The sequence below is a fragment of the Xenorhabdus sp. SGI 60 genome (assembly GCF_056632175.1).
Window position 1 is genome coordinate 2,065,502 of record NZ_CP196860.1, and the last position, 57,671, is coordinate 2,123,172.

Sequence of the window (57,671 nt, forward strand, 5' to 3'; positions counted from 1 at the left end):
GTACCGCGTCGCTTGATGAACGAAAAACGCAAGACTATTGGCCTGCGTGTTCCTTCTAATCCTATTGCGTTGGCACTGCTGGAAAAGATGCGTGAACCACTGATGTCATGTAGCTTGATTTTGCCTGGAAATGATTTTGCTGAATCTGATCCTGAAGAGATTAAGGATACTTTGGGTAAACAAGTTGATTTAATCATTCACGGTGGTTATCTTGGGCAGCAACCGACGACGGTAGTGGATTTAACTGGGGATTCACCAGTCATTCTTCGTGAAGGTGAAGGTGATATAACACCTTTTTTATAAAGTGTACGTTTTTTAAGTATATGATTCAATTTTTATTTAGTATCACGACGCCTGTGAAGGCGACAATAGAGGTTGCTCAATGAGCGATAAAACAGAAAAGTTACAAAAAGTTCTCGCGCGTTCTGGTCATGGTTCCCGTCGCGAAATCGAGGGGTATATCCAACAAGGGCGCATTAGCATTGATGGTAAGCTCGCAACGTTGGGTGATCGAATTGAAGTTAAGTCCTCAATAAAAATTCGTCTGGACGGACGGATCTTAAATATCAAAGAGCCACAGAAAACAGTTTGCCGTGTTTTGGCTTACTATAAACCGGAAGGGGAATTGTGTACCCGCCATGATCCTGAAGGTCGTCCGACTGTGTTTGATCGTCTGCCAAAAATGCAAGGCGCACGCTGGATTGCGGTAGGGCGTTTGGATATCAATACCAGCGGGTTGTTGTTGTTTACTACCGATGGGGAATTGGCTAACCGTTTAATGCACCCAAGCCGCGAAGTTGAGCGTGAGTATGCAGTTCGTGTGTTTGGTGAAGTCGATAACGCAAAACTCCGTCAATTGACACAAGGTGTACAACTGGAAGATGGCCCGGCTTCATTTAAGACCATTGCGTTTAAAGGTGGAGAAGGTATCAACCAGTGGTACAACGTCACTCTGACAGAAGGTCGTAATCGCGAAGTCAGACGCTTATGGGAAGCCGTTGGCGTGCAAGTTAGCCGCCTGATCCGTGTGCGTTATGGCGATATCAATCTGCCGAAAGGTTTGCCGCGTGGTGGCTGGACTGAGTTGGGGTTGGAACAGACTAACTATCTACGTCAGTTGGTTGATTTGGATGAAGAGATTGTGACCAAAGTCGCTGTTGGACGTGATCAACGTCGCGTTAAGGCTAATCAGATCCGTCGTGCGGTAAGACGACATACTCAGGTTGCATCCCGTCCGGCAGGGAAACGTCCTGCAAGCAGTTCTCGTCAGAATGCAGGGAAGAAGACGACATCTAAAGGTCGTTAATACGCTTAATCCGCTGTTTCAGCTTATATCAACATTTATCTAAACGATAGAAACAGCGGATTCATTTACCAATCAATGCCTTTTTGTGCCTTGATTCCGGCATTAAACGCATGTTTTGCCGGACGCATTTCCGTAATCGTATCAGCATATTCCAGTAATTCTCGATGGCATCCTCTGCCAGTGATAATCACACTTTGATGAGCAGGACGCTGTTTAAGGGCAGCCAGAACATCGGTGAGTTCTAAGTAACCATAACTGACCATATAAGTTAATTCATCCAGCACTACAAGGTGTAATGAAGGATCAGATAACATTGCCACCGCATGTTGCCAGGCCGTTTGGCAGGCTGCTGTGTCTGATTCGCGATTTTGAGTCTCCCATGTGAAACCTGTTGCCATTACATGAAATTCAACACCTTGCTGTATCAGCAAGTTCCTTTCACCGCTTTCCCATGTCCCTTTGATGAATTGGATAACACCAGCACGTTGTCCATGTCCAATTGCACGAGTAACTGTGCCAAGTGCCGCGGTCGTTTTTCCTTTACCGTTTCCAGTGAACACAATGACAACCCCTCGTTCTTGTTGTGCTGCTTCAATGCGGGCATCGATTTTTTCTTTCAGGCGTTGTTGCCTTTTCTGGTACTGGCTGTTATCTCTGGTCATTATTCGGCAGGCCCCGCTTTGCGTCCGGGTTGAGCATCAAAACTGATGCCGGAATCATTTCGGCTGTCATCTCCCATTACATAAAGATAGACGGGCATAATATCCGCTGGTGTTTTTAACTTAGCGGAATTTTCATCAGGAAAAGCATTTGCTCGCATGTTGGTACGTGTTCCGCCGGGATTGATGCAGTTGATACGCAGGGAAGTATTCCGATATTCTTGTGCCAAAACTTGCATTAGGCCTTCTGTAGCAAATTTGGAAACAGCATATGCTCCCCAACCACTTCTGCCCTCACGGCCGACACTGGAGCTGGTGAACACCAAAGAAGCGCTGGTGGATTTTAATAATAGAGGGAGCAATGCCTGAGTCAGCATAAAAGTAGCGTTGACATTCACTTGCATCACTTCATGCCAAAGCTGAACAGGCTGTTCTACGATAGGGGAAACAGCACCAAGAAGCCCCGCGTTGTGCAAGACTCCATCCAAACGTGAATAGCGTTGTGCCAGATCATTGGCGAAAATTTGGCATTCTTCTGCGGTCACTGTCAGCAGATCCATCGTATAAATGTCAGCTGGTAAACCACCATCGTTTGCAATTTTCTGCCTGACCGCTTCCAGTTTCGCGGTAGTACGTCCCAGTAAAATAACCTGCGCACCGTGGCGGGCATAGGTCAGTGCGGCTTCACGTCCAATGCCATCGCCAGCACCGGTTACTAAAATAATTTTTTGTTGCAGCAGATGATTATTGGGTTGGTAATCAAACATCGAACAATCTTCCTATATTGCTTGTGGATCTATGACTTGCCATTTCAGGATGGCACATACAGGTCATCATCAGAACAAAACTTAAGGTTCCCGTCAAATTTGCCTGCATTTAGTGAAAAATGGGTAAAAGAGTGTCACTCCAATTGAGATAGGGTTAAGCAAACTGTTAGGGCAAGGCGTTCGGTTTTTAGTTAGAATGAAACATATTATTGTTCATTATAAATTAATAAAGGTGGATCTGTGGAATATTTGTCTCTATACGGATTGTTCTTAGCCAAAGTGTTCACGGTGATCTTAGCAATCACCATTCTGACGGTTGTTTGTATCGGATTAGGTGTACGTAAGACAATGCATAAAGGGGAATTAAAGCTGACCAATCTTGGTAAGGCATATAAGGAAAGGCAGCGTCAGATGCAGCAGGCTCGAATGAGTGAGGCAGAACAAAAAATTTGGCAAAAGGCATTAAAAAAACAGCAAAAAAGTGACGCTAAACAGAAAAAAGCGGAAGCCAAAACGGGTCAGAAAGGTATACAGAAGCCGAATCTTTATGTTTTGGACTTTAACGGCAGCATGGATGCCCGTGAGGTGGAGTCACTCCGCGAAGAGATCAGTGCGGTACTGGCTGTGGCTGATAAAAAAGATGAAGTTTTGCTGCGACTGGAAAGTCCTGGTGGTGTGGTTCATGGATATGGACTGGCAGCATCTCAATTGGTTCGTTTGCGGCAAAAAGGGATACGCCTGACAATTGCCGTAGATAAAGTAGCAGCAAGCGGTGGATACATGATGGCTTGTGTGGCTGATCGCATTATTGCTGCACCGTTTGCCATTATCGGTTCCATTGGTGTTGTGGCTCAATTACCCAATATTCATAGATTATTGAAGAAAAATGATATTGATGTTGAATTGCATACTGCTGGTGAATATAAACGTACCCTGACTGTTTTGGGAGAAAATACTGAACAGGGACGCAAGAAATTTCAGGAAGATTTGAACGAAACGCATAAATTATTTAAATCATTTATCCATCAATACCGTCCCTCTTTGGATGTGGAAAACGTAGCCACTGGTGAGTATTGGTACGGTACACAAGCAAAAGAGAATGGGTTGATTGATGATGTGGGTGTCAGTGATGATTTTCTGATTGAAAAAATTGAACATTGTGAAGTAATCAGCGTCAATTATTATCGCCGCAAACGTGCCATAGACCGTTTTATGGGGAGCGCGATGGAGAACGTTGACAAATTGTTTATGCGTTGGTGGCAAAGGGGAGAAAAACCTTTGTTGTAACGGAAAAATCAGCTATCGAAAACTACCGCAGATATTATGCGGGTAAATAGAAGAGAGTTATCTATCCTTTATTGTCCGCATATTTATTAACCAGTCAGGGGTGATGCTCCACCTCTTTGTTCCGCGCTCTCTGCGTACATGCCTTGTATAAAATCTTCGCGTTTTCTTAATGATTTTATTTGCTTTTTTCAGTAACTGTTCTCGCTTAATAGGCATGGTTTCAGTTTTCATTTATTGTGCTCCTTCAACAAATAAGTTGTTGCGCATCGTTTTTTATCAGGTAGAGTGTGGGCTTTTCGTCATGCAGATGGAAGATTTTGTTTACAACTGTTAAAACATACAATTGCATGAATTGCATGGTTTGTGTAGGTATATAAAATACCCTAAATATTTCAAAGGGTTTTGCGCTTAAGCAAAAGTACAAGATAAAAATTAGTTGATATCTTGCAAATCTATCGCAATATAAAAAGAGGTTTTATTTTATATATCGCAACATAACGCCGTGATTTTCGCCATCTGAAAAGAAGATAATTAGGTAAAGGTAACTATGGCTAAAGCTCTTGTTATAGTGGAGTCCCCGGCAAAAGCCAAAACAATCAATAAATATCTGGGGAATGACTACGTTGTAAAATCCAGTGTAGGTCATATCCGTGATTTGCCGACGAGTGGAACAGTGAGTCAAAAGAGTTCAAGCTCATCTACCGATAAGAATAAAAAGAAAGCAAAAAAGGATGAGAAAACGGCGCTGATAATTCGTATGGGCGTTGATCCTTATCATGGTTGGGAAGCGAACTATCAAATTTTGCCAGGCAAAGAAAAAGTTGTTTCAGAGCTGAAAACGCTGGCTGAAAAAGCTGATCATATCTATCTTGCAACAGACCTTGACCGCGAAGGGGAGGCTATTGCATGGCACCTGCGGGAAGTGATTGGTGGAGATGAATCCCGTTTCAGCCGGGTTGTATTCAATGAAATTACCAAAAATGCAATCACACAGGCTTTTGATAATCCCGGTGAATTAAATATTGACCGTGTGAATGCTCAGCAAGCGCGCCGTTTTATGGATCGCGTTGTCGGTTACATGGTTTCACCGCTACTGTGGAAAAAAGTTGCCAGAGGGTTATCCGCTGGGCGGGTGCAATCTGTCGCAGTTCGTCTTGTGGTTGAGCGAGAACGTGAAATCAAGGCATTTGTGCCGGAAGAATATTGGCAACTGCACGCGGATCTAATGGCTAAGGACAATATCTTTCTCCATATGGAAGTTACCCATGAGAAGGGAAAACCATTTAAACCCGTAAATGCGCAACAAACGCAGTCAGCAGTATCTCTGCTTGAAAAAGCGAGATACAAAGTGATTGAGCGTGAAGATCGTCCAACATCGAGTAAGCCAGGTGCACCATTCATTACCTCAACATTACAACAGGCTGCAAGTACACGGCTTGGGTTTGGGGTTAAAAAAACCATGATGATGGCGCAACGCTTATATGAAGCTGGCTATATCACTTATATGCGTACCGATTCGACTAACTTGAGTCAGGACGCGTTGGAAATGGTTCGCGGTTATATCAGCAACCATTTTGGTGATAAATACTTGCCGAAAAGTGTCAATGTTTACAGCAGCAAGGAAAACTCTCAGGAAGCCCATGAGGCGATTCGACCTTCTGATGTTAGTGTCATGGCAGAAGAATTGAAAGATATGGAAACTGATGCACAAAAATTGTATCAGCTGATATGGCGTCAATTCATTGCCTGTCAGATGACACCTGCGAAATATGATTCCACGACACTGACCGTTCAGGCTGGCGATTTTGAGTTACGCGCCAAAGGCCGTACTCTGCGTTTTGATGGTTGGACAAAAGTAATGCCGATTTTGCGCAAAGGGGATGAAGAAAATACGTTGCCGGTGATGGAAGTGGGCACAGAGCTTGATTTGCAACAATTGATACCAAGCCAGCACTTTACAAAACCACCCGCACGTTTCAGTGAAGCGTCCTTGGTCAAGGAATTGGAAAAACGCGGAATTGGTCGCCCATCGACTTATGCATCAATTATTTCAACCATTCAAGAGCGTGGTTATGTTTGCGTTGAAAATCGGCGGTTCTATGCAGAGAAAATGGGTGAAATTGTCAATGATCGTTTGGAAGAAAATTTTAACGAATTGATGAACTATGATTTTACGGCAAGAATGGAAGACCAGCTCGATCATGTAGCTAACAATAAAGCAAACTGGAAAGGCGTTCTGGACGAATTTTTCTCCAATTTCAGTGAACAGCTTGATGTTGCCAGTAAAGAACCAAATGAAGGCGGAATGCGCCCGAACCCTATGGTAATTACCTCGATTGGGTGCCCGACCTGTAGCCGTCCAATGGGAATTCGTACTGCGACAACAGGGGTATTTCTTGGCTGCTCTGGTTATGTGTTGTCACCTAAAGAGAGATGCAAGCAGACGATTAACCTTATCCCGGAAAATGAAATCCTAAATATCTTGGAAGGGGATGATGCTGAAACCAATGCATTGCGTGCTCGTCGTCGCTGTAAAAATTGTGGTACAGCGATGGACAGTTATTTGATTGATAACCAGCGTAAATTGCACGTATGCGGTAATAACCCAGAGTGTGATGGTTATGAAGTTGAAGAAGGTGAATTCCGCATTAAGGGTTATGATGGTCCGATAGTTGAGTGTGATAAGTGCGGTTCAGAAATGCACCTGAAAATGGGGCGTTTTGGCAAGTACATGGGTTGTACAAACGAAGGGTGTAAAAATACCCGTAAAATTTTGCGTAATGGGGAAGTGGCGCCACCGAAAGAAGATCCGGTTCCGTTACCGGAGCTGGCATGTGAAAAATCGGATGCCTACTTTGTTCTGCGTGATGGTGCGGCAGGGGTGTTTTTAGCAGCCAACACCTTCCCTAAATCTCGCGAAACGCGAGCACCATTGGTTGAAGAGCTTGTTCGGTTCAAAGATCGCTTGCCGGAAAAATTGCGTTATTTAGCGCAAGCGCCTGTTGCTGATCCTGAAGGGAATAAAACTGTTGTTCGTTTTAGCCGTAAAACTAAACAGCAGTACGTTTCGTCAGAGAAAAAGGGCAAGGCGACCGGATGGACCGCATTTTTTGTTGAAGGGGTTTGGATTGTGAAAGAAAAGTAATCGATCTTTAAGATAAATTTGTGCATTATATCTTCATTTATTGGGTATAATTCATAGAAATATATTTAGAGAGATATTTCTTTTTTTTGTGGGAAATGTAACTTTTCTTTCTAAAAAGCCAGTTCTATGGACTGGCTTTTTTTGTATTTCAACAAAATTAAAACACAATATATCTGCAACAAGCGCTTGATAATAGTTACTCAACTTAATTATTTGTTATATATATATAGTAAGTGTTATAGTGGTTATATTCTTACAAATATATATTCTATATGGTTATAAGTGAGTAACCATTAGCAATATAGAAATTGGTTAAACTACAAAACGTTCATACATTTGATTATTAGGGACAGTGCTGATATGAAACTACAGCAGTTGCGTTATATTGTAGAGGTGGTTAACCACAATCTAAATGTATCTTCTACAGCAGAAGGGTTGTATACCTCTCAACCGGGGATCAGCAAACAAGTCAGGATGCTCGAAGATGAGCTGGGGATTCAGATATTTGCTCGTAGTGGTAAACATTTGACGCACGTGACTCCGGCTGGTGAAGAAATTGTCCGTATTTCACGTGAGGTTCTGTCAAAAATTGATGCAATTCGTTCTGTTGCCAGTGAACACACCTATCCTGATCGTGGTTCTTTATATATAGCGACTACCCATACACAAGCAAGATATGCTTTACCTCCTGTTATTAAGGGCTTTATTGAACGTTATCCCAATGTATCACTGCATATGCATCAAGGTTCTCCAACGCAAATTGCGGAAGAGGTATGCAAAGGAAATAGTGATTTTGCGATAGCAACAGAAGCACTGCATCTCTATAGCGATCTGATTATGTTGCCTTGTTATCATTGGAACCGTTCTATTGTGGTGACGAAAGATCACCCTCTTGCTAGTAGACAGAATGTGACGATTGAAGAGCTGGCTGAATATCCGATTGTAACCTATACGTTTGGTTTTACTGGGCGCTCTGAGTTGGATGTTGCTTTTGATCGGGTTGGTTTGAAACCTAAAATCGTATTTACAGCAACAGATGCTGATGTGATTAAGACTTATGTGCGATTAGGGCTAGGGGTTGGTGTGATTGCCAGTATGGCTGTAGAACCCGTTAAGGACAGTGATTTAGTACGTATTGATATGCGTGAGCAATTCGGTTACAGCACGACCAAGATAGGCTTCCGACGCAGTAGTTTTCTGCGCAGTTATATGTATGATTTTATTTGGCGTTTTGCGCCGCATTTGACGCGTGATGTCGTGGATAAAGCCATTGCGTTACGCTCCAATGAAGAAATTGAAGAAATGTTCAAAGATATCGAACTGCCGATAGTGTAAAAAGATATTTAATATCAGCAAAATAGATATAAAGAAGATAGACAGTGTCAAGAAGATTAAACCACCTCCAAACAGCAGGCAGGTGGTTGATCTTTTATTTTATGTTCCCTTTGGGATCATTGTCTTAAATTCACCACTGAAAAAATTGTCAGAATTTTCGATCGAAGATTTTTGATTTTTGAGAATGAAATTATCGAAAGCTATTTTAACTTCGTGATTCTCTAACGATTGATAATTAAATAAGGAAATACAAGAGGAGTAAGTAAATTCAACATTAATATTCTCGCTAGAAGCGCAGTTTGACGTCATTTCTGAGTTGGTTCTGTCAAAATCTATTTTATAGAGTTTTATTTTAGGGACATACATAACCCGATCTTCAACTCCAATTGCTTCAATAACACTGGCTAATGTGAGGGTAGAATAATGATCTCCATTCCGTTTTAAACCCAGCCTTATAGCATCACCTTGTTTTTGCAAAAAATCGGAAAAGCTTTTCAGGCTTGGAGAGTTTGCATTTAAAATAATATCCATGATGAGTTGGAGTAAATTTGTTGCAATAGAAACACCTTTCATTTCATGCTGATAGGTTTGACTTTCGACATTCATGATACTCATCAATGGCAGTTTTTCCATGATATTTCCCCAAAATTGAATGTCAGTCTTATATTCTTTGCTATGAGTATTGGTATATTTGGCAATATAATCGGCGGCTATTGAAGAAAGGGCGATCTGTATTTTTTTGATTTCATTCATTTTATGTATGACACTGCCTTTGTCGACAATATTTGAAGTCATAATAAATTGGACAAGGCCGTCCGTATCACTAAGCTGATAATCCGCCAAGGAAAATTTATCTCTAATGCCAGCCGAAAAAAACTGATCTGCTTGTTGTATATGGCTTAGGTAATGTTGGTATTCTTTGTTTTTTTCTGTATCCATAATCTTACCTCCAATCTCTAATAAACGTATTGAGTACCCTGAATACACCTTTATTTTGCAAATTTCAATTTGAAACCGATTAGCCAGCAATGCGTAGAAACTTTAGAGTCAATTCAATCAAACTCTTATGGCGTGAATAAAACATATCTACTTTAGAGGTGTCATCATTAAAATTTATCAATAAATGAGTATTTACAGCTAGTTAGTAAAATGTGTGGTGACGGAATAACAAATAGTTGCTTATATGTTATGTTTAATGTTAGCTGACCATTAATAATAAGAAAGGAGAGGAGTTATGTCGTTTAAATTGAAAACGGACTGTGCTTCAACGCTCTCGATTGGAAGCAAATCCACTGGCAGTAAAACCTATCACTATTACAGTTTACCTCTGTTATCTGAACAAGTTGGCGATATATCCCGCCTGCCAAAGTCTCTGAAAGTTCTGCTCGAAAATCTCTTGCGTAATGTTGATGGTGAATCCGTTGTGGAAGATGATTTGCAGGCGCTGGTGGAATGGCAAAAAACCGGTCATGCAGAACGAGAAATTGCTTATCGCCCCGCCCGCGTACTTATGCAGGATTTTACAGGCGTGCCGGCTGTCGTGGATTTGGCGGCGATGCGGGAAGCTGTGTTGAGACTCGGTGGAAATGTAGAGCAGGTTAATCCGTTATCCCCTGTTGATTTGGTTATCGATCATTCAGTGATGGTTGATAAATTTGGCACTGAACAGGCATTTTCAGAAAACGTCCAGATAGAGATGGCACGTAACTATGAACGTTATCTGTTCTTGCGTTGGGGACAGAAAGCTTTTAATCGTTTCCGCGTTGTTCCTCCAGGAACGGGAATTTGCCATCAAGTTAACCTGGAATATCTGGGTAAAGCCGTCTGGTATGAAAATCAGGATGGTAAGGATTTTGCTTATCCTGATACGTTGGTCGGAACGGATTCTCACACAACCATGATTAATGGGTTGGGCGTTCTGGGATGGGGCGTAGGGGGAATTGAAGCGGAGGCGGCGATGCTGGGGCAGCCAGTTTCCATGCTGATCCCAGATGTTGTTGGTTTTAAACTGACCGGAAAATTGCAAGAAGGGATTACAGCAACTGACCTTGTACTGACGGTGACACAAATGCTGCGTAAGCACGGTGTTGTGGGTAAATTTGTTGAATTTTATGGTGATGGATTATCTGATTTGCCGCTGGCAGATCGGGCAACTATTGCCAATATGTCCCCTGAATATGGTGCAACTTGTGGTTTCTTCCCTGTTGATGACATTACATTAGACTATATGCGTTTAACGGGGCGTCATGAAGAAGAAATTGCTTTGGTTGAAGCTTATTGCAGAACTCAGGGCTTATGGCGTAATACGGGGGATGAGCCTGTCTTTACCAGCACCCTAGAGTTGGACATGTCGAGAGTTGAAGCAAGTTTAGCTGGGCCGAAACGTCCTCAAGACCGGGTTGCATTGGGAAATGTACCACAGGCTTTTCAGTCTGCCATGGAATTGGATATCCATAAAACGCAAGAGCACTCATCAGCGGTATCAGTGACTTTAGATAACCAAACTTTTTCATTGCAAGATGGTGCCGTGGTGATTGCTGCCATTACCTCTTGCACAAACACCTCTAATCCCAGCGTATTGATGGCAGCGGGATTACTTGCAAAAAAAGCGATTGAGAAAGGTTTGCAGCGTCAACCGTGGGTTAAAACTTCACTGGCACCCGGTTCGAAAGTCGTGACAAGTTACCTGGAACTGGCAGGTTTTATGCCATATCTGGAAAAACTGGGTTTTAACTTGGTAGGGTATGGCTGCACTACCTGCATTGGCAATTCCGGGCCGTTGCCTGATCCTATTGAAGCAGCGATCAAGCAATCTGATCTCACCGTTGGGGCGGTGCTTTCCGGTAACCGAAATTTTGAAGGGCGTATTCATCCTTTAGTGAAAACTAACTGGTTGGCATCACCGCCGTTGGTGGTGGCTTATGCGCTTTCTGGCAGCATGAAAAAGGATCTGACGCGAGAACCTATCGGACAGGATCAACAAGGCAATGATATTTACTTGAAGGATATCTGGCCTGATAGTACAGAAGTTATGGAAGCGACTGAAAAAGTCAGAACCGAAATGTTCCATAAAGAATATAATTCTGTGTTTGAAGGAGACGAAAATTGGCAATCCCTGAGTGTCGAAAGTTCAGCGAATTATGCCTGGCAACCGGATTCTACTTATATACGCCATCCTCCTTTCTTCAGTGATATGACGGCTGAACCTAAACCGATTACAGACATACACCAGGCTCACATTTTGGCGATATTGGGAGATTCAGTCACGACGGATCACATTTCCCCAGCGGGCAACATCAAGGCTGACAGTCCCGCTGGACGTTACTTGCAAGAACATGGTGTTGCACCAAAAGATTTTAATTCGTATGGCTCAAGACGTGGCAATCATGAAGTCATGATGCGAGGAACGTTTGCTAACATTCGTATTCGTAATGAGATGGTATCAGGGGTTGAAGGAGGTTATACCCGGCATATCCCTTCACAATCCCAACTTGCTATTTATGATGCCGCTATGCGTTATCAGGAGGAAAAAATACCATTAGCCGTTATTGCGGGGAAAGAATATGGTTCAGGATCAAGCCGTGACTGGGCTGCAAAAGGAACAAGATTACTAGGGGTCAGGGTTGTGATTGCAGAATCTTTTGAACGCATTCACCGTTCTAACTTGATTGGTATGGGTGTCTTGCCATTGGAATTTCCTCAAGGCGTTAGCCGCAAGAGCTTAAACCTGACGGGAGAGGAGCGGATTGATATTACAGGATTATCTAACATTCAACCTGGGCAGACAATTGCAGTGAAAGTTACCTATGCCAATGGTCAGGAAATTGTGATTGATACCCGTTGCCGCATTGATACGGGAACAGAACTGGCTTATTTCTATCATGATGGTATTTTGCATTATGTGATTCGTCATATGCTGAAATGATAAGAAACTGAAAAATATCAATTTAAAAATCACATTTAGAAATAAAAACTGCGCCCACACCGACGCAGTTTTTTATATTTTACAGAAAGTAATTAGAGAACTCTTAGCTTGTTTTGGACAGCAAATGGCCCATTCGGTTGGATTTGGTATCCAAATAGTGAGCATTTTGGGAATTACGTCCTACAATCAATGGAACACGTTCGGTGATATTAATACCTGCTTCTATCATGGTTTCAACTTTTTTAGGGTTGTTAGTAAGAAGACGGATTGTATTAATATTCAAAATCTTATACATGTCTGAACACAGGGTGAAATCTCTTTCATCGGCAGAAAAACCTAATTGATGGTTGGCCTCAACAGTATCAATACCTTGATCCTGTAAAGCATAGGCACGAATTTTATTCAGCAGGCCAATATTACGGCCTTCCTGGCGGTGATAGAGCAAAACACCGCGGCCTTCCTGACTAATTTGCGAAAGCGCAGCTTCTAATTGAAAACCACAGTCGCATCTTAGGCTGAATAAAGCATCTCCAGTGAGGCATTCTGAGTGGATGCGCGACAATACAGGCTCATCACCAGAAATATCGCCGAAAACAAGAGCGACATGATCGCGGCCTGTTTTGATTTCTTCAAATCCAATCATTAAAAACTCGCCCCATGGTGTAGGTAATTTTGCTTCAGCTACTCGTTTTAGCTGTATTTTTGTATTCATATATTGATTTAACTCGTTATAAATATTGCGATATCAGAACAATACCGGTTGAGAAATCAGCTAAAACTACGCAAAAATTTTCTCTGATTACAACGCATGCACGCCGCCGCATTGTAACAGAAATTATTAATACGCATGAATATAAAGCGTCGGGTCCTTTAATGATAAATATATTAACATGCTAAACTATAAGCAGATTTTTGCAGATGTATTTATTACAAAAAGAAGGAAATCAGCGTTTATTGCAATAAATTGCTTCCTTTACGTAGACGTGTGTAGACGAGAAATGCTAATTTAACACGCCACTATGTCTGTTATTTGGCATAACCAATCAGCAACGATAGATAACAGGAAGAAATGTGAAATATTTTCTGATCTTATTACTGGCACTGGTTGTTTTTGTTATCTCAGTGACGCTGGGAGCAAATAATAATCAGATAGTGACGTTTAATTATTTGATTGCTAAGGGTGATTACTCTGTATCCACATTGCTGGCTGCCTTGTTTGCTGTTGGCTTTATCCTCGGTTGGGGAATTTGCGGTTTTTTTTACTTACGCGCCTGTATTTCTTTGCGACATGCGAAACGCAAAATCAAGCGACTGGAAACTCAAGTGGAACAGCCATCTGAATCATCCAAAAAAGTCGTATCTACCGTAGCGTTAAACAAGGAATAATTCTCTATGTTAGAGCTGTTGTTTCTGTTGCTTCCCATTGCCGCCGCCTATGGCTGGTATATGGGGCGCAGAAGTGCTCAACAAGATAAACAACAATCGGCTGACCGCCTTTCGCGTGAATATGTTGATGGTGTTAACTTTTTACTTTCCAATCAGCAAGATAAGGCGGTAGATTTATTTCTTGATATGCTGAAAGAGGATAGCTCTGCATTTGAGGCTCACCTAACATTGGGAAATCTCTTCCGTTCCCGTGGTGAAGTTGAAAGAGCCATTCGTATTCATCAATCCCTGATGGAAAGTGCTTCCCTGACATTTGAACAGCGTTTGCTTGCGATCCAGCAGCTTGGGCAAGATTATATGGCTGCTGGAGTCTATGATCGAGCAGAGAACATGTTCGTTCAGTTAGTTGACGAAACTGATTTCCGTGAAAATGCCTTTAATTCCTTGCTAACCCTCTACCAGTCAACCAGTGATTGGAATAAAGCCATTGATATCGCTGAAAAACTCGTAAAACTAGGTAAACACTATTTTCGGGAAGAAATTGCCCATTTCTACTGTGAGTTGGCTCTGCAATGTATGGGCAGTGATGATTTTACTGCTGCGATCGGTTATTTGAATAAAGCGGCTCAAGCAGACAAAAATTGTGCCCGTGTTTCTATTATGTTTGGTCGTATTTATATGGTTCAGGAAGAATATCTTAAAGCGACCAATGTGTTGAAACGTATTCTTGAGCAGGATAAACAATTGGTCAGTGAATCTTTACCAATGCTGCAAGAATGTTACCAACATTTGTCTCAACCGGACGAGTGGCAAGCTTTTGTACGGCGTTGTGTAGAAGAAAATTGTGGTGCGATCGCTGAACTTCATATGGCCGATCTCCTTGAGAAGAAAGAAGGGCGTGAAGTTGCCCAAAACTTCATTAACCGTCAGTTGGAACGCCATCCAACAATGAGATTATTTTATCGTCTGATGGATTACCATATGACGGAAGCGGAAGAAGGGCGGGCTAAAGAAAGCCTGATTCTTTTGCGCAATATGGTCGGTGAGCAAATCCGCACAAAACCTGATTATCGATGCCATAAATGTGGTTTTACTTCCCGTTCGTTATATTGGCATTGCCCATCATGTCGTTCTTGGGACTCTATTAAACCGATCCGAGGGTTGGATGGTCAGTGACACTGTCACTATCATACTGCTACTCATTAGTAATTAAAGTTTATAAATAATTCAATTTAATTAGTAAATCAAAGGGCCTAATAAATGATCTCCCACACAGTTCAAACTTTAGATAAACAGATTGACTCGCCTGTTATTGTTGCACTGGATTATGACAATCAGAATACAGCGCTGGCATTTGTCGACAAGATTGATCCACAATCCTGTCGTCTGAAAGTGGGCAAAGAGATGTTTACACTGTATGGCCCACAATTTGTTCAGGCGCTGCATCAGCGTGGTTTTGATGTGTTTTTGGATCTTAAATTTCACGACATCCCCAATACAACGGCAAGGGCGGTTGTTGCTGCTGCAGAATTAGGTGTGTGGATGGTTAATGTTCATGCCAGTGGTGGTGCGAGAATGATGACAGCAGCTAAAGAAGCGCTGCTCACTTACGGTAAGGATGCACCTTTGTTGATTGGTGTGACTGTGCTGACCAGTATGGAGCAATCTGATTTATTAGGTACAGGCATTGACATGACTCCAGCGCAACATGCGGAGCGTTTGGCATTATTGACAAAACAGTGTGGTTTAGATGGTGTAGTGTGTTCAGCCCATGAAGCACAGCAATTGAAAGCAGTGTGTGGACATGCATTCCAGCTTGTTACCCCTGGTATTCGCCCTGAAGGGACAGAAGCGGGAGATCAGCGCCGGATCATGACACCTCCTCAGGCGATTCAGGCTGGGGTGGATTATATGGTGATCGGGCGTCCAATTACCCGCGCAGAAAATCCGACATTAGCGCTACAGCAGATTAACCAATCTCTTGGAATTGTTCATGGATAATCACTCTCGCTTGGTTTATTCGACGGATGGTGGCCGCATCCAGGAGGAAAAAGTAAAGCCTTCTCGTTCGAAAGGTGATGGTATTGTTCGTATCCAGCGCCAAACCAGTGGCCGTAAAGGGAAAGGTGTTTGTGTGATTACAGGCATAGATGCTGATGACCAAACTTTGGCTAAGTTAGCAGCCGAATTGAAGAAAAAATGTGGCTGTGGAGGTTCTGTCAAAGAGGGCGAAATTGAGATTCAAGGCGATAAACGCGACTTGTTGAAGCAATTGCTGGAAACAAAAGGTATGAAGGTAAAACTGGCTGGAGGCTAAGTCCAGTTTGTTATTACCAGCTATGCAGTAAATAAACTGCATAGCTGGTTAATAGAACTAATTAACGGTACAACTTATTCCTTGTTTGCTTCGTTTTTCCCGTTTTGAGTCACAATACGGGCAGCCGCTGCTAATACGTCAGGGCGGGCGTTGGCTTTTTTGTTATCTGGTTGGGTAAAATAAGTAACCAAAACTAATGGTGCACGTTTTGGAACAGGCCAAATTACCGCGATATCATTTGTTGTACCATAATCGCAGCGACCGGTTTTATCTCCTACAATCCAATTCTTGGGTAATCCTGCACGAATGCTGGTGCCGCCAGTTGTATTGCCTTTTATCCACTCAGTTAATTGTTCACGTTGAGTTGTAGCTAAGGCATTGCCCAACACTAAATTATATAAACTTTTTGCCATAGCTTGTGGTGTGGAAGTGTCACGTTCATCATCTGGAATAGCAGTATTTAATTCGGGTTCACGGCGATCGAGGCGAAAATAATTATCACCGATAGTACGGGCAAAGCGTGTCACTTCATTTGGACCATTCAGTTGGTCAAGAAGTAAATTCATAGCCGTATTATCGCTATATTGTAGCGTTGCTGCGCTCAACTCTTCTAAGGTCATACCCTCTTTGAGATGTTTTTCCGTCATAGGGCTATATTCGACAAGATCTGATTGTTGATAGTGAACGCGTTGATTTAACCGACGGGCATTTGTTTCGTTTTTTTGCAAAATAGCGGATACCGCCATCAACTTACTGGTGCTGCATAGAGGAAAACGCTCGTTTTCACGGTAAGAGATGATGGAATGATCAGATGTATCTATCAATACTACACCAAGTCGGCCATTGGCATTTTTCTCCAATATAGAAAGTTGGTGGATGATTTCATTTGTCTTGTGTGGGTTTATTGCAGATGATGTTTTATTTGGGTAAGAAATTTGAGTGTTATAAGCGGTTGCACTGGCTGGAAAAGTGAATTGTACACCAAGTAAGGAAGCGAGGGCAGTTGTGAAACCTATCCGGCTCACTGAGGAAAATAGCATGTGGAAGTCCTCATAGGGATTATCTTATTGTTATTGCAAAACTGCCGCCATAAATGGCGGCAGAGATGTTTACAGAAATTATTTATAAGATTGGTCTATACAGGACGTGCCACAATATTTCGGGTTTCCATTCTGACTTCTTCAATACGGACATTGATGATGTCATTCAGGCGATGAACTGTTTCACCCTTAATCAACACGGAACCTGTTTCTTGACTACATTGAAGTTCATCACGGACAGCATGCAAAAATGGTCCAGGGACGAAAGCGATAGCTCCGTTATCTACCAGTCGAACTCGCAGGCCACCACGGGTGATATCGATAATTTCTGCCGGGAATGTTTTATCTGTGCCAGCATGAGGCTGCAAGAAACGGGCATAGAGCCAATCACCAACATCACGCTCTGCCATGCGGTTAGCTCGGCGACGCTCTGTCAATCGCAGGCAAAAATCTTCAGTGGGTTTTTCTATCTCCACTTGCTGGATAATTGCTTTCAACAAACGGTGGTTGATAATATCGCTGTATTTACGGATAGGGGATGTCCAAGTCGCGTAAGCATCAAATCCTAAACCAAAGTGTGGGCCTGGTTCTGTTTTGATTTCAGCAAATGTTTGGAAACGGCGGATGCGACTGTCCAGGAATTGGGTTGGTTGTTTATCCAATTCACGGCGCAATTCACAAAACCCTTCCAGATTCAGTAATGCTTCGGCATTAGCTTCAATGCCGTTTTCCTTGAGAACTTCAACGACTTGCTCAATCTGGGTAGGTTCAAAGCCAGTGTGGACGTTATAAATACCAAAGCCTAACTTATCACGCAGAATTTTAGCTGCACATAAGTTTGCTGCGATCATGGCTTCTTCGACAATACGGTTAGCTGTACGGCGCTGTTCAATAACGATATCAACAACATGGCCGTTTTCATCAAGGATAAATCGATAGTCCGGGCGTTCCTTGAAAACCAGGGCGTTTTGCAGACGCCAGTTATTGCGACGTTCACACATCTCTTTCAGAAGGGTGATTTGGCTAATTACGGCGTCTGATCCTGGTTTCCAACCTTCCTGGCCTTCTAACCAGTCTGAGACTTCGTCATAAACCAGCTTAAATTTAGATTCAACCCATGCAGAGAAGAATTGAATATCATCGCCCAATTGACCATCTTCGAGAATAGAAACCTGACAAACCAAGGCAGGACGGCGTACGTTAGGGCGCAGGGAACATAAGTCATCAGATAGCTCACGAGGGAGCATTGGAATATTGAAACCTGGCAGGTAATTGGTGAAACTACGCTGGTAGGCAATTTTGTCCAGTTCGCTACCCGCTTTGATATAAGCAGTGGGATCGGCAATTGCAATAGAAAGTTTCAGGCTGCCATCATCATTTTTGGTGATGTGCAGGGCATCATCCATATCTTCGGTTGTTGCACTGTCAATAGTGACAAAATCAAGAGCGGTCAGATCGATGCGTTCGATAGAACTATCATCCAACTGGCAATCCATCATTGCTGGCGCTTCGCTTTCCAGTTCGTGGCGAGTTAATGTTACCCACCACGGTGCGTAATGGTCATCACCTTGCGTAATATAACCCGTTATTTCGGCATGAAAACCACGATCGCCTTTCAGGGGATGTCGGCGCATTTCAGCTACGGCCCAATCGCCATTTTCAAAGGTATGGTCAACGTGGTTTGCTGGGCGGCAAGGGATAGTGTCTTTTAATAATGGGTGATCAGGAATAATCCATAGTCGGTTATCATTTTCTTTCTTCTGGACCTTTCCTACAAAACGGGTCAGGAAGGGTTCAATCAGAGACTCAGGTTCGGCAATTTCTTTCTCTTTGTCTATGTGGATAGCCGCGGAAATCCGATCACCGTGCATGACTTTTTTCATGTGAGGAGGTGGAATGAAATAACTTTTTTGTCCGTCGACTTCTAAAAATCCAAAACCTTTCTCAGTTCCTTTGACTAAACCTTCTACACGCAGGGTCTGGGCGTGAAGTTGCTGTTTTAGCTGCGCAAGCAGCGGATTATTTTGAAACATAATATCAAGAGAATGTGGAGTTATTATTGATAATTTTGGACAACAGTTTTACGCGAATCGAGAGTGTGGAGCAAGTAACATCTTATCAAAACAGGAAAAACTGTGGTATAAGGCCAAAAATTAGCCGTTTTCCCGAAGCGCGGAAAACTATTTCTACTCATCCACTGATACGACAGTGTTGTTAGTTGTATTACAGTCTAATCCGTATTAGGTAACGTTTGAAAAAACGATATTTAGTTACAACATACTATTAAAACTATCCAAACAATCTAATCCATCTTAACCTATCTATAAATTTCAATAAGACAGAAACAATAATGATATGGTTTTTCAGTCTGCCTCCTGTAATGATTAAATAGGAGACAGACTAATGGAGATTTAAGATTTTTTACTATTCAGTTTTATCCGCATATTCACAAAGATCCTCAATAATACAAGATCCACAGCGCGGTTTACGAGCAATGCAGGTATAGCGACCATGCAGAATCAACCAATGGTGACAATCAACCTTGAATTCGGCTGGCACAACTTTCAATAAGTTCTTCTCAACTTCATCAACATTCTTTCCTGGGGCAAATTGGGTTCGATTGCTGACACGAAAAATATGTGTATCAACGGCAATGGTTGGCCAGCCAAAAGCGGTATTTAAAACAACGTTAGCCGTTTTTCGACCGACGCCTGGTAACGCTTCCAGCGCTACGCGATCTTCCGGTACTTCTCCTTGGTGTTTTTCCAGCAATATCCGGCAGGTTTTGATCACGTTTTCAGCTTTAGTGTTATATAACCCAATGGTTTTTATATACTCCTTTAAACCATCAACGCCCAAATCAAGGATCGCCTGCGGAGTATTAGCTACGGGATATAGTTTTGCCGTTGCTTTATTTACGCTGACATCCGTAGCCTGCGCAGATAGCAATACAGAAATCAGCAACTCAAATGGAGAATTGAACACCAGCTCAGTAGTTGGATGTGGATTGTTATCCCGTAAACGGGTGAGTATCTCAATCCGTTTTTGTTGATTCATATCTGGTTACTTTCAGCCTCTTGTGATATGGCTTCCACAGCCTTTTTCTAGGTTATATTGGCGTTCTTTATTTTCTGTCCGATTTTTGATGCGTTCATCGATGATATATTTTCCTGCCAGCATCAAACCTAATCCAATAAAAGCCCCCGGTGGCAAGATGGCGAGTAGGAAAGGGGAGTCCAGATGAATTATTTCAATACGCAGTGATTTGGCCCAACTACCCAGCAATAAATCCGCACCATCAAAAATCGTCCCGTTCCCCAAAATTTCTCGCATGGAACCCAATACGAATAAGGCGAAAGTGGCTCCCAGCCCCATTGAAAGGCCATCAATCGTCGAATGGTAGATCGAATTCTTTGACGCGTAGGCTTCGGCACGGCCAATCACGATACAGTTAGTCACAATCAGGGGAATAAAAATACCCAATGATTCATAGAGTCCGAAAGCAAAGGCATTGATTAACATCTGGACAGCGCTGACGACAGACGCGATTATCATCACATAAATTGGGATACGGATTTCATGAGGAACCCAGCGACGTAAGGCTGACACTGCCATATTGGTACTCACTAAAACCAGTGTTGTCGCTAATCCTAATCCCAGAGCATTGGTTGCCGTGGAGGAAACGGCCAATAAAGGGCAAAGCCCTAAAAGCTGTACCAATGCGGAGTTATTTTTCCATAGTCCCTGAATAAATAGATTTTTAGCTTCATTCATGATTATTTCTCTTCACAAGTTGGCAGGGAAGAAAGTTGCGTTGGCACTGTTTCCAGATAAAGCGCTGTTCGTTTAACGGCATTGACAACAGCACGTGGTGTAATGGTGGCACCGGTAAATTGGTCAAACTCTCCGCCATCTTTTTTGACTGCCCAGTTGTGATCGTCCTTTGACATGATTTTTTTGCCAGAGAAAGCATAGATCCAATTGGAAATTCTGGTCTCAATTTTGTCGCCCAAACCAGGTGTTTCATGGTGTTCAGTGACACGAACACCTAGTACGCCACCAGAAAAATCAGCGCCAACCAGTAATTGAATTGCCCCTGAATAGCCATCAGGGGCCGTACTTTCTAACGCAGCGGCGACCGGAACGTCTTTTTTACGGGCGAGGTAAAGACGGTGAGGCAGTTCATTGCCTAAAGCATTGTTTGTCACTAGATAGCATTCATTTTGCAGATCATTGTCGTATAAAGCAGGAGAAACAACTTGATCCAGCAATACTTTATGCTGCAAAGCAACCTGTTCGGCGATCCGATCCTTTGTTAATGAATAAACAATTGCGGTTAACCCTGTCGTACAAGCCGCGAAAATTGCAAGGGTAATACCGTGACGACGCATAGTTTCTAACATAGTACTCTCCCTTTTCCTATTTATGGCCGTAAGCACGAGGCTGGGTATAATGGTCAATAAGTGGTACACATATGTTTGCCAGTAATACCGCAAATGCAACAGCATCAGGATAACCACCATAAACACGAATTATCCAAATAAGCCCCCCAATAATGGCCCCGTAAATCAAACGACCTTTTGGTGTTGTTGATGCGCTAACGGGATCAGTCGCAATGAAAAATGCACCTAACATGGTTGCACCGGAAAAGAGTTGCAATAAAGGTGGTGAATAACGAGTAGGCTCAAAGAGCCAACTAATCAATGCACAAATGCCCAGTGACAAAATAAATGCAGTTGGGATTTGCCAGTTAATGATTTTTCGGTTGAGCATAATCAGGCCGCCAACCATATAAGCAACGTTAACCCATTGCCAGCCAATGCCTGCTAAAACTCCTTGTAATATAGGTTGTTGCAATACATCATCAATATGGTGAGTCAACCTGCCAGTTTTGAAACTGTCCAACGGTGTTGCTTGACTTAATCCATCAATGCCTTGTTGCAGTTGTAACAAAGTAGAGCCATTTGGCGTATGTCCTGTGAAAATGACCACCAAGCTATCCCATGGCGTTAAAGTGAATGTCTGCAAAGATTCTGGGGGCAGCCAACTGGTCATTTGGACAGGGAATGAGATCAACAGAACGACATAGCCAATCATGGCAGGGTTAAACGGATTTTGCCCAAGTCCGCCATACAGATGTTTAGCAATAATAATAGCAAAAAATGTGCCTAGTATGATTAGCCACCATGGTGCTAATGGTGGCAAGCTAATACCTAAAAGCAATCCTGTGACTAAAGCAGAGTTATCTTTGAGATAGGGCAGTATTAGTTGTTTTTTCAATGCGATAGCAGCAGATTCAGCTAATAATGCGGTAATGACAGCCAATAAGATCTGGAATAAGGTTCCTGAGCCAAAGAAATAGCTCTGGACAGCAATACCGGGTATGGCAGCTAAAACCACCCAAAGCATGATCTGGCTGGTGCTTTTTTGATTGTGTGTAAAAGGCGAACTCGCGACTTTTAGTTGGTTGTTGTCAGTTTTTACTGGCCTAAATTTCATCGATAAATTTCACTATTCAGTTGTAACTTTTTCTTGAGCTTGAGCGGCTTTTTTAGCTTTGGCCCGCGCAATAGCTGCCGCGACAGCCGCTTTACGGGGATCGGTTCTTCCGGTTCTCGGAACCCGTTGGGGGAGAGCGATTCAGGTTGGCCCGCGCAATAGCTGCCGCGACAGCCGCTTTACGGGGATCGGTTTCTTCCGGTTCTTCGGAACCCGTTTGGGGGAGAGTCGATTCAGGTTGGCTTTGTGCGGCTGCTTTTCCTTTTTTAGCTTTGGCCCTGGCTATTGCAGCGGCGAGGGCAGCTTTACGCGGATCATTATCTTCAACCGATATTGATGTATCTTCTTCATTTAAGCTTGTGGTAATTTTTTCTGCCTGATGAGTACGCAACTGTTCTTTTCTGGCCTTACGTGCCGCAATTGCTGCCGTATTGTCAGGTAATTGGCCTGCTTGCACAATGATAGATTCGCCTGTATTTCCCTGTTTTTCCTTCGCACGGGCGAGAGCGGCTTGTACAGCACTTTTATCATTGCTATTTACTTGAACAGCCGCTTTCTTATGACGTTCTTCACGCGCCAATTTTTCCCGTTCCATACGTGCCTGTTTGGCTTCAAAACGCATCTTAGCTTCAGTAGAGCGGCGTGCTTCTGCTTCTATTGCCCATATTTCAGCTTTTTCCTGTCGGTAGTATTGAACCAAGGAAATATTACTTGGGCACACATAAGCACAGGCGCCGCATTCAATACAGTCGAATAAATGGTGATTTTTGGCCTTTTCATGTTCTTGCCCACGGCTGAACCAATACAATTGTTGTGGTAACAATCCAGCAGGGCATGCTTCAACGCATAAACCGCAGCGGATGCATGCTTCTTCAATGACTTTGGGTTCCATCTCTTGTACCGAAGGTGCAAGAATACAGTTACTGATTTTGACGATGGGGACATTCAAATCAGGTAAAGTGAATCCCATTAATGGTCCACCCATAATGACCATTTGTTCTGATCCAGGGTTAAATCCGGCTTGTTGTAACAGGAAGTGAACGGGGGTACCGAGGCGAGTCCAGAAATTACCGGGAGAAGTGACAGCTTCGCCTGTTAGCGTAACTACACGTTCGATTAACGGCTCGCCATCAATAATAGCTCGCTTTATCGCTACGACTGTTCCCACATTTTGCATAAGAACGCCGATGTCAGAAGAACGACCGCCAGAAGGTACTTCTTTTCCGGTCAGGATCTTGGTCAGTTGTTTGGCGCCACCAGAAGGATATTTTGTTGGAATGACGCACACAATAATGGACCTATCACCATTAAGTGCTGCGTTTAAGGCATTAATTGCTTCGGGTTTGTTATCCTCAATACCGATCAACACCTGCTTTGGATTAAGCAAATGTATCAAAATACGGATACCCGCAATAACCTCTTGCGCATGTTCCTGCATTAAACGGTCATCAGCGGTGATATAGGGTTCACACTCAGCCGCATTGATGATCAACGTCTTGAGATTGTGTCGTCCGCCTTTAAGTTTTGTTTCGGTAGGAAAACCAGCACCACCTAAGCCAGCAATACCAGCTTGTTGAATGCGTTGCAATATTTCATTGACATCCAGAGTGGTGTAATCAGCGACTGGGTTACGTTCTCCCCATTGGTCTTTACCATCAGGACGCAACCGGACACACAATTCTTTTAGCCCAGAAGGGTGAGCCGTAACGTAAGGCTCAATTGCAATAATTACCCCGGATGTGGAAGCATGAACAGGTACTGTTCTGCCCATTCCAAACGTTAAAGCTTGGCCTTTCAGCACATTATCACCCACTTTAACCCGCAGTTCGCCTTCTGGCCCCAAATGTTGCTGTAAGGGGATGATTAATTCATTCGGCAATGGAGCATGGCGTAATGGGGTACGGCTAGATTGCAGTTTCATTTCTGGTGGATGGATACCACCAGCAAAATCCCAGATTTTATTTTTGTTAAGCAAGTTGAGCAGATTAAACATGGGTTTTAACCTCATCAGGCTTAACAGAAGTGAACAAAGTAGATTCTGGTGTCACGGGAATATTTTTTACTGGGATGGTGTTTAAATCCCATTTCCAATTTGAGGTAGTAGTAGCAACGGGGATCATCGTAATGCAATCTGTTGGGCAAGGTGCGACACATAGGTCACAACCTGTGCAGAGATCTTCAACAACCGTGTGCATGGCACGGTTTGCACCAATAATGGCATCTACAGGGCAAGCCTGAATGCATTTTGTACAGCCTATGCAATTTTCTTCATCAATGAAAGCCACTTTTCTGGCTGGATTTTGAACGCTATCGTCGCCATCCAACGGTTGTGGATCAACACCCAGCAATTCAGAGATTTTGATCATAACTTGCTCTCCACCGGGGGCGCATTTATTGATCATCTCGCTATTATTGGCAACCGCTTCAGCATAGGGGCGACAACCAGGGTAACCGCACTGTCCACATTGACTCTGGGGTAATAGATTGTCGATATTTTCAACAATCGGATCTTCTTCTACTTTAAAACGACGAGCAGCAAAACCAAGGATTAGGCCAAAGGCTAATCCGAGTATGCTTAACACGCCGATAGCAACCCATAATGACATCATTAGAATTTCACCAAACCACTAAATCCCATAAATGCGAGGGACATTAACCCTGCTGTAATAAGCCCTATTGATGAACCACGAAATGGGAGAGGAATGTTGGCAACGGCCAGGCGTTCCCGAATGCCGGCAAATAGCACCATGACGAGCGAAAAACCCGCGGCAGCGCTGAAGCCATATACAGCAGATTGTAAAAAATCGTGGGATTGATTGACATTCAGTAATGCAACACCAAGTACAGCACAGTTAGTTGTAATCAGTGGCAAGAAAATTCCTAACAAGCGATAAAGTGTCGGGCTGGTTTTGCGGACGACCAGTTCAGTAAACTGAACGACAACCGCAATAACGAGAATAAAGCTCAGAGTTCGCAAATAAGCCAAGTCAAGCGGGACAAGAATGAATGTGTTTACCAGCCATGAACAAATAGAGGCCAGGGTAAGAACAAAAGTTGTGGCCAGCCCCATACCGATGGCGGTTTCGAGTTTTTTGGACACACCCATAAATGGGCACAGACCCAAAAATTTTACTAAAACAAAGTTATTGACCAAGACTGTGCCAATAAATAACAAAAGGTATTCAGTCATTGCTATACCTGAAAATAAGATATTGGAAAATGGAACACTGCTTACATAGTTTGAGTAGAAATTCCCCACCTGAATGTGGGGAAGTGGGGCAATGATAACAATCAATTGTGGGGTATGTTATCGATCTTGTGTGAAAGTCATTTTCACCCGATGGGAGCGTTTAATATAAGGAATGAAAACGGCAGCCGCCAGTAATGGCCATAATAGGGAACGTATTGCCATTTCATCAGAAATAGGAGAAAAGGCAAAAGTTTTTATGGCTATCAGCACAGAAACCATCAGCCACATAATAAAAATACGTGGGAATCGTTTCGAACGAATAAAAAGTAGTTTCAATACCCATACAGTAAAACACCACATCATTGCCGTGGTTAATACTGAGGCATACCACAACACGGTAAAACTCCCCCCTATTTGATGAATAGCTTCATTTTTATGGATAAACGTCATTATATATAACAGTAACATCAAACTGGCAGCAATTAATGTCATGATCAGATATGCAGCAGGCGCTAATAACCAGCCATTAATACGGTAATAATCATTGGACTGATACATAAGAAGTTTTCACTCCATCATGAGTGTTTTTGATATTCGGAAAATGATTATAGGAAAAAGAGAGTAATAGTGGAATCAGGATTATTTGCTAACGTGTGAGAGGTGGTGATACTTTCTGATGCCTGATTTACGATATACGATCATTTTTTAGAGGCAGTTATGAGTGATTTTTTAAAAGTTGCTTTGGTAGGTTATGGCTATGCAAGTAAAACGTTCCATGCGCCATTGATTGCAGGAACATCCAATATTGAATTGGTTGCTATTTCCAGCAGTGATGCAGATAAAGTTAAAAAAGACTGGCCAACAATATCAGTCGTTTCTTCACCGGAGGAACTCTTCCGTGATCCCAACATTGACCTTATTGTGATCCCAACTCCAAATGATACTCATTACCCATTGGCACAACAGGCATTGGCGGCAGGTAAACATGTCATCGTTGATAAGCCTTTTACCATTACGGTAGAACAAGCCCAAGCATTGAAAAAGCAAGCGGAAGAAGCCAATTTATTGCTATCTGTATTTCATAATCGTCGCTGGGATTCTGGTTTTCTGACGGTGAAATCAATTATTAAAGAAAATAAATTGGGAGCACTAAAATATTATGAAACCCATTTTGATCGTTACCGTCCCGTTGTTCGTCAGCGCTGGCGTGAAGCGGCCGGAGTCGGGAGTGGTATTTGGTATGATTTAGCTCCCCATTTACTGGATCAGGCCGTCCAACTTTTTGGCAAACCACAAGCCATCACAACAGATTTGGGCATGATGCGTCCGAATGCAGAGACGGCGGATTATTTTCATGCCCAACTTACCTATCCTGATTTGAAAGTTGTATTACATGCAACTATGCTCGCAGCGGCAGAATCACCTATTTATACATTGCATGGTATGGCTGGCAGTTATACTAAGTATGGGTTGGATACTCAGGAAGAGCGCTTAAAGGCGGGGGAAAGACCACCACGGGCAGACTGGGGATACGACGCACGGGATGGTTATGTGACGTTGTCACAAGATGATAACTTGGTTACTAAAGTTATTCCTACTGTACCTGGCAATTATGGTGATTATTATGCAGCTATTCGTGATGCGATTTTGTTTGGAAAACCGAACCCTGTGACTGCCAGCGAAGCTATTTTGATTATGAAGCTGATTGAAGCCGGTGAAAAATCGGCAAAAGAGCGGCGCACAATCTTAATTGACTAATTAAACGGTGGCAGGTGGGGTAAGGGGGCTTATATTGATGAACGTGTTGCAAAAATTAAGAATTGATCCTTTTTTAGTTATATTGATTGCTGTGGTCATCATTGCATCGTTTTTTCCTTGTGAAGGTGAAGCTAAAAAGTGGTTTCAGTACTTAACAATGGCCGCTATTGCATTGTTATTTTTTATGCATGGAGCGAAGTTATCCCGTAATGCCATTTTGGCAGGAATGGGGCATTGGCGGTTGCACTTGGTGATTTTCACTAGCACTTTTATTTTGTTTCCCATACTGGGAATGGGATTAAGTTTCATCGTGCCAGAGTGGATGTCACCAACGGTTTATATGGGTTTTCTTTATCTTTGTGCTTTACCTGCCACGGTGCAATCGGCTATCGCTTTTACCTCCGTTGCCGGGGGAAATGTTGCTGCGGCAATATGCAGTGCTTCCGCCTCAAGTCTATTAGGCGTATTCCTGTCTCCATTATTGGTTGGTTTTTTGATCCAAACTCATGAAGGCGCTGCCCAAACTGATACCTGGCAAGCGATAAAAGATATTATCTTACAGTTGATGGTGCCTTTTATTGCTGGACACTTATCGCGTCCTCTGATTGCCGGTTGGGTGGAAAAACATAAAAAATTGGTCAATATGACCGATCGTTCTTCTATCTTGCTGGTGGTTTATGTTGCATTTAGTGAGGCGGTGGTGGAAGGTATTTGGCATAAAATCGATGCTTATTCACTTCTTATGATTGGGATCGTCTGCTGTGTTTTATTAGTTATCGTACTAATAATTAACATATATAGCTCGCGTCTGCTGGGGTTTAGTAAAGATGACGAAATCACTATTGTGTTTTGTGGTTCGAAGAAGAGCCTGGCGAATGGTGTGCCAATGGCAAATGTATTATTTCCCGCGCCAATGGTCGGTGTGATGCTGTTACCGCTGATGATTTTCCATCAGATCCAATTAATGGTTTGTGCTGTCCTTGCACAGCGTTATGCGCAGCGCCTAAAAACAAAAAAGGCAGAGTAGTTTTCTGCCTTTGGAACAATTTAGCATAAATAATGTTTCTTAGCGGTTGGCGACTTTTTCTTTCAGTGCCTGTTTTTCTGCTTCACTAAGGAATGCAGTTGCCAAGCCATTAATCTGCGCCTGTCGGATCAGCGCTGGAGACAAGCCCGCTGCCGGCGCAGCAACGTTATACTCATGACGAATTTCAATGCCTTCTACTGCCGGATCATCGGTATTAATTGATGCCGAAATCCCATGCTCAAGAAATTGTTTCAGCGGATGAGTTTGCAAAGAACTGACTGTGCTGGTTTGCAGGTTTGATGTCAGGCAGGATTCAATACCGATGCCATATTCAACCAAATAATCCATTAGGGCTGGATCAGTGATTGCTTTGACACCGTGACCAATGCGAGTTGCCCCCAATTTACGAATAGCGTGCCAGATGCTTTCCGCACCTGCGGCTTCACCTGCATGTACGCTAATATTCCAACCAGCGTCACGCGCTTGGATAAAATGTTGCTCAAAGAGATGGCCAGGGGATCCTAATTCATCACCGGCCAGATCTAATGCGGTGATATGGTGTTTATGAGCAAGAAGTCCAGCGAGTTCTTCGGTGCAAGCTTTTTCCCCAAATGTTCTACTCAGAATACCAATTAAACGGATCTGAATATCATGTTGCTGGCCTGCTGAGTGAATACCATCAATTACTGCTTCCACAACACCTTCAACGGGAAGTTGGTGCTTCATAGCCATGTAATAAGGGGAAAAACGCAGTTCAGCGTAATCAAGACCCGCATTGACCGCATCTTCAACGTTTTCAACAGCGACCCTGCGGCAAGCTTCTAAATCGGCAAGTACAGTCACACCCCAGTCCAATTTTTGCAGGAAACTGACAAGGTTAGGTTCATTTTCAATGATTTGGACATGGGGACGTAATGCATCCAGCTCATAAGCTGGGAGTGGGATATTATGTTGACGAGCAAGATCCAAAATGGTTTCGGGACGGATATTACCGTCAAGGTGACGGTGTAGATCGGTCAGTGGAAGCTGTATGTCAATCATTTTCTTATCCTTCTTATCAAATTTTATATATACAAAAAAGCCAGCCAACGTGTTGACTGGCAGGAAAGTGAAAGCACTATTGATAGCTTAATGTTAGCGATGTCTTAGCTGAGGAGGTTTTTTAAACCTAACCATTTACTTTCTTGTGGAAAACCCCAAAGTCGGGTTCTGGTTATTTATTATTATGACAGTTAATTAACTGTACACTTATTCAACGGCAGGAAGTTCAGCTTTGGCATCATCATGCTGATTTTGTTCACCATCTGCATCATCATGGGACCCTGCAAGGCCATTATCAAGCAGGAATTGATGTAAGCTGGACTCTTTGTCGTTTAATTTGACTTTATTATTGGTGTAGTGAAAGTTGAGGCCAATGATATCGTCTTTATCAGTAAGAATTTTGTCTTTAACCCCTTTTTGAGTGATCATTTTAACTTGTTGTTCTGCTTGAGCTTCTGCGGCAGCTTTATCCTGACCATCTAGCATCGCTGACTGCGTAATAGATTCTATCAACATGGCTTTCGGTACATTAATGTGCAAGGACAACTCTTGGACCAGGGTACGAACCATCTCTTCCGGCTCCATGAGTTGCAATGCACTTTTATCTTCAGGAATGTTTTGTAAGGAAAGTTTGAAATCTACTGAACTCTCGCCTTTACTGTTTTTCCAGCTAAAAGGAGAAATGCTAAATTGTGGATTGTTATTCAGGAGGAGATGTAAGTTACTGAGTACCGTCAGGGAAGTCGTATCATAAGATATTTTATCTGTAGTCAAGGCGGCTTCTGCCGCATCATTATAGGCTTGGGTAAATTTACGTACAGACTGACCATCGAGTTTTTCCATACCCAGGGCTAACTTACCAGAGCCAAACTCGATATTCTCAATTTTTACACCATCAATGCTATAAACGATTTTGATGTTCAGATTGTCTTTGTCCTCACCTAAATTGGATGTCACTTTTATTCCCTTAAGAGCGATATTTGGCTCATTAGGAATTCCATTCATACTGAATTCGCCAATATTGTAGCTTTGATCTCCGGTATAGATATCAAATTTACCTTTTTCATTATTTCCTTTAAAATCAATACCTTTAAGTGAAACTATCTCTTTTTTGGCAGGATCACTAAAAGACAATTCATCACTTTTGACTGTGAAGGAAAATTCACTTAGATCATGATTAACGTCGGCACTGATTTTTGCGCCTGAAAATGACAGAACCCGTTGGTCACCATTTTCAGCCGTTTCCGTATGATTAATCGGGATCAGTTCAATGTTAGCAGAGAGCACGCGGCTATAACTGACCTTAGCATCTAAGTTAAACAGTGATTTTTCATTTGTGATATTAAATAGTTTTTCCAACGCATCATTTTTTTCCAGTTCTGCGTGGACAGAGGCCAGTTGGGGTATCAGGTTGAATTTCTTCAGGTTAGAAATCGGAAATGGCCCATGATCAATTTTCGATTTGAAAATGATTTCTTCATTTGGCGGGATATCGGCATTTTTTACACCATTCTTGATGTTTAGGATCAAACGGACATCGGAGCTGAAAATACCTCGTTTGAAATCTTTTGCTTGCCATTCTATGCCACTTTCAGGAAGCGATTTCACCAGTTCAGTGTTTGCCTGTTTTATGAAGCTATCTAAACGATCTTCAAGTTTCTTACCTGTATACCATGATGCTCCTGTCCATACAGCACCCATAGCAACAACAACGCTTATTGCAACTAACGATTTTTTCATGTGGAAATCCCATCCTTTTAACGCGTTATGCGTTCTGTATTTATGTCAAAATTCACTGAAAAATATGATTAATAACCCATAAAAATAATCATAACCATATTTATATAATAAAATTAATTAGATACTCTGGCTATTCTCCCCTTACCATAAACAGTTACGGCTTTTTCAATAGCAGGCAAGAAGATTGATTCACCTGAGAGTAATTTTAACTGCTGCTTATTAGTGCTGATAACTGCTTGCCCTTCAACACAAAATAGAACCGATGCTGAATCATTTTCCAATGAGATTGGTTGTTCTGAAACAGAATAAACAGAAAAACAAAAATCATTAACAGGAACAGGATAATTCAGCGCACCTTTTTCCTGCCTTGGCTCGGTTAGCAAAGTATCGGCAGCTTTTGGAATAAAATCCAGATTAGCCATTAATTCAAGGATATCAATATGCTTACTGGTTAAACCGGCACGCAACACATTGTCAGAATTGGCCATAACCTCCAAGGCGACGCCATCAAGATAGGCATGGGGAGTGCGGGCATATAGAAACATCGCCTGACCAGGTTCGAGTTCAACGACATTGAGCAAGAGTGGTGCAAACAATCCATTATCATCGGGATAGAAAAAGGTTATTTGTTTGATAGTATCCCACGGTTCGCCCTGATGACAGTTTAATGCTGACTTTAAGACAGCCATCGCCAACTGTTTTTGTTCGCCTTGCATATTCAATAACTGTGAAAACAGAAACGACAGATTTTGTTCAGTCGGTTGCTGGAGGAATGTTTGAATATCTGGATGCGCGGCAGAAACATTATTCAGTAATTGTGCGATCTCAGATAAAGGTCTGAAAGCATTCATGGCCTTGAACGAGGTCAGTGCATAGACCAATTCAGGTTTATGATTATCATCTTTGTAGTTGCGTTGTGCTGAGTTTAACGGTATCCCTTGTGCATTTTCTTTGGCAAAACCTATTTCTGCGGATGTCTTATCAGGATGCACTTGAATAGACAATGGTTGAGCTGCACACAATACTTTGAACAAGAAAGGCAAGCGCTGGAATTGCTGGGCTACTTTTCCTCCAAGGTATTTCTCTGGTTCTTGGTCGATCAAAGTACTCAAGGCGCCAGTTTCACCCGTTTGAGGGTCCGTTACCAGTGAACTACATTTTGGATGTGCTCCCATCCATAATTCTGCCATTGGCTGATTATCCGAGTTCTCGATACCATAAATATCCGTCAGAGCGGTTTTACTTCCCCAGTCATAATGTTGGATTTTGTTGGTCATTTTCAGCATGGCGGAATTTCCTATAATAATAAAAGGTAACTTATTTTTATGACAACAATACAATAAACACGGTTAGGTCGCATTATCGATAATAAATTTATGGCATGATAAGCGAATGCCGACTAATTTATCCGCAAAGTTTGTTCCGGCGTATTCAATTATTCTGTGTGCTAAGGAGATAGTAATGGCAGCCACTCGCATTGAAAAAGACTCAATGGGACCTATTGAAGTACCTGCTGACCAATTATGGGGAGCGCAAACTCAGCGCTCACTGGAGCATTTCCGTATTTCTCAGGAAAAAATGCCTGTTGCATTGATTCATGCGCTTGCATTGACTAAACAAGCTGCGGCTAGCGTCAATATGGATCTGGGCCTTCTGCCTAAAGAACGTGGCGAAGCAGTCATCGCTGCAGCGAAAGAGGTGTTGGAAGGCAAGCACCCAACAGAATTCCCTCTTGCTATCTGGCAGACCGGTTCGGGAACTCAAAGCAACATGAATATGAATGAAGTGTTGGCGAACCGTGGTAGTGAGATCCTTGGTGGTAAAAGGGGCAATGAACGTCTGATTCATCCTAATGATGATGTTAACAAGAGCCAAAGCTCTAATGACGTTTTTCCAACGGCCATGCATGTTGCAGCAGTGACTGCATTACGTGAACATCTGTTACCAGAGTTAAAAGTACTACAAAAAACCCTGGCAGATAAAGCGGAAGCATTTAAAGGCATTGTAAAAATTGGCCGTACTCACTTACAAGATGCAACTCCATTAACCTTAGGTCAGGAAATTTCCGGCTGGGCAGCCATGTTGACACATAACTTGAAGCACATTGAAGAGAGTATTCCTCATGTGTGTGAACTGGCTTTGGGAGGTACTGCGGTAGGAACGGGTCTGAATACACATCCTGAGTATGCCGTTCGTGTTGCGCAGAAAATTGCTGAATTATCCGGTCATCCTTTCGTCACTTCGCCAAATAAATTTGAAGCCCTGGCAACTTGCGACGCGCTGGTTCACTCACACGGTGCATTGAAAGGTTTGTCTGCATCATTGATGAAGATTGCTAACGATGTTCGTTGGTTGGCTTCTGGCCCTCGCTGTGGTATTGGTGAGATTGCCATTCCTGAAAATGAGCCAGGCAGCTCCATCATGCCAGGCAAAGTGAACCCAACTCAGTGTGAAGCGATGACCATGTTATGTGCCCAAGTGATGGGTAACGATGTGGCAATCAACATTGGTGGTTCGTCTGGTAACTTTGAATTGAACGTATTCCGCCCAATGGTTATCCATAACTTCTTGCAATCTGTTCGCTTGCTGGCGGATGGTATGCGTAGTTTCAATGAGCATTGTGCTATTGGTATTGAACCTAATCGTGATCGCATCACCCAATTGCTGAATGAATCACTGATGCTGGTAACAGCATTAAATACTCATATTGGCTACGATAAGGCTGCTGAAATTGCTAAAAAAGCACATAAAGAAGGCCTGACGCTGAAGCAGTCAGCACTCCAGTTAGGATATTTAACGGAAGCTGAATTTGATGCGTGGGTTCGTCCAGAAGATATGGTTGGCAGCATGAAGTAAACTTGCTATATAAGCAAAAATGAAAAAAACCGGAGAGCATTTACTCCGGTTTTTTATTTCTCAGATTTCTTTGTAGAGATGTAAGCGGGGAATGACCAACTCAAGTGGCTTCGCTTTGGGTTTATACTTATGTTTAATTGCGTTGGCATTGTAGTTGGACAAGGTGCCGATTTTGGGTTTGATTTCACTATCCTCTGTGTAGAAAACAATTACAGGAACCGGGCAGGCATACTGGACTTGCTTTTGTATTTCTGAATACCACACACGGGTAATAGGTTGCACTTTTACTGGTCGTTTGATTTTCAATACCACATCATCGGGTAATTTTTTAATATCTGTAATCTCCAATGCCACCAATGCTGCCCATTGATCACTGGAGTAGGGTGGGACTGCTCTGCCCGCATTGTAGCTTTTCTCCAGCCTTTCCAAAATTTGTTGTTTGGTGACTTTATTAATGATGTTCTTATTAGCCCACCCAAAATTAATGGAATCAGGGTTTAATAGAGGAGTGATAGTGCGATAGGCATTCAGGGTAATAAGACCACGCAAATGATCATGAACAAATTCAAATCGTTGTTCTTTGCTGATACCTGATTCTTTGGTAACGATATTTTCTAACTCTATTTTTAATTGGTTGACTTCATTAATGACTTCCATTGCTTCTTTATATTGCTGGTGGTTAACAGCAAAACACAAGGCGCCAGGCAGGCGGCTCGCCGCTTTACTGCTGACATTAGGATTATTATGGTGTATGAATAGCTTCTGATAGAAGTGTAAACCTATATTGAGCGCTTCATTTCCCTGTAGCTGATTGACCATAATTTCGGTTATTTGTTCATGTTCTTCACCTTTTTCAATTTTCGGTAATTTAAATACCCGTGCATCAATCAGCCGATAACTCATTAACAATTCAACCAGTTCAGATAGCTTTTCTTCTTGTTTTTTAAAGCAAGTTGTGAGTGATTCTATTGAAAAATATTTATTCATGATTGTTCTCAAGCATATAAAGTCTTATTTAGTTACAACATATATTTAATATAAAACCAATCACAAACAATCTACAACCTAACACCCCAAAAGCCAATTAAAAAAGAAAACGCCTATTGCGAAATAATTTAACATTGTGATAAAAAATCAATAACACGTTAATTGAAAATTAGATGATTGACAGAGTAGGTCATACACCAAGGTCGTTAAATATGAAAAGATTAATTAAACCAATAAATTCCTTTAAGAAAGTGATCGATGCATTGTTACCATACTCCGACTTGATCACTGATGATTTATCAACACAAGAAAAAGTGATTAAAATAGACAGTGAATTTGCTAAGTTTTTTTTATTAGAGCAAGGATATATCAATATGCGCAGAATCAACGACAATTTAATCATTGCTACACTTTTTTCACCCTATATTATCGGTTTATCTTTCTATTCTGGAGCAGAAATCTATTATTCCATTGAACTGGGGGAAAGTTGTAAACTTTATCAAATTCCTCGGGTTAGTGCATTGAATGCCATAAAGAAGCATGATCTCTATAGAGAATGGATGAGAATAATTTCCTATAAAATATCTTTCTTATATGCCAGAGATATTAGCCTCTTCCGTCATGGCAATAAGGAAGTCGTGTGTAGTTTGTTATCTCGTCTGATGACCTTACCGACAGAATTCAGAGAAAATATTACGGCAATTAAATATATAGAACAAAGATGCACACTTTCACGCAGTTGTATACAACGAATGTTATTCTCTCTAAAAAAAGAAGGATGCATTGAAATTATTGATGGATATTTAATAAAAGTTTTAGTGTTACCGATTGAATCCTATTATTAAAAATAATATTTCAGGTATCAGATAAACAGTGAATAATTCAGATTATTTTAAATATCCTGCTTAAAAAAGCCGACATTTATTATTTAAATCAAATTGATGTCGGCCGCTATATTTTATTGTTTTGGTAATTTATTGAGTCTTAAACCTAAAAAAATAGCAATTATCATTAATAATGAAATAAATGCAGCAACGCCGTTCCATGCAAAATAGAACCAGAATACTCCACCTAATGTTCCTGCAATACTGGAGCCAGAATAATAACAGAATAAATAGAGTGATGAAGCTTGTGCTTTGGCGCGCTTGGCTCTCTGTCCTATCCATCCACTAGCAACAGCATGAGCGGCAAAGAAGCCCGTTGTCAATATCATCACTCCCAGTATTACTGCCCAGATAGGGGAAAATAGGGTGATTAAGCAACCAATTAGCATCATACCAATAGCTGCCAACAATACTTTTCCTCTTCCATGCTTGCTTATTAATCCACCGGCTTTAGTTGCGCTGTAAGTTCCTGTTAAGTAGACGACAGATAACAAACCAACAATAGTCTGGCTTAAATGATAAGGTGCTTCTAATAATCGATAACCAATATAGTTAAACATAGTGACAAAACTTCCCATAAGCAAAAAAGCTTCGGCAAATAGCAGGGGAAGACCTTGATCACGGAGGTGTAGCTTCAAATTGATAAGTAATGATTTAGGTTTTAATGAGCTGGATTTAAAGTGCCTGGATTCCGGTAACATCTTCCAAAACGCAATAGCGGAGATTAAAGCAAATGTACCAAGTAAGATAACGGCAATCCGCCATGAATAGTGATCAGCAATCACACCAGTAATCAAACGTCCACTCATTCCCCCTATTGAATTACCACTGATATAGAGACCGATAGATAAGGCTACATAACTGGGATGGATCTCTTCACTTAAATAAGTCATCGCAACAGCGGCAACACCACTTAATGATAAACCCACTAGTGCGCGCATAAACAAAATCCCGTGCCAACTTGTTACGACAGAGCTTAAAAGAGTAAAAATGGCGGCGGCAATAAGTGATACTACCATGACATGTTTACGGCCAAGTGCATCGGATAAAGGACCTGTTATTAATAGACCGAGGGATAACATTCCGGTGGAAAGGGATAAAGCCAAACTACTACTGGCCGGCGAGATGTCAAATTCATCTGACAAAATTGGCAAAATGGGTTGAACAAAATAGAGTAATGCAAATGTTGCCAGCCCTACGGCAAAGAACGAGAGAGTGACTCGCAGGTATACAGCATCTTCACGTTGAATGTAAGGCTGTTTACTTTTGTATCCTTGATTAATCGTGTTTTCAACATCTCTTTCGACGCCAGAGACTGCTGATTTTTCACTGACGCTTTGGATTGTATTCACGCTACTTCCTTATCTATGTAAAACAAACGTTAATTACTTGATGTAGATCAAGGATAGAAATTCATGAATATTTTGTCTAATATATTAATCATTCATAATGATATGTTTAAAGTATCAATGGGGTAATAAATAATGACTGCTAATATTGAACTCAGACACCTACGTTACTTCATTGCTGTGGCAGAAGAGCTGCATTTTGGACGTGCAGCAGAACGATTAAATATTTCACAACCACCATTAAGCCAGCAGATCCAAGCACTGGAAGCGAATATAAATGCCCAATTACTGGTGCGTAATAACAGAAATGTTAATTTAACACCTGCCGGACATATGTTCTTCAGGAAGCCTATCAAATCATTTCCCAAGTTGATGCGGCAGCAACCAAAGCTGCCAGAATGCAGCAAGGGGAGTTAGGGGAAATATCGATTGGCTTTACATCCACCACACCTTTTATGCAAAAAGTAACACTGAGTTTACGTCAATTCCGGGAACGTTATCCTGATGTTGCCATCCATATGCATCAAATGAATACTAAGCAGCAAATAGCGCCTTTGCAGACAGGCAGAATCGATATAGGGATTATGCGTAATACGTCATTGCCCGATAACCTGGAACATCAGTTACTCTTCCGCGAGCGCTTTATGTTGGCCGTATACGATGATCATCCTCTGCTGAAGTACGCTAATGAGGGCGTGAATTTGGAAATGCTATCTGATTATCCACTGGTGTTTTTTGAGCGTGATGTAGGAACGGCATTGTATGATGAAATTATTTCCTTATTGGCTAATGTGGGAGTGGTTCCAACGATTTCTCAGGAAGCGGGGGAAGCCATGACGATATTAGGATTAGTCGCTGCGGGATTAGGAGTAAGCATTATTACGGAATCGTTTACCCGAATGAAACTGGATGGAGTTCAATATCTGCCTTTAGCAAACAATCCTGCCTACTCCGAAGTTTGGTTGGTTAAACATAAAAATTACAATAACAGCGCGGCGGCAGATCGGCTAACTCATCTCCTGATTTCAAACATTGTGGATGAAGTTAATAGATGAAATTGTTCACCAAAAGTAATATTCACGATAAGTTCGTGTGAAAGATCACATTTCTACCTTAAACGGATATCTTCTCGTTTAAACAGAGAAATAATCGCCATTATTAATTTTTTAGCAGCGTAAATTTCTCAGTTTTAGAAGACGTCCTGCTGTTGGGCTGAAAGTAAGCAAGGATAACCCCATCACGCAAAACATTGAGCTAACGCAACCCCTATCTTAAACACATCCTCTACACTCTAACCTTGCTCGTTAAAGAGAGTAAGTAACCGGTCAATCTATTCTGTTATTACGGAAAAATGAATTTATGTTAACGCGCTTATTTGTTACAGGCACGGATACCAACATCGGTAAAACAGTTGTTACCCGCGCATTATTGCAAGTCTTTAATCGTGAAGGAACAACCGCAGTAGGATATAAACCTATTACGACAGAAAAACATGAAACCCCGGAGGGAATACGTAATCGTGATGCATTAGTCATACATAAATCTTCACCGGTACAAGTGGATTATGAAGAAATCAATCCTGTTGTTTGGGAAAACAATTATGAAGAAGAAAATCGTGCTGATTTTACTCAAATGACAAAAGGTCTGAGAAATTTAGGCTATAAAGCTGATCGTGTCATCATTGAAGGTAACGGTGGTTGGCGTATGTTGCTGGAAGATGAAACGTTTTATTCTGATTGGGTAGTGCAAGAGAAACTCCCCGTCATTTTGGTAGTTGGTATTCAGGCAGGTTGTGTTAGCCATGCTATTCTAACGGCGCAATCTATCATGAATGATGGTGTACCCCTGATTGGCTGGATTGCTAATCGCATCAATCCAGGATTAGCACACTACGCCAAGGTATTGGAAAGGTTACGGCGTCACATACCCGCTCCACAGTTGGGGGAAATACCTTATCTTTTAAGGCCCGAAGAACGCGACTTGTCTTGCTATCTGGATATTTCTGCGATATCGGCATTTGATGATTAAAAGAGAATAAAAAGGGAGCTGATTACGCTCCCTTTTCCGAAAGTCAGAAAGAATATTACTCTTGACCTTTCTTATCATGAGAAAGACGGACATAGACTATTTTTTGTTTACCATAATCACAATGACCAACAACTTTTCCACTTGTCGTATTGTTTTCAGTAACTTGATCACTAGGAACTAAGTCAAGTCTAAAATCCGTTGTTGAAACACCATTTTTAATGATCTTCTGCGCAATCTCTTCTTTCAAGTTTTCACATGTTATCTTTTGCGAAGCCTGAGATGCTTGCACTGTAAAGGAAGAAAGCGCAAAAAACAAAGCTCCGGTCAGTAGGATCTTTTTCACCATCATCTCCTTATTTTGATGTCGGTGTTGATTTTATTAAGGTTTAATCGGGTGACCTGTATTGATATCCAGACAACGTTTTGTGCTCGGTTCCCAATAAGCATTAATATCGACACTTTTTAAACAGGCTTCACGATTATCAGCTTCCATTTCATACTTATCAAACTCTTTTTCTTTACGTTTGTCCGCTTTATAGCGCAATTTTCTCTGTTCATTCCATTCTTCTTTGCTTTGACGAGCCATTTCTTTGCTCAAGGAAGTTTCTCCACCATTGATGGTTACACACGTACTTTCTGATGCACATGGCGTAGAGAATGCGGACGTCTGCCAAAAGAGAGAAAATACCAGAGCAATAGCAGAAACACTTTTAACAATCAAAGAACGAACGTTCATTTTTGAACCTCTTTTACTATGTTACTTAAACTATAAGACTAAGCCATTTAACGAAACAGCTAAAAAAACTATTAGTCTCTATATACACTTAAACCCGTGAATGACTGACAAACTGGCATCATTTCCAATATATTAATATTGACGCGAGAAGGCAGGTTAGCAACCCAAAATACCGCTTCTGCAATATCGTCCGCTGTCAATGCATCGGTGCCTGCATAAGTTTTATCAACTTTTTCCTGATTGCCTTTAAAACGAACATGAGAAAATTCAGTTCCTTCAACCAGACCAGGTTCAATATCGGTGACTCGGATATTCTTTCCATGTAAGTCAGCTCTCAACCCTAAACTAAATTGTTTGACAAAGGCTTTAGTAGCACCATATACGTTACCGCCGGCATAAGGCCAATTTGCTGCGGTGGAACCAATATTAATAATGTGTCCATGATTGGCTTGTACCATATTAGGCAACAAAGCCCGCGTCATGTTCACTAATCCTTTCGTATTGGTATCAATCATTGTTTCCCAGTCATCAGGGGTAGCTTGGTAAGCGGGTTCTAACCCTAACGCAAGTCCTGCATTATTCACAAGAACGTCTACATTACGTAGGCTATCTGGTAATTGTTGAACAGTTTGCTCGATTGCAGTACGATTTCTCACATCAAGTTGGATGGGGTGGAAGTTCTCACCCAATTCATTTTTCAACTGATCTAATCTATCCTTACGGCGTCCTGTTGCAATAACGATGGAGCCATGTTTGATAAATTTTCTTGCAATTGCCTCACCAAAACCAGAAGTTGCTCCTGTCACAAAAACAATCATAACTATCCTCTTATCTGCAATTTATTATCGTAATGTCCATATTAGTAGAAAAAGTTGTTTCTCATTAGTCAAGGTTAAATTTTTTCATTTGCATTTAATTTATTTTTTTAATATATGCATGCAACTTCAAGTTGCAATTTACAGCACTATATGAAAGCACACACATCTTGAAGTTAGATTGGTATATACCACTCGTCTTTCAAAATTCGTCTTATATCTTCCCCGCTTCGCGTGGAGATATAAAAAATCACATTGATTTGCAAGCTGCAATTTGAAGTTGAATTAGTATATATAGTTACTTATTCATAGCATGCGAGTAATTAGCCAAAAAAGTTCTATAGGAAATTAGCCACACCATTCAATGAATGTATGTAAAATAATCTACACTGAAATAGAAATCAGAGGATAATATGTCATTTTATCAACCATTTAAAATTTCTTTTGAATCAGGGGATCTTATATTTTGGTTAGATGATAAGAGAAAACAATATGCTCAAAAATACCCAGAATTTCAGCTGTTTCTTGATTCTAATAACATATCAACCCTTGATAGATATTCAATTACTCAAAATGAAATTAAGGTACGTAAGATGTACGGACAACAGATTCCTCATAATCAAGAAAGCTTTACAACGGCGGTAATGAAACACTGGAAATACAAAGACATACTCAATCAAGAAGATAACTATGATATTGATTATAATAATGGGAACGTTTACTACCCTAGAAGAATAACAAGCCGAAAATGTAAGGCTGGGTTATCTTGGTTTTCTCACTCACTAAACCATGCAAGTATCCATTTTATCTTAGATGGAATAGATATGGAGAATGCTATCAATAAAAAAAACAACCCAAAAATCAACAAAGGAAAAGACTCATATACCAACAAAGAACTGAGATGGATATACCGAAACAGGAAAGATCCAAGGGTTCAATCCTGCATACAATTCTGGCTAGATGGTTCGCCAGTATCTCCACCTTGGATAGAAAGAAGATATGTCGATTTATGGAAAAATTACCATCCGAAATTTGAAAATTCAGAGATCGAACTAGGGGAATTTGCTGAGACCGTTTTGAATTTTGAATATAGAGACTATACGTAGGTTTGTGTAATTATGGATGAAACGCATATGGCCCGCAAAATGCGGGCCAGGAAAGGTCAGTAATTAGTTTGTTCTTGTCTGTCCCATATATTCCTGTAGAGAGCCATCAAATGCAATTTTCCCTTTGTCGATTCGGATAACTCGCTCAGCCAGTTTGAATACCCGCGGATCATGGCTTATCATGAGCACAGTTTTACCACGAACGATATTGTTCAATGACTCGGCAAAGCTGTTTATTTTACTATTATCCAGATAGGTAGTAGGTTCATCAAATAGCAGTATTTCTGGCGTTTTAAGGTACAAACGCGCTAACCCAATAATCTGCCTTTCACCGCCCGACAAGGAAGAACCTTTTTCGTCAATGTATGAATCCAGGCCATCCTTTAATTTGCCCAACAGTTCATTACCACCAGCTTTAATCAATGCAGAAATCATCTCTTCCCTGGTTGATTCTGTATTGGCAATGTGCAGATTATCGTATAACGTGCCTTTTATAATCTGAGTCTGTTGTGACATTACACCAAATTTTTGCAACCAACGCTGAGAATCAGGGTTATCCAGAACCTCACCAAAAATTGAAACATAGCCTTCGTTTAATGGTGTTAAACCAGTCACGATATCAAATATTGTACTTTTACCTTGACCATTATCACCGACGATAAGAACTCGTTCTCCTTTTTGTATAGAGATATTCATATCTCTGAACAAAGTTTCTCTGTCGTTATAGGAAAATTTCTTGACGTTGATATCAATAGCATTAGCACTACAATTTTCCACTGGTTTACTCTGTTTGCGATTGTTTGGCTGATAGGCTCCCAACAATTCGAAAACTCTGTCCAACAACGATTTGAGTGAAGCAAATTTATTTAAATGATTACTGTATCTCTTAATGGAGTCAGACATTAATTGTTCATAGGTAAATGCAGCAACAAAGTTACCAGGGTTTATCGTTCCATCCATCAATAGCAAACCACCATACCAAAGCACGGCAATTGTCGACGCTAACTGTGCAAAAAAGCCAAGAGGAATAGATAGGGACATAAACAGCCCGGTGATCCTCTCAACATTTTTCACTTTGGTATTGGCATCATTAATTCTCTTTTTCTCCGACTCTTCAGAATTGAAAATCTTGACAGATTTGATCCAAGAAAGAGATTCTTGGATGACACCGGTTAATCGTGAGTTATAAATTTGCAGAATTCTTTCATAAACAGCCACTCGGTTAGTGATTGGCTTACTGATTAAAGTTGTCAGACAAACCATCATAAATGCCAAAATAGCCAATTTAATATCAATCAGAGCCATAGCAATAAATGGGCCGATTGTTGATAACGTATCATAGAGAAATTCGCTATATAAATCTCTAACTCTATCTGATACAAGGTAAGTATCATTTTTTATTCTGAATGCAAGATTCGCTGAATGAAATTTTCTAGTGATATGATAGGGAAAAGAGAGGAAAGAATCGACGAGAGATTTCCTCATGTTATAACTCAGTTCTGATGCATTAATTGTTTGCATCCAAATAATAATAGCGTGACTGATGACAATCAATAATGATATTGCGATTAGAGAAGCAATTAATTCATTAAATGAGAAAGAAAGAATTAACTTATCCTTCAATAGAGTATTGACCAATTCCTGAACCAGAAATGGAAATAAGACCTCCGCTAAAGCTGCCACTACCGTAAAAACAATAGCCAGCACCAATGCTGTTTTTTGTTTACGTATAAAAGAATAAAGGAATATAATATATTTCATATACTGATCACTGTTAAGTTATCAATCTAACTAGTATAGACAACATGCTAAAACTTATCATCCTACAAAAAAGCGACTAACTCCATCCTTGGAATATATTTATCCTATGAAAATAAAATGCAATTTATATTGCAACTAACTCAATAATTTTGAGTAAAATTATGTGGAGATATACAATATTATTGAATGACTATCGCAATTTTTAAATTACCTGTATTTTATAAGAGTATTTATTTAAATGCATAACCATGCAGGAAAGCAGGGCGCCGCTCTTCATATATTCAGATAAATTGAAAAGTTTTGGCGTTAATGCCAATTTAGAGCAAATTTTTTCCAGCTCATGGTTTTTGTTCATTTCATAGATATACTCCTCTGTACCTGCTTTCAGGTCATTAATATTGGATGAACAGAGAATATGTTGATTGACTCTGACAGAGTTACAAATTCCACTGTATGCAATATCTTTACTGATACTGATAATGTTGGTTACTTTTTCCAGCTCTTTCAACTCGTCGCTGTTGAATCCGCCGGTATAAACGAGCGTATTTTCTTTATCCAGTGGGAATATGCTGCAATCCAAATGGTAAAGATAAGGATCTCTTTCTTCCACTTTTACAATTTTGAGGTCAAATTTTTCTTCCATCCAGTCATAGGTTTTAATATCACTTCTTATACCATAACCACCGACCAGTACATTATCATGCAAATGTTTTAACTCAGCTTCACCTTCAAAATAGTAAGGAGCAACTTCAGTTTTATAGCCCAATGATTCAAAGAAACTTACCCCAATAGGTGTTTCTGATCTTCTGATTTCTGATGCAAAATTGGCAACTATTGCCGTTGGATCTTCATCACCAAGAATAATTCCCAAGTTAGCAACATAGACTTGATCTTGTAGCTCCTGGTGTGTATCGGATGGCAGCAAATAGACCAACGATTGTGATGACATAAAGCTATATAGCTTATAGAACTGTCTTAAAGCCACTTTGCTGTTAACATTGATAGCGGACTCATCCAGTTCCTCCATCCAAATATTATTTCTTACATTGGTATTTAATGAAAATGGAGGAGCTAATAAAAACACTGGCATTTTCAGATCAGAAATGATATTGGGAGAATTCTTTAACATCTTAAAACCTCGATTTTAGTTTATCTTATTTGTTTATAGAGAGTTATCGTTGATTCTAACTAACTTAGTTATACCACCAGTGACATGTTCCTTTTCAGTTACCAATGAAGTTAATTCATCATCACCAGTAACAGGGATTACTAAGTCGACTTGTGAACCATACCGAATCATTGAAAATCTATCTCCTTGATATACAGGAGTATTTTGTTGTATATGGAAAGGTGTTATGGTATCAACATCATAATCACCGACTTGAACCATATAGTATTCTCGATTAATGCCAGGCGAGTAGACTTTATTAACGACTCGTTGATTCAGATATAAATAGTCGTCATAAATTAATTCAATGTTCTCTTTATAAAAAATATTATTCTCTACATCAATCATTGGTAGATTGTTGGTTTCCAGAGGTTCATGTTCCGCGTAACTCAGGATGCCATCGTAAGGAACTCTATTAATATGCACGTCATAGCATGTCATGAAGATACCAATGACAAGCGAACGTTTATCATAATTTTTATCTCTGATGATATCCTGAATGCTATATTTTTTTCCTTTTACTTCGGTGATCGCTTCATCTGGGTTTATTATTCCGCTATAGATAACGAACCCATCAGCAGGAGATAAAAAATACCTATCATCTGTATTGATTGTTCTCGCTGGGTCCCTGAAAAAACCCTCCTGAAAATAAGTTTCAGGTGGAAGATCAGGGAGTCCATTAAATATCGATTTAATGGCTTCGTTCATTTTGTTACTCATTATTACCTCTAAAAATGTTCATCAACTAGAACATGAAACAGAGAAAAAACAACATCATATAAACAGTTACAGCGAGATATGTTACAGCCTAATATTAATGATTCAATTTTATTTTTTTTATGGGTATGTTTATTTTTTGATTGTCAATAAACAAAATTTCACCTAAGTTAACTAGACTGATATATATAGCCAACTAAATATAAATATATTGATGATATAAATTATGGGTAGTAAGGTAGTTTATTATATATATCTGTCAGTGACATTTATCACAAATGTGGCAAAAAAATTAATTAAAATTGAATTAAACGAAGTATTCAGGTCGATTTTTAATCAATTTCAACAGTTAGAATAGGGAGATTTTTATGAGCTGATATAACATTAAAGTCAATTAAAATAAATTCATAGGTTGATGTTTGAACATTTGAATGTTAAATAATTCATCAAAAAAAACAATATCAGGTCACGTATTCAAAATGTTGATTGGTCTTAAATATAATATTCTCTTTCGATAAAAGTCCCGATGACTTTGTCATGCATTTCCGGTGATTTTGAATAGCCTAATGTTTTACGATTCAGCCGCTTAATTCGGTTTCTAAGGGTGAGGTTTTCACGTTCAATACGCTGCGTAAAACTTTTTCCGATGAGGTGTTTATCCGTGGGCAACAAGGTGTAAGCCTTGAATTTATCGGTACACCAAAAAGCGACGTTAAAGTGCGATAATTTTTTGAGCAGTTTCTTCAACGTCTTTTTGCTTCGTCGGCCGAAAGTATGGGCAATAATACGCTTCAGACGAGGCTCCCAAGCATACCATAACCAACGTTGTTGCTTTTTATTCCCAACAAATGACCACATCTCATCGACTTCACAGATGAGCTCAATTTCCACCTGTTCCAGCGGTAATGTGGTTACACATCGTGGGGACAATTTTTTAAAGTGCGAACGACAGCATTAATACTGATATGTAGTGCCCGTGCAGTGTCACGGATACCGGCATTATTCATGGCAAGATCCACAACTTGTTCTTTTATGCCCGTCCGGCAAGCACGATAAGCATATTCAAGCTGAAAAGTACGGCGACAAGACAGGCAACGATAACGCTGACGTTCACCTTGACCCGTGCCATGTTTTCTTACCGATTCGGTTTGTTGACAAAATCGACATTTCACTTCTACCGTTGCCATCTGATTTCCTGAAAAAGTGAGGAGTATACATGAGAAACAACAAATTGAATACGTGACCCAATATCATTACATTTGTATGACATGTTTTATTTAATTTATTGCTCGCTGTTACGCGATAAATTAGAAGAACAGGTTAAACAATTATGTAGAAATTATTTGCTTAAGAATTCAGATAATTCGCAAATATATGCATTAAACTTCAAGTTGCAATTGACAACCCTATATGAAATCACACGCATTTTGAAGTTATATTGGTATATATGCATAAGTTTTATAGTCAGTTGAAAGTTGAAATTACATAAACCTGCTATTCTTTCATCTTGTCCAGCACGCAAAACATGAAATCTTCGATCTTTCTCACAGATCTGAAGATTTTTTTCTGCCGACAGTCCTTAAAGTTACATATATGTATCTAACTTTCCTCTTGTTTTTACATTTTTTATACAAATTTGACTAAAATGCAACCGTTAAATATATTAAATCATAGGTTATATTTTATCCGTTTAATCCATAAGGAGAGGAAGTAACCATGTCGATACCAACGCTTAGGCATTTCATTAATGGTCAGTATGTTGAAACTAAAGGTTCCGAATATTTTGATCTGGTAAGCCCGGTCACTGGTGAATCTTATGCGCGTTCTCCTAACGCGACCACGGCGGATGTTGATGATGCTTACGCATCGGCTAAAGAGGCATTTAAGATATGGGGCCGCAGTACCCCCTCAGCGCGCCAACGGGCGTTATTAGCACTGGCAGATACGATAGAAAAAAACGCTGAACGCCTGATTGAATTACAAAGCCGCAATACAGGGCAGCTCAAACACCTGATTGCTTCCGAGGAGGTTGCAACATCTGTGGATCATATCCGCTTTTTCGCTGGTGCCGCCCGTTTTTTGGAAGGCAAAGCTACAGCAGAATATCTCCCTGATATGACCACCAGCATTCGGCGTGAACCGCTGGGCGTGGTGGGGCAGGTTACCCCATGGAACTATCCGTTGATGATGGCGGTGTGGAAGATAGCACCTGCTCTGGCCGCAGGTAATACTGTGGTGCTTAAACCAAGTGACACCACACCGGAAAGCACTTTGCTACTGGCTGAACTGTCCGCGCCGTTTTTCCCTGCTGGCGCCTTCAACGTGGTATTGGGTAATGCGAGTGCGGGCGCTCTGGTCGTTTCACACAAAACGCCTGCTATGGTTTCTATTACTGGTTCCACACGTGCAGGTTTTCAGGTTGCCTCTTCGGCGGCGGATAATCTCACCAAAGCGCATCTTGAGCTGGGAGGTAAAGCGCCGGTAGTCGTTTTTGCTGATGCGGATATCGATAAGGCAGTGGATACCATCGTTACCGCAGGGTTCTTCAACGCAGGTCAGGATTGCACGGCGGCTTCACGTGTGTTGGTGCATGAATCTGTTCACGATACCTTCGTCGCTAAATTGGTGACGGCAGCTAAAGCCACCCGTTTTGGCGAGCCAGAAGATAAAGAGGCGCTGTATGGGCCACTTAATAATGTTCGTCAACTGGAACAAGTCAAAGGGTTTATTGCGCGTCTGCCCGCTCATGCCCGTATCGAAACAGGAGGGCGTCAGGCCAGTCGTTCGGGATATTATTTTGAACCTACAGTGATTACTGGCCTGGAGCAGTATGATGAAGTGATTCAGACTGAGATTTTTGGTCCTGTTATCACAGTGCAGAAATTCCTGACAGAACAGGAAGCTATCGAGAAAGCTAACGATGTGAAGTACGGATTAGCCTCCAGTGTCTGGACTCGCGATCATGGCCGTACGTTACGCCTGTCTCGTGAGCTTGATTTTGGAACTGTCTGGATTAACACCCATATTCCTCTTACGGCAGAAGCACCACATGGTGGCTTTAAGCAATCTGGATACGGTAAAGATTTGTCGGCCTATGGTTTCGATGAATACACACGTATCAAACACGTGATGAGTTCCAATGATTGATACAAGGATATCCACAATGAATCAAAAAATATCTTTGCGCGACCTGGTATCACGTGCGCACCATGAACTGTTTACTGACCGTGATGTGAGGGCGCTTGAGCGTTATTTTGCGCCGAATTTCATTGAACATTCTCCACTAATCAAAAACGGTCTTACCGGACTGCGTGAGTTGGTCCAGTCACATCCCGAACTGCATCATGAAACATTTCGCGTACTACAAGACGATGATCTGGTTGCTATCCACGGCCGTTTCACCGGCTTAGACGATAAGCCGTTGGTTGGTTTCGATCTTTACCGGGTTACCGATGGCTTAATCGTGGAACACTGGGATGGTTTAGTACCGCAGTCCGCGCCGAATGCCAGTGGCCGAACTCAATTAGATGGCCCAACGGAAACAGGCCCTAGCCGTGACAGAGAGAAAAACCGTGAACTAGTGGTTGATTTTTTCACGCGGACCCTGATCGAAGGGCATTATGATGAGTTTGAACATTACACCAATGGTAAGGCATTCCGCCAGCATAGCCCCGATATTTCCGATGGTACGGCTGCAGTTATTGCATTCCTTAAGCAACTGAAAGATGAAGGACAGGGCCTGCATTATACAAAAATCCACCATACAGTAGCCGACGGGCAGTTTGTTCTGACCCATTCAGAGGGAAGTATTGCCGGAGTGCGTCACAGTTATTTTGAACTATGGCGCGTCGAGAATGGCAAAGTGGCTGAACTTTGGGATGCTATCACACCAGTACCAGAGGATGCGCAAGCGCTACACCACCACGGTATCTTTGTTAGAAAATGACGGCATATTCCATCGTCTACGCACCACTCGATCAGGCCACCAGAACCGAACAGGTTGTGGAACGTTTAAGTAACGCGATCATCTCCGGGATATTACAAACTGATGAGCAGTTGCCTAACGAAAACGAGTTGTCGCGGCTGCTGGGTGTGTCACCGGTAACTGTTCGCGATGCCCTGAACACGCTACGTGCCAGGCAGTTGATTGATACTCGGCGCGGACGTCATGGCGGCAGTTTTGTGTGCCAAGTTTCCGTTGAGACAATGCAGAAATATCACCCGTTGCGGCTGATGGCTTCAGGTGAACTGGCGGATTTCAGCGAGTTTCACTGTGCAGTGATTGGTCACAGTGCGAGGCTTGCGGCTCAACGTTCAACACAAGGTGAACTGAGAAAGCTTGGACAACTGATCGACAGCTTTGCAACCGCAACGCAGCCAGATGCACGTATACAGGCAGATATGCGCTGCCTGTTAACCCTGGCATCCCAGGCCCAATCAGCCAGGCTCGCCAATCAAGAGCTGGAGATACAGGCTGAATGGGCGCCTTTGATGGTACTTCTATATCGAGAGGCAGTTATTCACAACGAGGTTGCTGCCGCCTGGCATACAATCTTGGCCGCTTTGTATAAAGGGGATGGTTTCGCCTGTTACCAACTGGCACAGAAGATGATTACCCGAATTACTGACCACTTGCTTGAATACAAATTGCGTATGGATACCGATGCATCATTCTTACAGCGATCTGATCGCAAGTAATGTGGCGGCATTTATCCCTGGAAGGGGGGCATATGTACAACAACATATATGTAGAACGAGCCAAGAATATCCTGGACGGTATCCTGGTTGCGGCGCAGCGGGCCACTACAACTTTAGCGGATAAAACAGCATGTATTTTATTAGAACTACCGTTATATCGTACGGAAGGTGTTCGTTTGCAGCAGGAGCAGCGCGACGTATTGCAAAAACATATCCAAGATGTACTGCAGTGTAACCACGTTTGGTGTAACGGGGCGGGATTTGCCAGCTATGCGATACCAAATACGGTTAGGGAAGAGAGCGGTTACTGGACGCTGGAATGGTGGCGTCAGGAAGGGAATACCATTCAATATGCGCAGCTGGAACAAAATCAAGAGCAATGCAGACGTTTGGATTTCCGATCGTTTGAGTGGTTCCGGCAACCAGCCAGCCGTCATCTTCCCGTCATCGATGGCCCTTATGTGGATTATGTCTGTAATGGCGCCTACACGATTACGATAGCCCATCCGGTGCTTATCGGTGAAGAGTTTGCCGGTGTCGCGGCAGTGGATATTCTGGTTTCGACGCTGGATCGGTTACTTCTGCCGGTTCTTGGTGCTATCGGTAAGCCTGCATTAATTATTAATGACGATGCGCGTGTCGTGACTTCAACCGTGCCAGGAGTGCGGTCAGGTTCACTATTGAAGGGCCAAGACGTTAACCGTTCGGCCAATCGAGAAGTCCCTTCATTGCACTTGGTGATCCTACCGTCATCACACAGGGCGTTTGTCAGCTGAACCCCACTAATTAAAATTACTCAGGAGTTTTTGTTTATGACTGAATCTATGTTAGCTAAAAGACGTAGGGCAGCTATCGCAAAAGGCGTAGGCGTGACTACACAAGTCTATGCTGAACGCGCAGAAAATGCTGAAATCTGGGATTCCCAAGGACAACGCTATATTGATTTTGCCGCCGGTATCGCCGTAGTGAATACCGGCCATCGCCACCCGCGCGTCATTGCTGCGGCCAGAGAGCAGTTGGAACAATTTACCCACACCTGTCATCAAGTAGTGCCTTATGAAAATTATGTAGCGCTAGCCGAGCGATTGAACCATCTGGTTCCGGGTGATTTTGTGAAAAAGACCGTTTTTGTCACCACAGGGGCTGAGGCAGTAGAAAATGCCGTGAAGATCGCGCGTGCTGCTACCGGACGTAATGGTGTAGTCGCTTTCAGCGGCGCTTTTCATGGACGTACCTTCCTTGGTATGGCATTAACCGGCAAAGTCGCACCGTACAAGATGGGGTTTGGCCCGCTAGTCGGCGACGTTTACCGTGTTCCATTTCCGGTAGAGTTACACGGTATCAGTGTAGAGCAGACACTGAACGCGCTAGAGAATCTCTTCAAAGCTGATATTGAACCCACGCGCGTTGCTGCCATTATCATCGAGCCAATACAGGGTGAAGGCGGATTTTATCCTGCACCTCCCAACTTACTCAAATCTCTACGCGAAATTGCCGATCGCTACGGTATTGTACTCATTGCTGATGAAATTCAGACGGGTTTCGCGCGTACAGGAAAACTGTTTGCTATGGAACACCATCAGATTGCAGCCGATCTGACTACGATGGCAAAAGGGCTGGCGGGAGGGTTTCCGCTGGCAGCTGTAACGGGACGATCAGAGTTGATGGACGCTGTAGTGCCAGGGGGATTGGGGGGAACCTATGGAGGTAACCCGGTAGCGATTGCTGCTGGTCACGCGGTACTGGATGTAATCGAAGAAGAAAAGCTGGCTGAGCGTGCAATGCAGCTGGGAGAACGGCTAAAACAATATCTGCATAAACTGCGCCCGCATGTCCCACAGATTGCTGATGTGCGGGGGCTTGGGCTGATGATTGCGGTGGAATTTAATCGTGCGGAGAGTCAAGAACCTGATGCCAATTTTACCAACGCGGTACGTCAGAAAGCGCTAGAACGTGGCCTAATTCTGTTGACGTGTGGTATACATGGCAACGTAATCCGTTTCCTTCCACCGCTGACCATACAAGATGATGTTTTTGACGAGGCACTTAATACCCTGAAATCTGTCTTACTCGAACTGAACTGTAGATCTGCCGTTTGACCGGAGATAACCAGGAGGAATTGTACGTGACGGCAGCGAGTACCTGAGCGGGTTCATAAGAGAGGACAACAATGCACTGGTATCTAAACGTATTAAAGAATTATACCTGTTTCAGAGGGAGGGCTCAGCGTAAGGAGTTCTGGCATTTTTTTCTGTTTCAGCTCCTTGCTGCTCTCATCATTTCCTTCCTGGAAAGGCTATTTGCTATTGCCAACCCCGAAATTTATATGGGGTGGTTTAGTGCTATCTATTTACTGGCCACATTTTTGCCAGCATTGGCGGTAAATGCCCGCCGTCTACACGATATTAATTGTAGCGCCTGGTGGCTATTGTTACATCTGATCCCCTTTGTCGGCACTGTTATTTTACTGATACTCGCTGCTCTGAAAGGACAGATGGGTAGTAATAAATACGATTCAAAGAATCGGATTCACTCCATTAAAGGAGAGCTGAAATGGCAATGAACAGAAGAGATTTTATCTCTACTGCCGCAACTTTTGCAGGGGCGGGAGTCCTTTCATCCATACTTCCCTCTGCATCTCTGCTTGCTCAGGCATTAACTGCGGTTGATACTCCGGTCATCAATATTAACCCATTCCGGCCGACGTTGTTGCAGGATGCACAGTATAGAACCAGCAGGTTGGGTTTGGATCCGCGCATCTGGAATTGGCATAGAGACATGACTACCAACGCCATGCCTGCCAACTACTATGAGGCATCTTTGGCTGATTGGCCAGCTTTTGGAAGCTTCTCCAGAGATCAGAGCTGTGAGGTTGCAGTTATTGGTGGTGGGTTACTGGGAGCATCTACTGCGCTGCATCTTGCTGAAAAGGGCATAGATGTGATTCTGGTTGAAAAGGATAACATTGGTTCGGGAGCCTCTGGCCGTAATGGGGGACAGATGACACCCGGCATTGCCCGCTGGGAAGCTGAAACCATACTGGAAAAATTTTCCCTTGATGAGGCTAAACGTTTATGGCGTTTTGCATCGATTGAAGCAATGGAACTTGTGGATGAGCTCCGCGAACGTTACGGCTTTGAATGTGACCGCAAATATGGTCACATTACTGCGGCGATACATCCAGGTCACATGGGGCCATTGGTTGCTAATGTTGATGCCCGACGCCAGCTGGGGGATAGGGCAGTGAAAGTTATTGGGCCACACGAATTGCAGGAAGAGTATGTGTGTTCGAGTATCTATCATGGTGCCAATATCGACAGCATCGGTGGACAGGTTCAACCTCTGGCGCTGCTGCGGGGCTTGGTGTATGGCTTTGTCAGACTGGGAGGACGAGTCTATGACAGTACAAAGGTGAAGGGCATTAGACAGGATGTCAGCAGCACGGTTATAGAAACTGAGCGGGGACTTATCAGAGCGAGTAAAGCTGTGGTGCTGGGGGTACATGGCTCTACGGATGAGTTTATTTCCGGTCCTTCTACTACAGTGCCTTTTTTCACCTATGTGGCAGTAACCTCGCCGTTGGTGGATATCAAAAAACTGATTCCGTCAGATCTGCCGGTCTACGATACACAGTTACAGATAGACTATTATCGCGCGGTGCGTGGCAATCGTCTGTTATTTGGTGGACAGGGCACGGGTAACTCCTGGTCACCGCGCGATGTGAACAACTACTTGCTTGATCGTATCAGAACCGTATTCCCGTATTTGGAAAAACCTGAACTGGAATACTCTTGGGGTGGGATCAGCGATCTGACCCTGAACGGTGCCACCGATGCCCGCAAAAGTGGTGACAACATCCCTGTCTATATGGTGCATGGCTGGAGCGGACATGGAGTGGCACAAACGGTACGTGTTGGCAAAGCCATCAGCGACGATCTCATCGGACGTAACCGCGACTTTGCTATGCTTACCTGCATTGATCACACAAGGATTCCGCTAGGCTCCTATCTCTCTCCGGTGGCTATCCCATTAATTAAAGGCGCTCTGGGAGTAATAAGCACGATTAATCCGGCAGATATGGTTTCGTTCTGAATGTTGGATTCCATTATCATGTACTACTACCATTAAGTCATTTCCCACAGGGGAGCGGAAGGAAAATGTCTGTGCCTCCTACCGTCCGCTTCCTGTATGTATATACCAATCCAACTTCAAGTTACAGCTTGCAAATCAATGTGATTGTTTATATCTCCCCGCGTAGCGGGAGATATAAGACGCGCCTTGAAAGGCGATTGGTATATAATAAAAATTGATACCATGTGAACATCTATTAAATAGCAATGTTTTTTTAATTTTTAAATGATTAACTAACAGAAATTTATGATAATGTGTTCTGAATTATATGATGTATTTACCGTTGTAGTAGTGATTTGTATAAATTAAAAATTAGGATAAGAATTATTGAGGGACTTAAATAAAAAACGAAAATAACTAGCCCAGGAGTATTAATCATGGCAATTGTATTTGCATCAATAAATCCACATAACAATCCCATACAAACATCAAGCACCAATTATGTTGACATACCTGGTTTGGAAATTGATGTATCAAGATATTCTAACTCACCAGGTTTAACCGCATTAATCACCCTAAATATACCAACTCCCTATGCTTCAGGTAACAATTTTCCTGGAGGGAATTTTATTATTACAACCGGTCAAGGTGAACAGTTAGCCTTCGGTGGTTTTACTTACAGTAATAAGAATCCAGAATCTTATGGCCGTATGCCATTCACACTAGTTGCCAGTTGTTCTCTTGCGTCTAACATTTCCATTATAAAAGCGCAGTGGAGCAATATACGTGGTAGCACGGTCCATATTGATTCATATGCATCTATTTCTGCGATTATTCAGTGTAGTCTTGGTTAATTTCAGATTAAGTAATCTATTGATAGTAAAAATCCGCCTTCATAGAAGGCGGTATTAATTTCGCCCAGAAAGGATACCCAATCAACATTAACTGGTGTTATCTCTTGTTATTGCAAGTTTAAAATGTCACCCTGTTCCGCAAAGTAGAAATGTCACCTATCAAAGTGGATTGGCGTATAATATGTACAACTAAAACCTGATATAAGGGCGTGGCATGTTTAGACCAAATAGCTTAATTATCTATGTCGATGATGTCTCTCTAAGCACTGAATTCTATAGAAAAATACTGAAGTCAGAACCCTTAGAAACCTATGAGGAATTCTCTGTTTTCTCCCTCAGTACTGACTTTATTTTAGGTATCCAGTCCAAGGCTGGTATTGACCCTAAACCCCAACCTCATTTTGGTGGGTTTGAAATATGTCAGTCTGATGTTTCCCGCAACGATGTCGATTTGATGTATCAGGAATGGAAAACTCTTGGCATTGAATTTGAACTCGAACCAACGGATCTTGAATTCGGTTACACATTCGTAGCAATAGACCCTGATGGTCACAGATTAAGAGTATGTGCAACTGACACCAGTAACATCGCTTAGGTAGCGCACTGAAAATCCCGTAGAGCAACGCCTGAATTCTCAGGCTTGCTCTAAACTCATCGGGATTAGTGAATACCGGATTGACGGCTCTAAGTTTTTAGGGGCGCGTCCTTCAAACCAGTCATGAGAGGAACCGTCAATTTGGATCAACTCACCGACGCAGGTGACATTTCTATATTAGTGCTACATTGGTTCGCATAATCTCCGACGTTATGTTGAATTGCGGGCTGTTACAATTTCAGAGCAGCCCAGCAATTTACACATAACGTGCATTGTGCGAATCCTACGCCGATCTTCCGCCTAGCACCCCTAACTCACTCCCTCTTTTGGTAATCAAGAGAGGGAGTTATGAAGATCATCTACTTCGATTACATCGCAGGCTTTGGCATCAATGCACTTGTTGCTGATGAGTGGGATTTTTACCCATCTGTTGATGAGTTGATGTACGAATGTACCTCTCTCTATGGCAATCAAGTCGTGTTCGTCTCCACGGCGACCACATCAGGAAGTTTCACTGGCTATCAGGAATCTTTGAAATGATGACTGATAGAAGCGTTCTTATCGATTATCTTGCCTTTTCTGCGCCGCTATCCTGTATGAAAGAAGTTCATACCTTTCAGGAAAAAGGTCATGAATGGCGTAAATATGAATTCTTGCCATCTTATCGGCATTACCAATGCAGCCGCTTTGCTGACACGGTATCAGGTAATGAATATGAAACATTGCCTGACTCATATGAAGTTTTTTCTTCTTCTATTGAAGAGATCAACCGTAGAGCAGAACACTATAACAATGAATTGTTGTCCTGTTTACATTCACGATTAAGACGCTTTATTGCTGCTGTTTTTGGGTTATTTGTTGGTCCAGCTCGCGGAACAGGCGGTTTTGCCTATCAAGATTCAGCCGTGCTTTATTCTGAGGATAGCGGGAATGAACATTTCGGCATGATTTACTGGGGCGGTAATAACGGTACTTTTTACGTTCAGATTGGCGGAAAGGGTTGTACACATGTTATGAGTGGCACAACACCGGGAAAAATTTATAAGTGGCTTAAACATTTAGATATTACGTCATTAAAACGCTTGGATCTTGCTACTGATGATTATGACGATGTATTCACTTGCCATAATGCGTTATCCGCTTATAAAGATGATGCCTTTTATGGCGGTATGGGTCCAAAGCCAAAATTAGGTAGTGCACATGAAATAGATGCAGCGGGGTGCTATACCAAAGAGATCGTAACCGTAGGTTCTCGACAATCTCGCGTTTACTGGCGTGTTTACAATAAAGCTCTTGAGCAAAAGGTTTCCGGTACCTGGTATCGTTCTGAGGCTGAATTGAAAGGCGTACCAATTGAGGTGCTTTTAAATACTCAAGGAACTTATACAGGATTGTGTCCTTATGCGGCTTCTATTAATCCAACAAAGCCTGCTGCAATTCCGGTTCTTTTGGGTCGAAAGTCCATTGATGCTATTGAATCTAAAGTCAGATGGTTGAGGAAACAAGGCTCTAAATCTATCGCAAAACTTATTCACTTCTTTGAGGGGGACACTCAGGCCGTTCTGTCTATGATTGTTCGAGATGAACATATTTCTGATTTAAACCTGAAATTAGATTTGCCCCC

General features: G+C 42.0%; 52 protein-coding genes and 2 pseudogenes (2 of these 54 running past the window's edge). 28 read left to right on the forward strand and 26 right to left on the reverse strand.

What is annotated here, in order from left to right:
• Both ACSJJG_RS09645 and rluB read left to right on the forward strand, forming a co-directional pair.
• On the forward strand, nucleotides 1-303 hold the 3' end of the coding sequence (locus tag ACSJJG_RS09645) for an L-threonylcarbamoyladenylate synthase (RefSeq protein ID WP_481089225.1). Its footprint begins 318 nt before the window's first position; 303 of the gene's 621 nt are visible here — the last part of the coding sequence; the start codon falls outside the window, past its left edge; it ends in the stop codon at nucleotides 301-303.
• A gap of 79 nt (nucleotides 304-382) precedes the next feature.
• Nucleotides 383-1,306 carry a 23S rRNA pseudouridine(2605) synthase RluB gene (gene rluB, locus ACSJJG_RS09650; protein ID WP_481089226.1) on the forward strand — a complete coding sequence of 308 codons (924 nt, stop codon included), beginning with the start codon at nucleotides 383-385 and terminating at the stop codon, nucleotides 1,304-1,306.
• A gap of 65 nt (nucleotides 1,307-1,371) precedes the next feature.
• On the opposite strand, the gene cobO is transcribed toward rluB, so the two are convergent.
• Complete coding sequence (cobO, locus tag ACSJJG_RS09655; protein WP_481089227.1) at nucleotides 1,372-1,968, reverse strand: cob(I)yrinic acid a,c-diamide adenosyltransferase; 597 nt, start codon at nucleotides 1,966-1,968, stop codon at nucleotides 1,372-1,374.
• Complete coding sequence (locus ACSJJG_RS09660) at nucleotides 1,968-2,732, reverse strand: YciK family oxidoreductase (RefSeq protein ID WP_481089228.1); 765 nt, start codon at nucleotides 2,730-2,732, stop codon at nucleotides 1,968-1,970. The genes cobO and ACSJJG_RS09660 overlap by 1 nt, the downstream gene beginning before the upstream one ends.
• A 240-nt stretch (nucleotides 2,733-2,972) precedes the next feature.
• Between ACSJJG_RS09660 and sohB the strand changes: the two genes are divergently transcribed.
• The 3 genes from sohB to cysB all read left to right on the forward strand — a co-directional run bounded on the left by sohB (nucleotide 2,973) and on the right by cysB (nucleotide 8,499).
• Complete coding sequence (gene sohB / locus ACSJJG_RS09665; protein WP_481089229.1) at nucleotides 2,973-4,019, forward strand: protease SohB; 1,047 nt, start codon at nucleotides 2,973-2,975, stop codon at nucleotides 4,017-4,019.
• Nucleotides 4,020-4,566: 547 nt separating this feature from the next.
• Nucleotides 4,567-7,164 carry a type I DNA topoisomerase gene (gene topA, locus ACSJJG_RS09670; protein ID WP_481089230.1) on the forward strand — a complete coding sequence of 866 codons (2,598 nt, stop codon included), beginning with the start codon at nucleotides 4,567-4,569 and terminating at the stop codon, nucleotides 7,162-7,164.
• A 360-nt stretch (nucleotides 7,165-7,524) separates the two neighbouring features.
• Nucleotides 7,525-8,499: an HTH-type transcriptional regulator CysB gene (gene cysB, locus ACSJJG_RS09675; RefSeq protein WP_481089231.1), complete on the forward strand. Its 975-nt coding sequence runs from the start codon at nucleotides 7,525-7,527 to the stop codon at nucleotides 8,497-8,499.
• A 99-nt stretch (nucleotides 8,500-8,598) separates the two neighbouring features.
• Here the strand turns inward: cysB and ACSJJG_RS09680 are convergent, their stop codons facing one another.
• Nucleotides 8,599-9,438, reverse strand: a complete 840-nt coding sequence (locus tag ACSJJG_RS09680) for a hypothetical protein (RefSeq protein WP_481089232.1) — start codon at nucleotides 9,436-9,438, stop codon at nucleotides 8,599-8,601.
• A 295-nt stretch (nucleotides 9,439-9,733) separates the two neighbouring features.
• On the opposite strand from ACSJJG_RS09680, the gene acnA reads away from it, so the two are divergent.
• Entirely contained in the window at nucleotides 9,734-12,424 is a 2,691-nt protein-coding gene (gene acnA / locus ACSJJG_RS09685) for an aconitate hydratase AcnA (protein ID WP_481089233.1), read from the forward strand.
• 103 nt (nucleotides 12,425-12,527) lie between these two features.
• Here acnA and ribA read toward each other — a convergent pair whose 3' ends face one another.
• Nucleotides 12,528-13,136 carry a GTP cyclohydrolase II gene (gene ribA, locus ACSJJG_RS09690; RefSeq protein WP_481089234.1) on the reverse strand — a complete coding sequence of 203 codons (609 nt, stop codon included), beginning with the start codon at nucleotides 13,134-13,136 and terminating at the stop codon, nucleotides 12,528-12,530.
• A 359-nt stretch (nucleotides 13,137-13,495) separates the two neighbouring features.
• Between ribA and ACSJJG_RS09695 the strand changes: the two genes are divergently transcribed.
• The 4 genes from ACSJJG_RS09695 to yciH all read left to right on the forward strand — a co-directional run bounded on the left by ACSJJG_RS09695 (nucleotide 13,496) and on the right by yciH (nucleotide 16,127).
• Nucleotides 13,496-13,810 carry a LapA family protein gene (locus tag ACSJJG_RS09695; protein ID WP_481089235.1) on the forward strand — a complete coding sequence of 105 codons (315 nt, stop codon included), beginning with the start codon at nucleotides 13,496-13,498 and terminating at the stop codon, nucleotides 13,808-13,810.
• 6 nt (nucleotides 13,811-13,816) lie between these two features.
• On the forward strand, nucleotides 13,817-14,986 hold the full coding sequence (gene lapB / locus ACSJJG_RS09700) for a lipopolysaccharide assembly protein LapB (RefSeq protein WP_481089236.1): 1,170 nt from the start codon (nucleotides 13,817-13,819) through the stop codon (nucleotides 14,984-14,986).
• Between the two features lie 84 nt (nucleotides 14,987-15,070).
• Nucleotides 15,071-15,811, forward strand: coding sequence for an orotidine-5'-phosphate decarboxylase (pyrF, locus tag ACSJJG_RS09705; protein ID WP_481089237.1), 741 nt, complete (start codon nucleotides 15,071-15,073; stop codon nucleotides 15,809-15,811).
• Entirely contained in the window at nucleotides 15,804-16,127 is a 324-nt protein-coding gene (gene yciH, locus ACSJJG_RS09710) for a stress response translation initiation inhibitor YciH (RefSeq protein WP_481089238.1), read from the forward strand. Before pyrF ends, yciH begins: the two co-directional genes overlap by 8 nt.
• A gap of 74 nt (nucleotides 16,128-16,201) precedes the next feature.
• Here yciH and bla read toward each other — a convergent pair whose 3' ends face one another.
• The 10 genes and pseudogenes from bla to ACSJJG_RS09760 all read right to left on the reverse strand — a co-directional run bounded on the left by bla (nucleotide 16,202) and on the right by ACSJJG_RS09760 (nucleotide 26,414).
• The gene (gene bla, locus ACSJJG_RS09715; RefSeq protein ID WP_481089239.1) at nucleotides 16,202-17,167 is read right to left on the reverse strand and encodes a class A beta-lactamase; all 966 of its coding nucleotides are present in this window, start codon (nucleotides 17,165-17,167) and stop codon (nucleotides 16,202-16,204) included.
• A 95-nt stretch (nucleotides 17,168-17,262) separates the two neighbouring features.
• Nucleotides 17,263-19,200, reverse strand: a complete 1,938-nt coding sequence (locus tag ACSJJG_RS09720; RefSeq protein WP_481089240.1) for an exoribonuclease II — start codon at nucleotides 19,198-19,200, stop codon at nucleotides 17,263-17,265.
• Nucleotides 19,201-19,591: 391 nt separating this feature from the next.
• The gene (gene nth, locus ACSJJG_RS09725; protein WP_481089241.1) at nucleotides 19,592-20,224 is read right to left on the reverse strand and encodes an endonuclease III; all 633 of its coding nucleotides are present in this window, start codon (nucleotides 20,222-20,224) and stop codon (nucleotides 19,592-19,594) included.
• A gap of 12 nt (nucleotides 20,225-20,236) precedes the next feature.
• Nucleotides 20,237-20,941, reverse strand: a complete 705-nt coding sequence (locus ACSJJG_RS09730) for an electron transport complex subunit E (RefSeq protein ID WP_481089242.1) — start codon at nucleotides 20,939-20,941, stop codon at nucleotides 20,237-20,239.
• Between the two features lie 2 nt (nucleotides 20,942-20,943).
• Nucleotides 20,944-21,570 carry an electron transport complex subunit RsxG gene (gene rsxG / locus ACSJJG_RS09735; RefSeq protein WP_481089243.1) on the reverse strand — a complete coding sequence of 209 codons (627 nt, stop codon included), beginning with the start codon at nucleotides 21,568-21,570 and terminating at the stop codon, nucleotides 20,944-20,946.
• Nucleotides 21,571-21,586: 16 nt separating this feature from the next.
• Nucleotides 21,587-22,666, reverse strand: coding sequence for an electron transport complex subunit RsxD (rsxD, locus tag ACSJJG_RS09740; RefSeq protein WP_481089244.1), 1,080 nt, complete (start codon nucleotides 22,664-22,666; stop codon nucleotides 21,587-21,589).
• 12 nt (nucleotides 22,667-22,678) lie between these two features.
• Nucleotides 22,679-24,659 (reverse strand): annotated as a pseudogene (gene rsxC, locus ACSJJG_RS09745) (electron transport complex subunit RsxC).
• Nucleotides 24,652-25,275 carry an electron transport complex subunit RsxB gene (gene rsxB, locus ACSJJG_RS09750; protein ID WP_481089245.1) on the reverse strand — a complete coding sequence of 208 codons (624 nt, stop codon included), beginning with the start codon at nucleotides 25,273-25,275 and terminating at the stop codon, nucleotides 24,652-24,654. The pseudogene rsxC and the gene rsxB overlap by 8 nt, the downstream one beginning before the upstream one ends.
• Nucleotides 25,275-25,856 (reverse strand): electron transport complex subunit RsxA, encoded by a 582-nt coding sequence (gene rsxA / locus ACSJJG_RS09755; RefSeq protein WP_047770938.1) that lies wholly within the window; start codon nucleotides 25,854-25,856, stop codon nucleotides 25,275-25,277. The genes rsxB and rsxA overlap by 1 nt, the downstream gene beginning before the upstream one ends.
• A 117-nt stretch (nucleotides 25,857-25,973) precedes the next feature.
• The gene (locus ACSJJG_RS09760; RefSeq protein WP_481089246.1) at nucleotides 25,974-26,414 is read right to left on the reverse strand and encodes a DUF2569 domain-containing protein; all 441 of its coding nucleotides are present in this window, start codon (nucleotides 26,412-26,414) and stop codon (nucleotides 25,974-25,976) included.
• A gap of 159 nt (nucleotides 26,415-26,573) precedes the next feature.
• Between ACSJJG_RS09760 and ACSJJG_RS09765 the strand changes: the two genes are divergently transcribed.
• Nucleotides 26,574-27,614 (forward strand): oxidoreductase, encoded by a 1,041-nt coding sequence (locus tag ACSJJG_RS09765; protein WP_481089247.1) that lies wholly within the window; start codon nucleotides 26,574-26,576, stop codon nucleotides 27,612-27,614.
• Between the two features lie 37 nt (nucleotides 27,615-27,651).
• Nucleotides 27,652-28,641, forward strand: coding sequence for a bile acid:sodium symporter family protein (locus ACSJJG_RS09770; protein ID WP_481089248.1), 990 nt, complete (start codon nucleotides 27,652-27,654; stop codon nucleotides 28,639-28,641).
• 39 nt (nucleotides 28,642-28,680) lie between these two features.
• On the opposite strand, the gene add is transcribed toward ACSJJG_RS09770, so the two are convergent.
• From add to manA, 3 genes are all read right to left on the reverse strand, one after another.
• On the reverse strand, nucleotides 28,681-29,682 hold the full coding sequence (gene add / locus ACSJJG_RS09775) for an adenosine deaminase (protein ID WP_481089249.1): 1,002 nt from the start codon (nucleotides 29,680-29,682) through the stop codon (nucleotides 28,681-28,683).
• Between the two features lie 207 nt (nucleotides 29,683-29,889).
• A complete protein-coding gene (locus ACSJJG_RS09780) occupies nucleotides 29,890-31,422 on the reverse strand; it encodes a YdgA family protein (protein ID WP_481089250.1) in 1,533 nt (510 codons plus the stop codon).
• Between the two features lie 113 nt (nucleotides 31,423-31,535).
• Nucleotides 31,536-32,708, reverse strand: coding sequence for a mannose-6-phosphate isomerase (manA, locus tag ACSJJG_RS09785; RefSeq protein WP_481089251.1), 1,173 nt, complete (start codon nucleotides 32,706-32,708; stop codon nucleotides 31,536-31,538).
• 175 nt (nucleotides 32,709-32,883) lie between these two features.
• Between manA and fumC the strand changes: the two genes are divergently transcribed.
• Nucleotides 32,884-34,278: a class II fumarate hydratase gene (fumC, locus tag ACSJJG_RS09790; RefSeq protein WP_481089252.1), complete on the forward strand. Its 1,395-nt coding sequence runs from the start codon at nucleotides 32,884-32,886 to the stop codon at nucleotides 34,276-34,278.
• 60 nt (nucleotides 34,279-34,338) lie between these two features.
• On the opposite strand, the gene tus is transcribed toward fumC, so the two are convergent.
• Nucleotides 34,339-35,265 carry a DNA replication terminus site-binding protein gene (gene tus, locus ACSJJG_RS09795; protein ID WP_481089253.1) on the reverse strand — a complete coding sequence of 309 codons (927 nt, stop codon included), beginning with the start codon at nucleotides 35,263-35,265 and terminating at the stop codon, nucleotides 34,339-34,341.
• Between the two features lie 212 nt (nucleotides 35,266-35,477).
• On the opposite strand from tus, the gene ACSJJG_RS09800 reads away from it, so the two are divergent.
• On the forward strand, nucleotides 35,478-36,110 hold the full coding sequence (locus ACSJJG_RS09800; RefSeq protein WP_481089254.1) for a helix-turn-helix domain-containing protein: 633 nt from the start codon (nucleotides 35,478-35,480) through the stop codon (nucleotides 36,108-36,110).
• Nucleotides 36,111-36,223: 113 nt separating this feature from the next.
• On the opposite strand, the gene ACSJJG_RS09805 is transcribed toward ACSJJG_RS09800, so the two are convergent.
• On the reverse strand, nucleotides 36,224-37,501 hold the full coding sequence (locus ACSJJG_RS09805) for an MFS transporter (protein WP_481089255.1): 1,278 nt from the start codon (nucleotides 37,499-37,501) through the stop codon (nucleotides 36,224-36,226).
• A gap of 132 nt (nucleotides 37,502-37,633) precedes the next feature.
• Here ACSJJG_RS09805 and ACSJJG_RS09810 point away from each other — a divergent pair.
• Nucleotides 37,634-38,553: pseudogene (locus ACSJJG_RS09810) on the forward strand (LysR family transcriptional regulator).
• Nucleotides 38,554-38,857: 304 nt separating this feature from the next.
• On the forward strand, nucleotides 38,858-39,526 hold the full coding sequence (bioD, locus tag ACSJJG_RS09815) for a dethiobiotin synthase (protein WP_481089256.1): 669 nt from the start codon (nucleotides 38,858-38,860) through the stop codon (nucleotides 39,524-39,526).
• 55 nt (nucleotides 39,527-39,581) lie between these two features.
• On the opposite strand, the gene ACSJJG_RS09820 is transcribed toward bioD, so the two are convergent.
• The 3 genes from ACSJJG_RS09820 to ydfG all read right to left on the reverse strand — a co-directional run bounded on the left by ACSJJG_RS09820 (nucleotide 39,582) and on the right by ydfG (nucleotide 41,080).
• Nucleotides 39,582-39,872 carry a DUF1161 domain-containing protein gene (locus ACSJJG_RS09820; RefSeq protein WP_481089257.1) on the reverse strand — a complete coding sequence of 97 codons (291 nt, stop codon included), beginning with the start codon at nucleotides 39,870-39,872 and terminating at the stop codon, nucleotides 39,582-39,584.
• A gap of 33 nt (nucleotides 39,873-39,905) precedes the next feature.
• Nucleotides 39,906-40,262, reverse strand: coding sequence for a DUF1283 family protein (locus tag ACSJJG_RS09825; protein WP_481089258.1), 357 nt, complete (start codon nucleotides 40,260-40,262; stop codon nucleotides 39,906-39,908).
• Nucleotides 40,263-40,333: 71 nt separating this feature from the next.
• Entirely contained in the window at nucleotides 40,334-41,080 is a 747-nt protein-coding gene (gene ydfG, locus ACSJJG_RS09830; protein ID WP_481089259.1) for a bifunctional NADP-dependent 3-hydroxy acid dehydrogenase/3-hydroxypropionate dehydrogenase YdfG, read from the reverse strand.
• Nucleotides 41,081-41,490: 410 nt separating this feature from the next.
• Here ydfG and ACSJJG_RS09835 point away from each other — a divergent pair, with 410 nt between their 5' ends.
• Nucleotides 41,491-42,183 (forward strand): hypothetical protein, encoded by a 693-nt coding sequence (locus ACSJJG_RS09835; RefSeq protein WP_189760156.1) that lies wholly within the window; start codon nucleotides 41,491-41,493, stop codon nucleotides 42,181-42,183.
• A 63-nt stretch (nucleotides 42,184-42,246) separates the two neighbouring features.
• Here ACSJJG_RS09835 and ACSJJG_RS09840 read toward each other — a convergent pair whose 3' ends face one another.
• From ACSJJG_RS09840 to ACSJJG_RS09855, 4 genes are all read right to left on the reverse strand, one after another.
• A complete protein-coding gene (locus tag ACSJJG_RS09840; RefSeq protein ID WP_481089260.1) occupies nucleotides 42,247-43,944 on the reverse strand; it encodes an ABC transporter ATP-binding protein in 1,698 nt (565 codons plus the stop codon).
• Between the two features lie 202 nt (nucleotides 43,945-44,146).
• Complete coding sequence (locus tag ACSJJG_RS09845) at nucleotides 44,147-45,073, reverse strand: dimethylarginine dimethylaminohydrolase family protein (RefSeq protein WP_481089261.1); 927 nt, start codon at nucleotides 45,071-45,073, stop codon at nucleotides 44,147-44,149.
• A 33-nt stretch (nucleotides 45,074-45,106) separates the two neighbouring features.
• Entirely contained in the window at nucleotides 45,107-45,820 is a 714-nt protein-coding gene (locus tag ACSJJG_RS09850; protein ID WP_481089262.1) for a phosphatidylserine decarboxylase, read from the reverse strand.
• Nucleotides 45,821-46,321: 501 nt separating this feature from the next.
• Nucleotides 46,322-47,016 (reverse strand): IS1 family transposase gene (locus ACSJJG_RS09855; protein ID WP_189761441.1). Its coding sequence is split into 2 segments (ribosomal slippage): nucleotides 46,322-46,767 and nucleotides 46,767-47,016, totalling 696 coding nucleotides; the frame shifts between segments, so codons are not numbered across the junction.
• Nucleotides 47,017-47,545: 529 nt separating this feature from the next.
• On the opposite strand from ACSJJG_RS09855, the gene ACSJJG_RS09860 reads away from it, so the two are divergent.
• From ACSJJG_RS09860 to ACSJJG_RS09910, 11 genes are all read left to right on the forward strand, one after another.
• Nucleotides 47,546-48,976: a gamma-aminobutyraldehyde dehydrogenase gene (locus ACSJJG_RS09860; protein ID WP_189760815.1), complete on the forward strand. Its 1,431-nt coding sequence runs from the start codon at nucleotides 47,546-47,548 to the stop codon at nucleotides 48,974-48,976.
• A 16-nt stretch (nucleotides 48,977-48,992) separates the two neighbouring features.
• Nucleotides 48,993-49,775 (forward strand): nuclear transport factor 2 family protein, encoded by a 783-nt coding sequence (locus ACSJJG_RS09865; protein WP_189760814.1) that lies wholly within the window; start codon nucleotides 48,993-48,995, stop codon nucleotides 49,773-49,775.
• Nucleotides 49,772-50,527: a FadR/GntR family transcriptional regulator gene (locus tag ACSJJG_RS09870; RefSeq protein ID WP_189760813.1), complete on the forward strand. Its 756-nt coding sequence runs from the start codon at nucleotides 49,772-49,774 to the stop codon at nucleotides 50,525-50,527. Before ACSJJG_RS09865 ends, ACSJJG_RS09870 begins: the two co-directional genes overlap by 4 nt.
• A gap of 32 nt (nucleotides 50,528-50,559) precedes the next feature.
• On the forward strand, nucleotides 50,560-51,303 hold the full coding sequence (locus tag ACSJJG_RS09875) for a cache domain-containing protein (protein WP_189760812.1): 744 nt from the start codon (nucleotides 50,560-50,562) through the stop codon (nucleotides 51,301-51,303).
• A 36-nt stretch (nucleotides 51,304-51,339) separates the two neighbouring features.
• Entirely contained in the window at nucleotides 51,340-52,626 is a 1,287-nt protein-coding gene (locus ACSJJG_RS09880) for a 4-aminobutyrate--2-oxoglutarate transaminase (protein WP_189760811.1), read from the forward strand.
• 71 nt (nucleotides 52,627-52,697) lie between these two features.
• Entirely contained in the window at nucleotides 52,698-53,090 is a 393-nt protein-coding gene (locus ACSJJG_RS09885; protein ID WP_189760810.1) for a DUF805 domain-containing protein, read from the forward strand.
• A complete protein-coding gene (locus ACSJJG_RS09890; protein WP_189760809.1) occupies nucleotides 53,081-54,619 on the forward strand; it encodes an NAD(P)/FAD-dependent oxidoreductase in 1,539 nt (512 codons plus the stop codon). The genes ACSJJG_RS09885 and ACSJJG_RS09890 overlap by 10 nt, the downstream gene beginning before the upstream one ends.
• Before the next feature lie 416 nt (nucleotides 54,620-55,035).
• On the forward strand, nucleotides 55,036-55,452 hold the full coding sequence (locus tag ACSJJG_RS09895; protein ID WP_189760808.1) for a hypothetical protein: 417 nt from the start codon (nucleotides 55,036-55,038) through the stop codon (nucleotides 55,450-55,452).
• A 214-nt stretch (nucleotides 55,453-55,666) separates the two neighbouring features.
• Complete coding sequence (locus ACSJJG_RS09900) at nucleotides 55,667-56,047, forward strand: VOC family protein (protein ID WP_189760807.1); 381 nt, start codon at nucleotides 55,667-55,669, stop codon at nucleotides 56,045-56,047.
• A 348-nt stretch (nucleotides 56,048-56,395) separates the two neighbouring features.
• Nucleotides 56,396-56,587, forward strand: a complete 192-nt coding sequence (locus ACSJJG_RS09905) for a hypothetical protein (RefSeq protein WP_189760806.1) — start codon at nucleotides 56,396-56,398, stop codon at nucleotides 56,585-56,587.
• A protein-coding gene (locus tag ACSJJG_RS09910) for a replication initiation factor domain-containing protein (RefSeq protein WP_189760805.1) crosses the window boundary here: on the forward strand, nucleotides 56,584-57,671 show its 5' portion. 55 nt of this gene lie beyond the right edge of the window; 1,088 of the gene's 1,143 nt are visible here — the first part of the coding sequence; its start codon is at nucleotides 56,584-56,586; its stop codon lies beyond the right edge, outside the window. The genes ACSJJG_RS09905 and ACSJJG_RS09910 overlap by 4 nt, the downstream gene beginning before the upstream one ends.

What these genes read in the sequence shown, in the direction of transcription:
- rluB (WP_481089226.1), top strand. Translation starts at nt 383, where the DNA reads ATGAGCGATAAAACAGAAAAGTTACAAAAAGTTCTCGCGCGTTCTGGT.
- cobO (WP_481089227.1), bottom strand. Translation starts at nt 1,968, where the DNA reads ATGACCAGAGATAACAGCCAGTACCAGAAAAGGCAACAACGCCTGAAA.
- ACSJJG_RS09660 (WP_481089228.1), bottom strand. Translation starts at nt 2,732, where the DNA reads ATGTTTGATTACCAACCCAATAATCATCTGCTGCAACAAAAAATTATT.
- topA (WP_481089230.1), top strand. Translation starts at nt 4,567, where the DNA reads ATGGCTAAAGCTCTTGTTATAGTGGAGTCCCCGGCAAAAGCCAAAACA.
- cysB (WP_481089231.1), top strand. Translation starts at nt 7,525, where the DNA reads ATGAAACTACAGCAGTTGCGTTATATTGTAGAGGTGGTTAACCACAAT.
- ACSJJG_RS09680 (WP_481089232.1), bottom strand. Translation starts at nt 9,438, where the DNA reads ATGGATACAGAAAAAAACAAAGAATACCAACATTACCTAAGCCATATA.
- acnA (WP_481089233.1), top strand. Translation starts at nt 9,734, where the DNA reads ATGTCGTTTAAATTGAAAACGGACTGTGCTTCAACGCTCTCGATTGGA.
- ribA (WP_481089234.1), bottom strand. Translation starts at nt 13,136, where the DNA reads ATGAATACAAAAATACAGCTAAAACGAGTAGCTGAAGCAAAATTACCT.
- lapB (WP_481089236.1), top strand. Translation starts at nt 13,817, where the DNA reads ATGTTAGAGCTGTTGTTTCTGTTGCTTCCCATTGCCGCCGCCTATGGC.
- pyrF (WP_481089237.1), top strand. Translation starts at nt 15,071, where the DNA reads ATGATCTCCCACACAGTTCAAACTTTAGATAAACAGATTGACTCGCCT.
- yciH (WP_481089238.1), top strand. Translation starts at nt 15,804, where the DNA reads ATGGATAATCACTCTCGCTTGGTTTATTCGACGGATGGTGGCCGCATC.
- bla (WP_481089239.1), bottom strand. Translation starts at nt 17,167, where the DNA reads ATGCTATTTTCCTCAGTGAGCCGGATAGGTTTCACAACTGCCCTCGCT.
- ACSJJG_RS09720 (WP_481089240.1), bottom strand. Translation starts at nt 19,200, where the DNA reads ATGTTTCAAAATAATCCGCTGCTTGCGCAGCTAAAACAGCAACTTCAC.
- nth (WP_481089241.1), bottom strand. Translation starts at nt 20,224, where the DNA reads ATGAATCAACAAAAACGGATTGAGATACTCACCCGTTTACGGGATAAC.
- ACSJJG_RS09730 (WP_481089242.1), bottom strand. Translation starts at nt 20,941, where the DNA reads ATGAATGAAGCTAAAAATCTATTTATTCAGGGACTATGGAAAAATAAC.
- rsxG (WP_481089243.1), bottom strand. Translation starts at nt 21,570, where the DNA reads ATGTTAGAAACTATGCGTCGTCACGGTATTACCCTTGCAATTTTCGCG.
- rsxD (WP_481089244.1), bottom strand. Translation starts at nt 22,666, where the DNA reads ATGAAATTTAGGCCAGTAAAAACTGACAACAACCAACTAAAAGTCGCG.
- rsxB (WP_481089245.1), bottom strand. Translation starts at nt 25,275, where the DNA reads ATGATGTCATTATGGGTTGCTATCGGCGTGTTAAGCATACTCGGATTA.
- rsxA (WP_047770938.1), bottom strand. Translation starts at nt 25,856, where the DNA reads ATGACTGAATACCTTTTGTTATTTATTGGCACAGTCTTGGTCAATAAC.
- ACSJJG_RS09760 (WP_481089246.1), bottom strand. Translation starts at nt 26,414, where the DNA reads ATGTATCAGTCCAATGATTATTACCGTATTAATGGCTGGTTATTAGCG.
- ACSJJG_RS09765 (WP_481089247.1), top strand. Translation starts at nt 26,574, where the DNA reads ATGAGTGATTTTTTAAAAGTTGCTTTGGTAGGTTATGGCTATGCAAGT.
- ACSJJG_RS09770 (WP_481089248.1), top strand. Translation starts at nt 27,652, where the DNA reads ATGAACGTGTTGCAAAAATTAAGAATTGATCCTTTTTTAGTTATATTG.
- add (WP_481089249.1), bottom strand. Translation starts at nt 29,682, where the DNA reads ATGATTGACATACAGCTTCCACTGACCGATCTACACCGTCACCTTGAC.
- ACSJJG_RS09780 (WP_481089250.1), bottom strand. Translation starts at nt 31,422, where the DNA reads ATGAAAAAATCGTTAGTTGCAATAAGCGTTGTTGTTGCTATGGGTGCT.
- manA (WP_481089251.1), bottom strand. Translation starts at nt 32,708, where the DNA reads ATGCTGAAAATGACCAACAAAATCCAACATTATGACTGGGGAAGTAAA.
- fumC (WP_481089252.1), top strand. Translation starts at nt 32,884, where the DNA reads ATGGCAGCCACTCGCATTGAAAAAGACTCAATGGGACCTATTGAAGTA.
- tus (WP_481089253.1), bottom strand. Translation starts at nt 35,265, where the DNA reads ATGAATAAATATTTTTCAATAGAATCACTCACAACTTGCTTTAAAAAA.
- ACSJJG_RS09800 (WP_481089254.1), top strand. Translation starts at nt 35,478, where the DNA reads ATGAAAAGATTAATTAAACCAATAAATTCCTTTAAGAAAGTGATCGAT.
- bioD (WP_481089256.1), top strand. Translation starts at nt 38,858, where the DNA reads ATGTTAACGCGCTTATTTGTTACAGGCACGGATACCAACATCGGTAAA.
- ACSJJG_RS09820 (WP_481089257.1), bottom strand. Translation starts at nt 39,872, where the DNA reads ATGGTGAAAAAGATCCTACTGACCGGAGCTTTGTTTTTTGCGCTTTCT.
- ACSJJG_RS09825 (WP_481089258.1), bottom strand. Translation starts at nt 40,262, where the DNA reads ATGAACGTTCGTTCTTTGATTGTTAAAAGTGTTTCTGCTATTGCTCTG.
- ydfG (WP_481089259.1), bottom strand. Translation starts at nt 41,080, where the DNA reads ATGATTGTTTTTGTGACAGGAGCAACTTCTGGTTTTGGTGAGGCAATT.
- ACSJJG_RS09835 (WP_189760156.1), top strand. Translation starts at nt 41,491, where the DNA reads ATGTCATTTTATCAACCATTTAAAATTTCTTTTGAATCAGGGGATCTT.
- ACSJJG_RS09840 (WP_481089260.1), bottom strand. Translation starts at nt 43,944, where the DNA reads ATGAAATATATTATATTCCTTTATTCTTTTATACGTAAACAAAAAACA.
- ACSJJG_RS09845 (WP_481089261.1), bottom strand. Translation starts at nt 45,073, where the DNA reads ATGTTAAAGAATTCTCCCAATATCATTTCTGATCTGAAAATGCCAGTG.
- ACSJJG_RS09850 (WP_481089262.1), bottom strand. Translation starts at nt 45,820, where the DNA reads ATGAACGAAGCCATTAAATCGATATTTAATGGACTCCCTGATCTTCCA.
- ACSJJG_RS09860 (WP_189760815.1), top strand. Translation starts at nt 47,546, where the DNA reads ATGTCGATACCAACGCTTAGGCATTTCATTAATGGTCAGTATGTTGAA.
- ACSJJG_RS09865 (WP_189760814.1), top strand. Translation starts at nt 48,993, where the DNA reads ATGAATCAAAAAATATCTTTGCGCGACCTGGTATCACGTGCGCACCAT.
- ACSJJG_RS09870 (WP_189760813.1), top strand. Translation starts at nt 49,772, where the DNA reads ATGACGGCATATTCCATCGTCTACGCACCACTCGATCAGGCCACCAGA.
- ACSJJG_RS09875 (WP_189760812.1), top strand. Translation starts at nt 50,560, where the DNA reads ATGTACAACAACATATATGTAGAACGAGCCAAGAATATCCTGGACGGT.
- ACSJJG_RS09880 (WP_189760811.1), top strand. Translation starts at nt 51,340, where the DNA reads ATGACTGAATCTATGTTAGCTAAAAGACGTAGGGCAGCTATCGCAAAA.
- ACSJJG_RS09885 (WP_189760810.1), top strand. Translation starts at nt 52,698, where the DNA reads ATGCACTGGTATCTAAACGTATTAAAGAATTATACCTGTTTCAGAGGG.
- ACSJJG_RS09890 (WP_189760809.1), top strand. Translation starts at nt 53,081, where the DNA reads ATGGCAATGAACAGAAGAGATTTTATCTCTACTGCCGCAACTTTTGCA.
- ACSJJG_RS09895 (WP_189760808.1), top strand. Translation starts at nt 55,036, where the DNA reads ATGGCAATTGTATTTGCATCAATAAATCCACATAACAATCCCATACAA.
- ACSJJG_RS09900 (WP_189760807.1), top strand. Translation starts at nt 55,667, where the DNA reads ATGTTTAGACCAAATAGCTTAATTATCTATGTCGATGATGTCTCTCTA.
- ACSJJG_RS09905 (WP_189760806.1), top strand. Translation starts at nt 56,396, where the DNA reads ATGAAGATCATCTACTTCGATTACATCGCAGGCTTTGGCATCAATGCA.